Annotated in this window: 36 protein-coding genes, 1 tRNA gene and 1 pseudogene (1 of these 38 running past the window's edge); 18 read left to right on the top strand and 20 right to left on the bottom strand. The window is 67.8% G+C overall.

Annotation, left to right across the window (positions count from 1 at the left end):
* Positions 1 to 864 precede the first annotated feature (864 nt).
* On the top strand, positions 865 to 1,440 hold the full coding sequence (locus tag G335_RS0113455; RefSeq protein WP_231362682.1) for a lysozyme-like domain containing protein: 576 nt from the start codon (positions 865 to 867) through the stop codon (positions 1,438 to 1,440).
* A gap of 714 nt (positions 1,441 to 2,154) precedes the next feature.
* On the top strand, positions 2,155 to 2,655 hold the full coding sequence (gloA, locus tag G335_RS0113450; protein ID WP_018177060.1) for a lactoylglutathione lyase: 501 nt from the start codon (positions 2,155 to 2,157) through the stop codon (positions 2,653 to 2,655).
* Positions 2,656 to 2,779: 124 nt separating this feature from the next.
* Here the strand turns inward: gloA and G335_RS0113445 are convergent, their stop codons facing one another.
* The 5 genes from G335_RS0113445 to G335_RS0113425 form a co-directional block, all read right to left on the bottom strand.
* On the bottom strand, positions 2,780 to 3,406 hold the full coding sequence (locus G335_RS0113445; RefSeq protein WP_017941735.1) for a peroxiredoxin: 627 nt from the start codon (positions 3,404 to 3,406) through the stop codon (positions 2,780 to 2,782).
* A 181-nt stretch (positions 3,407 to 3,587) separates the two neighbouring features.
* Positions 3,588 to 4,244 carry a hypothetical protein gene (locus tag G335_RS0113440; protein ID WP_026304854.1) on the bottom strand — a complete coding sequence of 219 codons (657 nt, stop codon included), beginning with the start codon at positions 4,242 to 4,244 and terminating at the stop codon, positions 3,588 to 3,590.
* Positions 4,245 to 4,417: 173 nt separating this feature from the next.
* Entirely contained in the window at positions 4,418 to 5,899 is a 1,482-nt protein-coding gene (locus G335_RS0113435) for a sigma-54-dependent Fis family transcriptional regulator (protein WP_026304853.1), read from the bottom strand.
* A 103-nt stretch (positions 5,900 to 6,002) separates the two neighbouring features.
* A complete protein-coding gene (cydB, locus tag G335_RS0113430; RefSeq protein ID WP_018168646.1) occupies positions 6,003 to 7,007 on the bottom strand; it encodes a cytochrome d ubiquinol oxidase subunit II in 1,005 nt (334 codons plus the stop codon).
* A gap of 3 nt (positions 7,008 to 7,010) precedes the next feature.
* Positions 7,011 to 8,417, bottom strand: coding sequence for a cytochrome ubiquinol oxidase subunit I (locus G335_RS0113425; RefSeq protein WP_018177057.1), 1,407 nt, complete (start codon positions 8,415 to 8,417; stop codon positions 7,011 to 7,013).
* A 368-nt stretch (positions 8,418 to 8,785) separates the two neighbouring features.
* Here G335_RS0113425 and G335_RS0113420 point away from each other — a divergent pair, with 368 nt between their 5' ends.
* The 3 genes from G335_RS0113420 (at position 8,786) to cydC (ending at position 13,571) form a co-directional block, all read left to right on the top strand.
* Positions 8,786 to 10,171 carry an NAD(P)/FAD-dependent oxidoreductase gene (locus tag G335_RS0113420; RefSeq protein ID WP_018177056.1) on the top strand — a complete coding sequence of 462 codons (1,386 nt, stop codon included), beginning with the start codon at positions 8,786 to 8,788 and terminating at the stop codon, positions 10,169 to 10,171.
* Positions 10,172 to 10,273: 102 nt separating this feature from the next.
* Positions 10,274 to 11,893 (top strand): thiol reductant ABC exporter subunit CydD, encoded by a 1,620-nt coding sequence (cydD, locus tag G335_RS0113415; protein WP_026304852.1) that lies wholly within the window; start codon positions 10,274 to 10,276, stop codon positions 11,891 to 11,893.
* Positions 11,886 to 13,571 (top strand): thiol reductant ABC exporter subunit CydC, encoded by a 1,686-nt coding sequence (gene cydC, locus G335_RS0113410; RefSeq protein WP_026304851.1) that lies wholly within the window; start codon positions 11,886 to 11,888, stop codon positions 13,569 to 13,571. Before cydD ends, cydC begins: the two co-directional genes overlap by 8 nt.
* Before the next feature lie 354 nt (positions 13,572 to 13,925).
* On the opposite strand, the gene G335_RS0113405 is transcribed toward cydC, so the two are convergent.
* The 9 genes from G335_RS0113405 to G335_RS0113365 form a co-directional block, all read right to left on the bottom strand.
* Positions 13,926 to 14,016 (bottom strand) — tRNA-Ser (locus G335_RS0113405).
* A gap of 95 nt (positions 14,017 to 14,111) precedes the next feature.
* Positions 14,112 to 14,366: a carbon storage regulator CsrA gene (csrA, locus tag G335_RS0113400; protein WP_018144301.1), complete on the bottom strand. Its 255-nt coding sequence runs from the start codon at positions 14,364 to 14,366 to the stop codon at positions 14,112 to 14,114.
* A 68-nt stretch (positions 14,367 to 14,434) separates the two neighbouring features.
* Entirely contained in the window at positions 14,435 to 15,679 is a 1,245-nt protein-coding gene (locus G335_RS0113395; protein WP_018177053.1) for an aspartate kinase, read from the bottom strand.
* A gap of 285 nt (positions 15,680 to 15,964) precedes the next feature.
* Positions 15,965 to 18,574: an alanine--tRNA ligase gene (alaS, locus tag G335_RS0113390; RefSeq protein WP_018177052.1), complete on the bottom strand. Its 2,610-nt coding sequence runs from the start codon at positions 18,572 to 18,574 to the stop codon at positions 15,965 to 15,967.
* A gap of 213 nt (positions 18,575 to 18,787) precedes the next feature.
* Positions 18,788 to 19,267, bottom strand: coding sequence for a regulatory protein RecX (locus G335_RS0113385; RefSeq protein ID WP_026313031.1), 480 nt, complete (start codon positions 19,265 to 19,267; stop codon positions 18,788 to 18,790).
* A complete protein-coding gene (gene recA, locus G335_RS0113380) occupies positions 19,242 to 20,288 on the bottom strand; it encodes a recombinase RecA (protein ID WP_018144305.1) in 1,047 nt (348 codons plus the stop codon). The genes G335_RS0113385 and recA overlap by 26 nt, the downstream gene beginning before the upstream one ends.
* Positions 20,289 to 20,516: 228 nt before the next feature.
* Complete coding sequence (locus G335_RS0113375) at positions 20,517 to 23,837, bottom strand: mechanosensitive ion channel domain-containing protein (protein WP_026304850.1); 3,321 nt, start codon at positions 23,835 to 23,837, stop codon at positions 20,517 to 20,519.
* Positions 23,838 to 24,554: 717 nt separating this feature from the next.
* Positions 24,555 to 25,079: a CinA family protein gene (locus tag G335_RS0113370; protein WP_018177050.1), complete on the bottom strand. Its 525-nt coding sequence runs from the start codon at positions 25,077 to 25,079 to the stop codon at positions 24,555 to 24,557.
* Positions 25,080 to 25,086: 7 nt separating this feature from the next.
* Complete coding sequence (locus G335_RS0113365; RefSeq protein WP_018144308.1) at positions 25,087 to 25,389, bottom strand: PilZ domain-containing protein; 303 nt, start codon at positions 25,387 to 25,389, stop codon at positions 25,087 to 25,089.
* A gap of 579 nt (positions 25,390 to 25,968) precedes the next feature.
* Here G335_RS0113365 and mutS point away from each other — a divergent pair.
* Positions 25,969 to 28,566, top strand: coding sequence for a DNA mismatch repair protein MutS (gene mutS, locus G335_RS0113360; RefSeq protein ID WP_018177049.1), 2,598 nt, complete (start codon positions 25,969 to 25,971; stop codon positions 28,564 to 28,566).
* A gap of 15 nt (positions 28,567 to 28,581) precedes the next feature.
* Here mutS and G335_RS14530 read toward each other — a convergent pair.
* A pseudogene (locus G335_RS14530) lies at positions 28,582 to 29,210 on the bottom strand (TolC family protein).
* A gap of 166 nt (positions 29,211 to 29,376) precedes the next feature.
* On the opposite strand from G335_RS14530, the gene fdxA reads away from it, so the two are divergent.
* Positions 29,377 to 29,700 (top strand): ferredoxin FdxA, encoded by a 324-nt coding sequence (gene fdxA, locus G335_RS0113350; protein WP_018168634.1) that lies wholly within the window; start codon positions 29,377 to 29,379, stop codon positions 29,698 to 29,700.
* 241 nt (positions 29,701 to 29,941) lie between these two features.
* On the opposite strand, the gene G335_RS0113345 is transcribed toward fdxA, so the two are convergent.
* From G335_RS0113345 to G335_RS0113330, 4 genes are read right to left on the bottom strand one after another with little or no spacing between them, the layout of a single operon-like run.
* The gene (locus G335_RS0113345) at positions 29,942 to 30,907 is read right to left on the bottom strand and encodes an arsenic resistance protein (protein ID WP_018177048.1); all 966 of its coding nucleotides are present in this window, start codon (positions 30,905 to 30,907) and stop codon (positions 29,942 to 29,944) included.
* A 33-nt stretch (positions 30,908 to 30,940) separates the two neighbouring features.
* The gene (locus G335_RS0113340) at positions 30,941 to 31,330 is read right to left on the bottom strand and encodes a hypothetical protein (protein ID WP_018177047.1); all 390 of its coding nucleotides are present in this window, start codon (positions 31,328 to 31,330) and stop codon (positions 30,941 to 30,943) included.
* Between the two features lie 56 nt (positions 31,331 to 31,386).
* Positions 31,387 to 32,277, bottom strand: a complete 891-nt coding sequence (locus G335_RS0113335) for an EamA family transporter (RefSeq protein WP_018177046.1) — start codon at positions 32,275 to 32,277, stop codon at positions 31,387 to 31,389.
* Between the two features lie 39 nt (positions 32,278 to 32,316).
* Positions 32,317 to 32,823, bottom strand: coding sequence for a hypothetical protein (locus tag G335_RS0113330; protein ID WP_018177045.1), 507 nt, complete (start codon positions 32,821 to 32,823; stop codon positions 32,317 to 32,319).
* Between the two features lie 123 nt (positions 32,824 to 32,946).
* Here G335_RS0113330 and G335_RS0113325 point away from each other — a divergent pair, with 123 nt between their 5' ends.
* The 4 genes from G335_RS0113325 (at position 32,947) to G335_RS0113310 (ending at position 37,066) form a co-directional block, all read left to right on the top strand.
* Entirely contained in the window at positions 32,947 to 33,825 is an 879-nt protein-coding gene (locus G335_RS0113325) for a decaprenyl-phosphate phosphoribosyltransferase (protein ID WP_018177044.1), read from the top strand.
* The gene (locus G335_RS0113320) at positions 33,822 to 34,796 is read left to right on the top strand and encodes a lysylphosphatidylglycerol synthase transmembrane domain-containing protein (RefSeq protein WP_018177043.1); all 975 of its coding nucleotides are present in this window, start codon (positions 33,822 to 33,824) and stop codon (positions 34,794 to 34,796) included. Before G335_RS0113325 ends, G335_RS0113320 begins: the two co-directional genes overlap by 4 nt.
* A 213-nt stretch (positions 34,797 to 35,009) precedes the next feature.
* Positions 35,010 to 36,308 carry an FAD-binding oxidoreductase gene (locus G335_RS0113315; protein WP_018177042.1) on the top strand — a complete coding sequence of 433 codons (1,299 nt, stop codon included), beginning with the start codon at positions 35,010 to 35,012 and terminating at the stop codon, positions 36,306 to 36,308.
* Between the two features lie 5 nt (positions 36,309 to 36,313).
* Complete coding sequence (locus tag G335_RS0113310) at positions 36,314 to 37,066, top strand: SDR family oxidoreductase (protein WP_018177041.1); 753 nt, start codon at positions 36,314 to 36,316, stop codon at positions 37,064 to 37,066.
* Here G335_RS0113310 and G335_RS13625 read toward each other — a convergent pair.
* The gene (locus tag G335_RS13625; RefSeq protein WP_081623083.1) at positions 37,063 to 38,013 is read right to left on the bottom strand and encodes an IS481 family transposase; all 951 of its coding nucleotides are present in this window, start codon (positions 38,011 to 38,013) and stop codon (positions 37,063 to 37,065) included. The two genes, G335_RS0113310 and G335_RS13625, sit on opposite strands and share 4 nt — an antisense overlap.
* 374 nt (positions 38,014 to 38,387) lie before the next feature.
* Between G335_RS13625 and G335_RS0113300 the strand changes: the two genes are divergently transcribed.
* The 7 genes from G335_RS0113300 to G335_RS0113270 all read left to right on the top strand — a co-directional run.
* A complete protein-coding gene (locus G335_RS0113300; RefSeq protein WP_018177039.1) occupies positions 38,388 to 39,068 on the top strand; it encodes an HAD-IB family hydrolase in 681 nt (226 codons plus the stop codon).
* On the top strand, positions 39,065 to 40,570 hold the full coding sequence (locus G335_RS0113295; RefSeq protein ID WP_018177038.1) for a glycosyltransferase family 39 protein: 1,506 nt from the start codon (positions 39,065 to 39,067) through the stop codon (positions 40,568 to 40,570). The genes G335_RS0113300 and G335_RS0113295 overlap by 4 nt, the downstream gene beginning before the upstream one ends.
* A 120-nt stretch (positions 40,571 to 40,690) precedes the next feature.
* Positions 40,691 to 41,260 carry an invasion associated locus B family protein gene (locus tag G335_RS0113290; RefSeq protein ID WP_018177037.1) on the top strand — a complete coding sequence of 190 codons (570 nt, stop codon included), beginning with the start codon at positions 40,691 to 40,693 and terminating at the stop codon, positions 41,258 to 41,260.
* Between the two features lie 43 nt (positions 41,261 to 41,303).
* Entirely contained in the window at positions 41,304 to 41,867 is a 564-nt protein-coding gene (locus G335_RS0113285) for a Na+/H+ antiporter subunit E (protein WP_018177036.1), read from the top strand.
* Positions 41,864 to 42,190: a monovalent cation/H+ antiporter complex subunit F gene (locus tag G335_RS0113280; protein ID WP_018177035.1), complete on the top strand. Its 327-nt coding sequence runs from the start codon at positions 41,864 to 41,866 to the stop codon at positions 42,188 to 42,190. Before G335_RS0113285 ends, G335_RS0113280 begins: the two co-directional genes overlap by 4 nt.
* The gene (locus G335_RS0113275; RefSeq protein WP_018144325.1) at positions 42,180 to 42,476 is read left to right on the top strand and encodes a monovalent cation/H(+) antiporter subunit G; all 297 of its coding nucleotides are present in this window, start codon (positions 42,180 to 42,182) and stop codon (positions 42,474 to 42,476) included. The genes G335_RS0113280 and G335_RS0113275 overlap by 11 nt, the downstream gene beginning before the upstream one ends.
* Positions 42,473 to 42,982 carry the 5' portion of a hydrogenase subunit MbhD domain-containing protein gene (locus G335_RS0113270; RefSeq protein ID WP_018177034.1) on the top strand. 486 nt of this gene lie beyond the right edge of the window, so only the first 510 of its 996 coding nucleotides appear in the window; its start codon is at positions 42,473 to 42,475; its stop codon lies beyond the right edge, outside the window. Before G335_RS0113275 ends, G335_RS0113270 begins: the two co-directional genes overlap by 4 nt.

Raw genomic sequence — 42,982 nt, 5'->3', positions numbered from 1 at the left:
CGGCTTCACCTTGCCCGCTGCCAGGTCCCGGACCCACATGCAGTCGAGCTTGTTCTTGCTAACATCAATGCCAATATGAGCCATCTCGTCCTCTCGCCTTGTCCGTACAGCCTCACCCGTCCATCACGGAGGGGGGTCTTGGATACCGTTCAAACTTCGAGATGAGAAAGGACTCGGGGGCCAATCTACAGAACAGGTTCGTGACCTCAGGAGCCTGACGGGTTACCCCGAGCCCAATGCGGTTCATGGTAGCGATCCGTGAACCGCAAGACACAAGGAGCCTGCTTGCAGGCGAACGCCCCTGCCCGCGCCCGACAATGGCAGGGGCTTCGCCTGCAAGCAAGCTCCTACCGGGAGATCCGGCCTGGCGCCTCTCGGGCTGGGCCCCTCCCACAAAGCACAAAGACGGTCGGATTCGATGAACCCTGACACCGCGCACGACGCCGATTCGGGTGGCCCCGGACGGAGATCGCCGCGGCGCTGCACGCCTCGCGATGACGGGCATGTGGGGCGTCTCCCCGCTCCCGTCACAGCGAGGAGGCGCAGCCGAAGTGGCAGTCTTTTGGGGGCCACCCCGGCCCGGGGACCGCGTCGGGAGATCGCTTACAGCCGCTCGCGATGGCGAGTGACGCGACCCTGTCGTTGCGCAGCCCCGCAGGGGCCGCGGCAAGCTCCGGAAGCAGGCCCGGTGCACGGCGCGCCCATTACCCTCGTCGCGAGTGCTTTATACTCGCGGGCCATTGGGGAACCGGGCGGGAGATTCGGGTGGACAAGGCAGAATCAAGGAAGACGCGGCGGGCGGTCGTCGCCATTTTGCGGGCCGGGCTGCTGCTGGCGCTGGCAGCCATCACCGCTGGGTGCTCCATGCTGTCGCCCTCCCCGCCCGATGACCAGAGCAACATCTGCGAGATCTTCCGCGAGCAGCCGCGCTGGTACGATCATGCGCGGGATTCCGAGCGGGAATGGGGCACGCCGATCGCGACCCAGATGTCGTTCATCCAGCAGGAGTCCTCCTTCCGCAGCCACGTGCGCCCGGACCGCGAGCGTCTGCTCGGCTTCATCCCGTGGAGCCGCCCCTCCTCCGCCCGGGGCTATGCCCAGGCCCAGGACCCGGTCTGGGGCGAGTACCAGGACGATGCCGGAAGCCGCTTCGCGCGACGTTCGCACATGAAGCACGCGACCGACTTCATCGGCTGGTACAACGCCCGCACCCAGCGCATGACCGGCGTGTCGTTGTACAACTCGGAACACCTCTACCTCGCCTACCATGAGGGCCAGGGCGGCTATAACCGCGGCAGCTACCAGAGCAAGCCGCAGGTCCGGGCCGCGGCCCGCCAGGTAGCGCAGCGCGCCGACCGCTACGAGTCCCAGCTACAGAGCTGCGAATCCGAGTTCCGCTGCCGGCGCTTCTACCAGGTCTGGCCGTTCTGCCGGCAGTAGCCGAACCGACGAACGCCATGCCTGCCCCGGGAGATCCCGGATAACCGCTGCGCGGTTTCCGGGATGACGGTGCTTTTGGACGCGGGCACGCGCCCCAAGCCCAGCATCTCGTCATCGCGAGCGCCGCGAAGCGAGCACCCCACGCGCCCCCGGCGCCGGGGTAACCCCGACAGACTGCCACGTCGGCTACGCCTCCTCGCAGTGACGAGGATGTGTGTTCCCGGCCGCTCCACCATCCCGTCATTGCGCGCATCGCGAAGCAATCGGCCAACGCCGCCTCCGGCGTCGGGGCATCCTCAACAGACTGCCGGCGTCGGCTGCACCTCCTCGCGGTGACGCAGCCCCAACCGCCCCACCAGGGCCACGCCTCCCGTCATCGCGAGCGAAGCGAAGCGATCTCCCAACGCTGCCTCGCCGCCGGAGAGTACCCCCAACAGACAGCCACGTCGGCTACGCCTCCTCGCAGTGACGGACAATGAACTGGCCGGGCGCGTCACAAATCCCGTGATCGCGAGGCGCGCAGCGCCGTGGCGATCTCCCGACGCAGCCACCGGCGCCGGGGCACTCCCTGAAGCCAGCGACGCCACGTGCGCGACTCGCGATGGCGGAGCCCCTCGCTCCGAGCGCAACGCGTGACGGGCGCACTTGAGGGAACCTCGCCGCCTGTGTTCCAGTCTTCCGGGACACCCCCTTTGGCCGAGACAAGGACGCACCATGAGCGACAATCCCACCGCAGGCTTTCGCTTCAACCACACCATGCTGCGCGTGAAGGACCCGCAGAAGGCGCTGGACTTCTACCAGCGCGTGTTCGGCATGGAGCTGGTGAAGACCCTGGACTTCCCGGAGTTCGAGTTCACGCTCTACTTCCTCGCGCAGATCGGCGAGGACGAACCGCAGCCGCCGAAGGACGCCGGCGAGGCCACCCGCTGGATGTTCAGCCAGCGCGGCATCCTTGAGCTGACCTACAACTACGGCACCGAGAACGACGCGGACTTCCACTACCACGACGGCAACGAGGAACCGCAGGGCTTCGGCCACATCTGCTTCTCGGTCCCGGACCTGGACGCCGCCGTGCGCTGGTTCGACCAGAACAACGTCGAGTTCGTGAAGCGCCCCGACGAAGGCGGCCTGAAGGACATCGCCTTCGTGAAGGACCTCGACGGCTACTGGATCGAGATCCTCGAACCCGGCCGCCTGACCGGGCTGGGCCGCTGAAGACGAGCGGTTCGCCGTATCCAGGCGTAACCGACAGACACAAAAAAGGGGCCTTGCGGCCCCTGCTCCCACCTGGGGAGAACGGCCCCGCCCGTAGCCGGGCGAGGCTGCTGGTCGGTCCGGATCAGACCTTGGTGTAGCGCAGGTAGGAGCGGATCTCCTCGAAGCCCTGCGGGAACTTCTTCTGCGCGTCCTCGTTGCTGACCGTCGGCGGGATGATCACGCGAGCACCCGGAGTCCAGTCAGCCGGGGTTGCGATGCCATGCTTGTCACCGGTCTGCAGCGCATCGATCACGCGCAGGATCTCGTCGAAGTTGCGGCCCACCGACATCGGGTAGGTCATCATCAGACGGATCTTCTTGTTCGGGTCGATGATGTAGACCGAACGCACGGCGGCGGTCTCGCTCTCGCCCGGGTGGATCATCTCGTAGAGCTCCGAGATCTTCTTGTCGGCATCCGCGACGATCGGGAACTCCAGCGTGGTGTCCTGGGTGTCGTTGACGTCTTCAATCCACTTGTTGTGTTCCTCGACGGTATCCGTCGACAGACCCAGCGGCTTGGTGTTGCGGTCCGCGAACTGCTTGGCCAGTTGCGCGGTGCGGCCCATCTCGGTGGTGCACACCGGGGTGAAGTCGGCCGGGTGGCTGAAGAAGAAGCACCAGGAGTCGCCGATCCATTCGTGGAAATCGATCTTGCCCTTGGTGGTATCAATCTGGAAATTCGGTGCGGTATCGCCCAAACGCAGTGCCATGATGTAACTCCTTTCGGTTTAGATAGTGATTCGGAAGCTCATGGGGCCTTGCCTCCATGTACGTTCTACTTTATACGCCCTTCCGAATTTCGTGAATTACTAATTAATTAACGTCCCGATAGTTTGCCCCTAACGATGAGCCGGGCAGGGCTTGCGCCCCTCCGGCCCACCGCGCGCTGACTCACATGCGGCGGAACAGCTCCACGAGGTCCTCGCGCATGTCCTGGCGACCCATCTCCTCGGTCGTGAAGCTCTCGCCGTCGAAGTTCACACCCAGCATCACCGCCTGCCCCGCATCCAGGTCGGGCTGGAGCGCCACCATGTTGATCCCCTGAAGATAGTCGGCCACGGCCGTGTCTGCCTCCGCGACGGCCTGGACCTGCTTCTGCATCCAGGAGGAGATATGCAGCACCAGCGTGCCGTCCCATTCGGAGGCCGCGAGTTCCTGCAGATAGGCGTGGGCCAGGGCCACGTTTTCGTCACGCGCGAGATTTCCCCCGAGTGCGAGATAGGCCACGTCCTTGTCCGCGGTCACGCGCACCGCGGCCGCGGCGTCGTCAGCGGAGCGCAGGGTGGCGATGCGGAAGCCGGCCTGCGGATCGGCCGACAGCATCGACGCACCCAGCCCACCGGCCAGGGCGCCGCAGACGGCGGACGGGTTGTTGATCACGGCCATCGAACCGGCCCCCATCTCGTTCACGATGGCCTGGCCGATGCCGGCACTGGCCATCGAGCGGATGGTCTGGTGCTCGCCGAACGACAGCGGCTCGGCCGAGGCCAGCATCGGAGTGGCCAGCAGGACGGCGGACAGGGAGAGGGTCATTGCAGACTTTTTCATCAGAGACTCCAGTCTTTCGGGTGCATCGGTATATCGCTTTTTCCTGATTCTTCTGGCGGTATGCATGCAGCCCCGTCCTTGGTGACGGGCCGGTGCCGGACATCCGACCGCGGCCGCGGACGCCGCTTCAAGCCGGGCGGGGCGCGTTACCAAGCCCGCCCGGACGGGCAATTTCAGTCCCGTTCGTCGGCGTCGTCCTCGAGCTGGCTCAGGCGCCGGTACAGGCTGCGCTCGCTAATCCCCAGGGTCTTCGCCAGCGCCCGGCGGTCCCCGGGATACACCGCGGCCGCGTGCCGCAGGTATTCGCGCTCGATTTCGTCCAGCGGGCGCAGTGACTGCGGATGCAGCAAGCCGTCCAGGGCACCGGCCTCCGCCCCGCTCGGGGACTGCCCTCTTTCCCGCACGCGATCCGGAAGATGTTCCGGACGGATCGCCTCGCCGTCCGCCAGCAATGCCGCGCGCTCGAGGATGTTACGCAGCTCGCGCACGTTGCCGGGGAAGGAATACTGCTTGAGGATTCGCAGGGCCTCGTCTTCGAGGCGTGGGGGTACGGCCAGATCCAGGCGCTCGCCGAGGGCTTCTACCAGCAACGGGAGATCCTCGGCCCGCGCGCGCAGCGGGGGCACCTCGATCGGGAAGGTGTTGATACGGTAGTAGAGGTCCTCGCGAAACTCGCCGGCCCGGACCATGGATTCGAGATCGCGGTGGGTCGCACAGACCAGGCGGAAATCCGCCCGCCGCGACTCGACACCCCCGACACGGCGATAGGCGTGGGTCTCCAGCAACCGCAGCAACTTGACCTGCTGGCTCAGCGGGATATCCCCCACCTCGTCGAGAAACAGGGTGCCGCCGGCCGCCGTCTCCACCAGCCCGGCCTTGGCCGAGGTCGCCCCGGTAAACGCCCCCCGCTCATGGCCGAACAGCTCGCTTTCGAACAGGGTTTCGGTCAGGCCGGAGCATTCCACGGGCACGAACGGCAACTTCTGGCGCGGGCTCGCTTCGTGAATGGCGCGCGCGATCAGTTCCTTGCCCGTACCGGACTCGCCGAGCAGAAGGGCGGAGGCATTGCTCGGCGCCACCCGACTGATCATCCCCAGCATGGCATTGAAGGCCTTCGAGCGACCGACCAGCCCGCCACTCCCCGCCTGCGGCGCCGAGACGGGCATGTGGTGCAGCCGTTCGATCAGGTAGCGGATCTCGCCGCCCTCGCCCCGGATCGGCAACAACTCGACATCCACGTGCTCGCGCCCGGTCTCGGTGTGGTGCACATGCAGGACGCGTTCGCGGTGACCACTGCCCAGGGCCGCCCGCAGGGGGCAGGATTCGCCGGCCTCGTCGCAGGGGCGGCGGAAACTATGAGAAGCCTCGAAACAGGTGCGACCCGAGCCGTCTCGGTCAGTCCCGTAGACACTCTGGTAGGCCCCATTGGCGGCCAGGATGCGGTAGTCCGGCGACAGCAGGATCGCCGGCTCCCGGAACCCCTCCAGTACCTGCCGCAGGGTCTCGACATGCGTGTCCTGCGGTTCCGGCGCCTTCTTCGTGATGCTCGTCACTTCGCCTCGCACAAGGGGGTCCAGGAATGCGCTTCCGATGCTCGTAACGTCACCGTCGCGCTGCCCAATAGACACGTTGAGTCGAGTGATGTTCAACGGCATGGGTTCACCCCCATAGGTTGCGACAGCATTGAAACCCGTTCTCCGGACGGCGCCGGCGGGTCGGCCGCGACCCACCGGCGTGCTCGCGCGCGCCCGGACAGACCTAGTGATAGCCGGTCTCCGGGGTCACCTTCCCGCGGAAGACCCAGTAGGTCCACGCGGTGTAGCCCAGGATGATCGGGATCACGAACAGCGCGCCCACCAGGATGAACAGCTGCGCATCCGGCGACGAGGCGGCGTCCCAGAAGGTGTAGTCCGGCGGCACCACGTACGGCCACTTGCTCACCAGCAGGCCCAGGTAGGTCGTGATGAACAGGGCAATCGTGGCGACGAACGGGATCCCCTCGTCACGCCGGCGCACCGCGCGAATCAGAATCCAGGAAGAGAACAGCGCCAGGGCCGGGAGCACCCAGAGGTACTGCCAGGTTCCCATCCAGCGCTCCATCACCTTCGGATCGATGAACGGGGTGATGAGACTCACCGCGCCGAACACCAGCAGCACGGCAGCCAGCATCCAGGGCGCGACGCGGTAGGCAAAGGCCTGCGTCTCGCCCTCGGTCTTGACGATCAGCCAGGTGGCCCCGAGCAGGGCATAGCCCGCCAGCAGCCCGATCCCGGTGAGCACGGTGAAGGGCGTCAGCCAGTCCAGCGGTCCGCCGGCAAAACTGAACCCGTCCATCTCGAAGCCCTGGATGTAGGCACCCACGACCGCGCCCTGGGCGAAGGCCGCCACCGCCGAGCCGATCGCGAACGCGGCATTCCACAACCACTTGGAGCGATGCGCCTTGAAGCGGAATTCGAACGCGACACCGCGGAAGATCAGCCCCGCCAGCATCAGGAAGACCCCGATATAGAGCGCCGGCAGGAACACCGAGTAGACCAGCGGGAAGGCCGCCAGCAGCCCGGCACCCCCGAGGATCAGCCAGGTCTCGTTGCCGTCCCATACCGGGGCGACCGAGTTCATCATCACGTCGCGCGAGGTCTCCCCCGGAGCGAAGGGGAAGAGGATCCCCACCCCGAGGTCGAACCCGTCCATCAGCACGTAGGCGATCACGCCCACGGCGATGATGACGACCCAGATCAGCGTGATATCAATCGTGGTTTCCATGACTTAGCTCCTTTCACCGCTGGCCGCGGCGTCATCGATCCAGGTATCGGCGGCCGACAGGGGCCGCTTGGCGTGCGCCGCTGCATGCGTGGCATCGGCCGGTTCCGGGCCCTGGCGCACGATGCGGACCAGGTAGTAGACGCCCCCGGTGAACACCGCCGCGTAGACCGCGACGTAGCCGATCAGCGTGAACAGGGCCATGCCGCCGGTCAGCGCCGGAGTAATGCCCTCGGCGTGGTTCATCACGCCGTACACCAGCCAGGGCGCGCGCCCGGTCTCGGTCACGAACCAGCCCGCGACCACCGCAATGAACGGCGCCGGGATCATCCAGGACAGCCCCCTGAGGAACCGCGGGGAGGCGTACATCCGGCGGCGGAAGCGCAGCCAGGCACCAGCCAGGACGAACAGGATCATCACCATGCCGATCGCGACCATGATGCGGAACGACCAGAAGGTGATGCCCACCGGCGGGCGTTCCTCCGCGGGGACCTCCAGCAGACCCGGCACCTCGCCATCCATCTCGTGGGTCAGGATGAAGCTCGCCATCTTCGGGATGCCGATCTCGAAGTGATTGGTCTCGTTGGCCGAGTCCGGGATGGCGAACAGCAACAGCGGTGCGCCGCGTTCGGTCTCCCACACGCCTTCCATCGCCGCCACCTTGGTCGGCTGATGCTCGAAGGTATTGAGGCCGTGGATATCCCCGACCACCAGCTGCGCCGGGGCCGCGAACAGCAGCACCCACATCGTGGTGCCCAGAGCCTTGCGGTTCATGACCACGTCGCGCTGACGCAGCAGGTACCAGGCGGAGACCCCGGCGACCACAAAGCCCGCCGTCAGCAGCGAGGCCAGCCCCATGTGGAAGAAGCGCGGCCAGAAGCTGGGATTGAAGATCGCCGTGATCCAGGACGTGACGTGGAACACGCCGTCCTGCAATTCGAAGCCCACCGGCGTCTGCATCCAGCTGTTGGCCACCAGGATCCAGAACGACGAGATGAACGTGCCCAGTGCCACCATCAGCGCCGCGAACAGATGCACCCCCTGCGGGACCCGGTCGCGCCCGAACAGCAGCACGCCGAGGAAGGCCGCCTCCAGGAAGAACGCGGTCAGCACCTCGTAGGACAGTACGGGCCCGAGGAAATTGGCCGTGGCGTAGGAGAACGCGCTCCAGTTGGTGCCGAACTGGAACGACATGACCAGCCCGGAGACCACCCCCATGCCGAACACCACCGCGAAGATCTTGATCCAGAACTTCGAGATCTGGGTATAGATCGTTTCGCCGGTCTTCCAGGCGCGGAATTCCAGAAACGCAATAAACGAAGCCAGCCCGATCGTGAAGACCGGGAAGATCGCGTGGAACGAAACGACAAACGCGAACTGGATTCGCGATAGCAGTATGGGGTCGAGCTCCATGGCCTTTCCTCCGTAGTCAGGGGCACGCCGACATGACGTATCGGTGAACCTCCTAACAAGTACCGTGCCAGACTACCTGTCCGCACCACGACCGCTGGCTGCACGCTACAAACCGTGTTTTTCCGCCTGGCGGGCGCAAGCAACCATCGGCCCTTTTCTGCCATATTTGTCAGCCAAGTCTCGAATGACTGCCAGATTCGGCAGCCTGGCCCCGCCCATACCGGCACACGAGGCCCAGTGGAGCGGCCTGCCGGTGTTGGCATGTAACTTGTAAGCAATCCGTCACACGAAGCGCCCGGTCGACGGCGCGACCATCGCAACTGACCCGCCCGGTCTCCGGCGCGGCGGACGGATACGCGGAGAGAGCCATGCATCATCCCGAAGACCCGAAGCATCCCGAGATTGAAAAGGCCCTGGCCCGTCAAGCCGACGAGACGCTGCGGGGCCTGTCCCGGCGCGATTTCCTGAAGATCGCTGGCGCCGCCGGCCTGGTGTCGGCGACCGGCGTACAGGCCGCCCCGGCCCGCGCGGCGGTCTCCAGCCAGGCCCGCATCGTGGTGCTGGGCGGAGGTGCCGCGGGCATGACCATGGCCGCCCGCCTCCGCGACCTGCTGGACGGGGCCCGGATCACGATTGTCGAGCCAAGCGAGATCCATCATTACCAGCCCGGCTGGACCCTGGTGGCCGCGGGCGTCTACTCGGTGGGCGAGGTCCAGCGCCGCAACGAACGCTACATCCCGCGCGGGGTGGAATGGGTCCGCTCCGCGGTGGCAGCCATTGATCCCGAGTCGCAGCGGGTCGAGACCACCGGCGGCGACCGGCTGGACTACGACTTCCTGGTGGTCGCGACCGGGCTGCACCTGGATTACGAGGCGATCGAGGGGCTGCGGCGCGAGGATATCGGCCGTCCCGGGCTGACCAGCCTGTACGCCAGCGCCGAGGCCGCGCGCGATGCCTACGAGCAGATCCATGCGTTCGGCGAGAACGGCGGGGTGGCACGTTTCACCATCCCCAATACGCCGATCAAGTGTGCCGGTGCGCCGATCAAGGCGACCTTCATCGCCGATGACCTGCTGCGCTCGGCCGGTCAGCGCAACGGGGCCGATTTCCACTATCACACGGCATCGGACACCCTGTTCAGCGTGCAGCGCTTCGACCACATGGTGCGCGACCTGTACGCCGAACGCGGCGTGAGCGTAAACGACGGCGGCGCCTTGCTGGCGGTGGATGTCGACGCCCGCCAGGCCCAGTTCCAGACCCGCGATGGCGGCCGCGAGACCGTGGACTACGACTACCTCCACGTAACGCCGCCGATGCGCGCGCACGACTTCGTCCGCGAGGCCGGGCTGGCAGTCGAGGACGGCCCCCTGGCGGCCGGCGGCTGGCTGGCGGTGGATGACCGCACGCTGCAGCACACGGACTACCCAAACATCTTCGGTGCCGGTGACGTCGTCGCAACCGCGATCGGCAAGACCGCCTCCACCGTGCGCTCGCATGGCGCAGTGATGCCCGACAACCTGGTGGACGTGATCCAGGATCGCGAGCCGTCGCGCCAGTTCGACGGCTATACCTCCTGCCCGCTGATCACCGAGGTGGGCAAGGCGGCGCTGGTCGAGTTCGACTACAGCCTGGAGGAGGTCCCGACCTTCACCTTCCTGGACCAGGGCGCCCCAAGCTGGATGTGGTGGCGCCTGAAGGTCCACATGATCAAGCCGCTGTATTTCAACATGCTGCGCGGGCGCTATCTGCGATAGTCGATGACGCAAGTGCCCGGAACAGACGCGGAGGCGACAGACGCCCGGACCTCGCCGGGCCCATGGCTGCGCGCGCGCCAGCGGCCGCACCGCCGCTGGCTTGTGCTAAGTGCCACCAGCACGCTGGTGGCGACATTGGCCACCATTGCCCTGGCGGGGCTCGTGGCCTGGGCGGTCCACGGCACCCTGTTCGCCCCCGAGGCCCCGTACCTCCCGGGCATCCTGCTCGCGGGCCTCGGGTTGCTCGCCCTGCGCTATGCCGCCCAGGCCCTGCGGGATCTGGCCGGACACCGGCTCGCCTTTGCGGTGAAGCAGGAGCTGCGCGCCGATCTCCTGCGCCAGGCCCGGCAGGCTGGACCAGCGCGGCTGGCCGGGCAGACCACCGCGGGCGCCTGGGCGGAGCAGTTCCAGACGCGGGTGGATGACCTGACCGGCTACTACGCCCGTTACCTGCCGGCGCGCCAGGCCGTCATCCTGACGCCGCTGGCCATCCTGGTCGCGGCACTCTGGCTGGACTGGCTCGCCGCCCTCCTGTTGCTGCTCGCCGCTCCGCTGATCCCGGCGTTCATGGCGATCGTCGGCATGGGCGCGGAACAGATCCACCGGCGTCAGCAGGAGGAGGAGAACCGCCTGGCGGGGCACTTTCTCGACCGTATCCGCACCTTGGACTGGCTGCGCCGGGCCCGTGCCATCGCCGCGACCGAGACGGAGGTCGTCGAGCGCAGCCACCAGCAACGGCGCCTGACCATGCGCACCCTGCGGGTCGCGTTCCTGTCCTCGGCGATCATGGAATTCTTTAGCGCGGTCGCGATCGGCATGGTCGCGATCTACATCGGCTTCGCCCTGTTCGGCGCCATCGACTACGGCCCGGCCGGCGACATCACCCTGTTCACCGGGTTGTTCGTCCTGCTGCTGGCGCCGGAGTACTTCCTGCCGCTGCGCCAGTTCGCCCAGAGCTACCATGACCGCGCCGGCGCCCTGGCGGCGGCGGAGAGCCTCGCCCCCGCGCTTGCATCACCCACCGGCCCCGAGGCGTTGGCCGAGGCCACCGAATTCAATAGCGAGGACGTGACCGGCCCCTGGCTGCAACTCGAGGGCGTCACGGTGCACTACCCGGGTCAGCGCACGCCGATCCTGAAGGCTCTCGACCTCGAGATTCAAACCGGGGCGCATCTCGCGCTGACCGGGCCCAGTGGCAGCGGCAAGTCCACCCTGCTCGCGGTGTGTGCCGGTTTCCTGCCACCCGCCGAAGGCCGCGTCCGGCGCCATCCTCTGGCCCGGCACTTCGCCTGGATCGACCAGGACGCCCATCTGTTCCACGGCAGCCTGCGCGAGAACCTGCAGCTCGCCCGCCATGCAACGATCGCCGATGCGGAGATGGCCACGGCGCTGGAGCAGGCCGGGCTGCCCGTAGATGCACCGGAGCTCCCTGACGGCCTGGATACCGCCATCGGCGAGGCCCGGCACGGGCTCTCAGGCGGTCAGGCCCAGCGGGTCGCGGTGGCGCGCGCCCTGCTCTCGGGGCATCGGCTCTGGCTGCTCGACGAACCCACCAGTGCACTCGACCCGGACACCGAACAGGCCCTGCTCGACACGCTGTTTCGGCTGGCCGAGGCCCGTGGCCTGACGCTGGTGATCGCGAGTCATCATGCCGCCATCCACAAACGCTGCCCGCAACGCCTGGACCTGGCGCCCGCGACACCGGGGGCGCGCCATGCGTAACGGAACCCGCGCGGAACTGGCCTTTCTGCACCGCGTATTCCGCCAGCGCCGGGGCTGGTACTGGGGTGCCTGGGGACTGCTGGCGCTGACCTGGATCGCCGGCATCGCCCTGCTGGCATTGTCCGGCTGGTTCATTACCGCCACCGCCCTGGCCGGCGCGGGCCTGCTGGCCACACTCGACCTCTACGTGCCCTCCGGCGGCATCCGTACCGCCGCGATCAGTCGCACCCTGGCGCGTTACTTCGAACGCCTGGTCAGCCACGAGGCGGTGCTGCGCAGCCTGGCCGACCTGCGCGGACGCAGCTTTCGCGGCCTCGCCGCGCTGCCCATGGAACGCATTCGCGCCTACCGCAGCGGCGACCTGCAGACCCGCCTGACCGGCGACATCGACACCCTCGATGCGATGCCCCTGCGGGTGGTCGGCCCCATGATCGCGGCGGCACTCAGCCTGGTGGTCACGCTGGGTATCGCCGTCTGGCTGGCACCCTGGCCCGCCGCGGTCGTACTCGCCACCTCCGGTGTCGCGACGCTCGCGGTCTCCGCCGTGCTCGCCCTTGCCGGGCAGCGCCGCAGCCACGCGCTGGTGCAGGCCCGGGCCGGCGAGCGCGTTGGACTGTTTGACTTCATTGGCGGCCTGGCCGAGTTGCTGGCCTACGACCGTGCCCGCGAGCACGAGGCCCGCCTGCGCCGGGGAAACGACGCCTACGCGCTCCGGCAACGGACGCAGGAGGCGTTCGGGGTCGGCTCCGAGCAGATCGTGCAGGCCGTGGTCGGCGCCTCCGCCCTGCTGATGCTGGTGCTGGCACTGGGCTGGTATCGCGACGGGGTACTGAGCGCGCCGGTCGCGGTGCTGCTGCCGCTGATGACCCTGGGCCTGGGCGAGGTCCTGGGCAGCCTGCCCGGGGCATGGTGGCGTGCCGGAGAGAGCCTGGAGGCCGCCGGGCGGGTGCAGCATCTGGAGGCGGCCCCCACCCATACCCCCGCACCCGCCGAGTACGTGGACCCGACCCCGCCTGACGAGGCCCCGGCGCTACACGCACAGGGCCTGACCATTGGCTTTCGCCACGAGCGCCCGTTGCTCGGCCCCCTGGACCTCGAACCCGCGCGTGGCTATCCCCTGGTGATCAGCGGGGCGAGCGGGCACGGCAAGAGCACGCTGCTGGACACCCTCGCCGGCGAACTCCCGCCCCTGGCCGGTACCGTAGCGCTCGGCCACGACGATCTGGCAAGAATCCCGACCGATGCCCGCTACCGCCACATCAGCTACCTGCCCCAGGGCCTGCAACTGCCGGACACGACTCTCCGAAGCATCCTGTCCCCGGCGCACAGGTCGTTGAGTGATGCCGCACTGTGGGAGGCTCTGGAACAGGTCGATCTCGCCGAGGCCGTGCGCGGCACCGACGAAGGTCTGGACTACCGCATCGGCGAGGGCGGCGCGTCCCTCTCCGGCGGTCAGCGCCGCCGTCTCGCCCTGGCGGCGGTCGTCCTTCAGGACCGGCCGGTCGTCCTGCTCGACGAGCCGTTTTCCGGTCTGGATACCCCCACGCAACAACGAGTGGTGGAACGACTGCTGCCCTGGCTGCAGGACCGTCAGTGCATCCTCGTCACCCATGCCCCGGGACAACTGCCGGCCCGCTGGCCGCGCCTCGAGCTCGCGAAACCGCTCGGCCGGAGCTAAGGCCGGCGACGGGACCTCGCAGCGAAACGTGCCCGACACACCGGCACCCGACTTTCGGTGGCCGCACAAACAGGTTCGGATCACGAAGCAATGGGGGACGGGCTGGGGGACGAACGCCGGGGCCAGACGTGCGAAAGGGGCCACTCGGGCCCCTTCGCAGGATTTGACGGAGAGTGAGGATTACGCCCGGCTGCGCCGGTCGCCCTTCGGGCCGCCTACGCTACGCTGCGGCGTTCCGGTGTCGCTACGCGCCACCGGTCGAACCATCGTTCTTACTTGTATCTCGGGTTCGAATCCCGGAAATCTCGGGGGCCAGACATGCGAAAGGGGCCACTCGGGCCCCTTCGCAGGATTTGGCGGAGAGTGAGGGATTCGAACCCTCGATGGGCTTTTGACCCATACTCCCTTAGCAGGGGAGCGCCTTCGACCACTCGGCCAACTCTCCGGAAACGCGGCACAGGATAAGGCCTTGGGCCTTCAAATGAAAGGCCCGGAAGGCTGATCGCAGCCTCCGGGCCTTTCGCTTTCCTTACGGGAGGTTCAGTCGTCGCGTGCGCCTGCCGCGGCACCACCCGCCCCAGTACCACCGCCACTGGAGTTCTCGCCGCCGCCCTCACCACTGGCGACGTTCGCTTCACGCTGAATGCGCTGAAAGATTTCCTCGCGATGGACCGCGACGTCCTGGGGTGCGTTGATGCCGATGCGGACTTGATTGCCCTTGACCCCCAGGACGGTGACGGACACATCATCGCCGATCATGAGGGTCTCGCCCACACGCCGAGTCAAAATGAGCATGCTCTTCTCCGCAGTGCCTGTGTCGGACGGAGTCGGTCGTCCGGTAACCGTTTTACGGTCTGTCATCCTTAACCGTCCTCCTGTTGACCGACTGGGGTCTGTTCGAGTTCAAACGCATCGTGCAATGCACGCACTGCAAGTTCGAGGTACTTCTCATCTACGACCACGGAGATCTTGATCTCCGAGGTGGAGATCATCCGGATGTTGATGGTTTCGCGCGACAGGGCCTCGAACATCTTGCTGGCGATGCCCGCGTGCGAACGCATACCGACCCCGACCACCGAGATCTTCACGATGTGCGTATCCCCGGAAACCTCGCGGGCGCCCAACGCCTTCGCGGCCGCCTGCAGGATCTCCAGGGCCTTGTCGTAGTCATTGCGATGGACGGTGAACGTGAAGTCGGTGGAATTATCCGCCCCGACGTTCTGCACGATCATGTCCACCTCGATATTGGCGTCCGCGATCGGGCCGAGGATGCGATGCGCGACCCCCGGCTGATCGGGGACGCCCTGAACCGTCAGCTGGGCCTCGTTCTGATTGAACGCGATACCCGCAACCAGCGCCTGTTCCACTTGCGCATCCTCCTCCGTGGTAATCAGGGTTCCCGGGCCTTCCTCGAACGAGGACAGCACTCGTAAAGGGACGTTGTACTTGCCGGCAAATTCCACCGCGCGGATCTGCAGCACCTTGGAGCCCAGGCTGGCCATCTCCAGCATCTCCTCGAAGGTGATGCTCTGCAACCGGCGGGCATGCGGCACCAACCGCGGGTCGGTGGTGTAGACGCCGTCGACATCGGTGTAGATCCGGCACTCGTCGGCCTTCAGCGCCGCGGCCAGCGCCACCGCAGTGGTATCCGATCCGCCGCGGCCCAGGGTGGTGATCGCGCCGTCCTCGTCCACGCCCTGGAAGCCCGCCACGACCACCACGCGCCCGGCGTCGAGATCGCCGCGCACCCGGGCATCGTCGATGCTACGGATGCGCGCCTTGTTGTGCGCGCTGTCGGTGCGGATGGTCACCTGCGCCCCGGTATAGGAACGCGCATCGCAGCCCCGCGCCTCCAGCGCCATCGACAGCAGCGCGATGGTGACCTGCTCCCCGGTGGACAGCAGCACATCCAGCTCGCGACCGTCCGCGCGCGGATTCAGTGCGTGCGCCAGGCCCAGCAGGCGGTCGGTCTCGCCGCTCATCGCGGAGACCACGATCACCAGCTGATGGCCTTCCTCGCGCAGCTTCAGCGCGCGTTCCGCCACCGCCTGGATGCGTTCGGGCGAGCCCACCGAGGTGCCGCCAAATTTGAGTACCAGCAACGCCATTTCAAGATTCCGTTCCGTGCCCGGTCCTTGCGACCGTCCGGACAGGGCGCACCCCATCCATTAGCGTTTACTTAAGAAGCGGGCATTAAACACCAACTGGCCGCCGCATTAAAGCCCACCGCCCCGGCGAACCCCGTGCAGGGCCCCGTCATTGCGAGGCCCCGCCGGGGCCGTGGCAGCCTCCGTCCAAAACCATCGGATCCCGCCGAACCCTCCGGCACCGGGGCTGCCCGCGGAGATCGCCGCGGCGCTACGCGCCTCGCGATGACGGGGATGGACGATCGATCAGGCGCGTTCGCGCACCCAGGCCTCCACCGAGGCCAGGGCCGCGTCCAGCTTGTCCGGGCTCTGGCCGCCGGCCATCGCCATGTCCGGACGGCCGCCGCCCTTGCCGTCGACCTGCGTAGCAACATGGCCCACCAGATCCCCAGCCTTGAACTGGCCGGTCTCGGCCTTGGTCACACCTGCCACCAGGCTGACCTTGCCCTCGCCTGTCGCGGTGCCCAGCACCACCACAGCCTTGCCGAGCTTCTGCTTGAGCTGGTCGACCATGTCGCGCAGGGCCTTGGGCTCCACGCCCTCGACCTTGGCGGCCAGCACCTGGATGCCGTCGACATCCTTGGCCTGCGAGCCGAGGTCGTCGCCGGCCTGGCTGGCCAGCTTGCCCTTCAGCTGCGTGACCTGCTTCTCCAGCTCGCGGGTGCGCTCCTGCAGCTGGGCAACCTTGTCGGCCGCCTCGCCGCGCCCGGCGCGCAGGCGATCGGCGATCGCGTCCAGGTGGCCGATCTGCTCGTCCACCCAGCGCAGGGCGACCTCGCCGGCAACCGCCTCGATACGTCGGATGCCCGCGGCCACCCCGCCCTCGGAGGTAATGCGGAACAACCCGATGTCGCCGGTGCGATCCACGTGCGTGCCACCGCACAGCTCCACCGAGGTGCCGATCTTCAGCACGCGTACGCGATCACCGTACTTCTCGCCGAACAGCGCGACCGCGCCGGACTCCATCGCGGAGTCGATGTCCATGACGTTGGTATCGGTGGCCTCGTTGGCCAGGATTTCGGCGTTCACCTGGGCCTCGATGGAGCGCAGCTGTTCGTCGGTCAGCGGTTCCATATGGGTGAAGTCGAAGCGCAAACGATCCGGGTCCACCAGCGATCCCTTCTGTTGCACGTGGTCGCCCAGCTGATCGCGCAGCGCCTTGTGCAGGAGATGAGTGGCCGAGTGGTGGCGGCGGATGTTCTCGCGGCGGGGGCCTTCCACCGCGGCCTGCAGGGTCTGGCCGCGCTCCAGTGTGCCAGCACGGACCTGGCCTACGTGGATGTGCGCCGCACCCTGCTTGCGGGTGTCGGAGACCTGGAAGCGCACGCCGGAACCGCTAAGCGTTCCGACATCGCCCACCTGGCCGCCGGACTCGCCATAGAACGGCGTGCGGTCCAGTACCACCAGCCCCTCGGCACCGACTTCCAGGCGATCGACGGCCTCGCCATTCTGGTACAGCGCCAGCACGCGGCCCTCGTCGTCCACGGTCTCGTAGCCGGAGAATTCGGTCGCGACATCGACCTGCGGCAGGCCGCCGTCGTCCATCGAGAAGTGGCTGGCCGCACGGGCCCGTGCACGCTGGCCGGCCATGGCGGACTCGAAGCCCTCCATGTCCAACTCCAGCTCGCGCTCGCGCGCAATGTCGCCGGTCAGGTCCACCGGAAAGCCGTAGGTGTCGTAGAGCAGGAAGATGGTCTCGCCGGGGATCACCTTGCCCTCGAGATCGCGCAGGTCCTCTTCCAGGATCTTCATGCCCTTGTCCAGGGTCTCCAGGAACTTGCGCTCTTCCTTTTCCAGGACCTTCTCGACCTGGGCCTGCGCCTCGGCCAGCTCCGGGAAGGCCTCGCCCATCGCGCGCACCAGGTCGCCCACGGTCTGGTAGAGGAAGGCGTCCTGCGCGCCGACCTTGAAGCCGTGGCGCGCGGCGCGGCGGATGATGCGGCGCAGCACGTAGCCACGCCCCTCGTTCGACGGCAGCACGCCGTCGGTAATCAGGAAGGCGATGGAGCGAATGTGATCCGCGATCACGCGCAGCGAGGCGGAATCCTTCTTCGTCGCACCGGTTACCCGTGCGGCGGCCGCGATCAGGTCCTGGAACAGATCGATCTGGTAGTTGGAATGCACACCCTGCAGCACAGCCGCCAGGCGTTCCAGGCCCATGCCGGTATCCACGGACGGGCGCGGTAGCGGGTTCAGCGTGCCGTCCGCATCGCGGTCGTACTGCATGAACACCAGGTTCCAGATCTCGATGTAGCGATCGCCATCCTCGTCCGGCGAACCGGGCGGGCCACCCGCGACCTCCGGCCCGTGGTCGTAGAAGACCTCGGTGCAGGGGCCGCAGGGGCCGGTTTCGCCCATCTGCCAGAAGTTGTCGGAACCGCCGTCAGGGTCGTCGCCGATGCGGATGATGCGTTCGGCCGGGACCTTGATCTCGTCGGCCCAGACCTTGTAGGCATCGTCGTCGGTCTCGTAGACCGTGACCCACAGCTTTTCCGGCGGCAGGCCGATGGTGTCGGTCAGGAACTGCCAGCAGTAGTGGATCGCGTCGCGCTTGAAGTAGTCACCGAAACTGAAATTGCCCAGCATCTCGAAGAAGGTGTGGTGCCGCGCGGTGTAGCCGACATTCTCGAGATCGTTGTGCTTGCCGCCGGCGCGCACGCAGCGCTGGCTGGACACGGCCCGGGTGTACGGGCGCTTCTCGCGCCCGAGAAACACATCCTTGAACTGCACCATGCCCGCGTTGGTGAACAGCAACGTGGGGTCGTTGCCGGGCACTAGCGGGCTGGACGGCACGATCGTGTGTCCGTGCCCTTCAAAGAATTCGAGGAAACTCCGGCGAATGTCGGCGCTTTTCATGCGGTTCCGATAGCAATAGGGTCAAACCCGGAATGCTATCACGCAAGCGCCCCACCCGCGTATTGCCGGGCCCGTCTTCCGGCCATCTTCCTAGTCATTGCGAGGCCCCCAAAAGGGGCCGGAGCGATCGTTTGGGACATGCCCCGCCGCCGGATCCGGTGGCCATGGACACGGATTGCTTCGTCGCGGAGCTCCTCGCAATGACACTGGGTCTCAGGGCTCGTCTTTCCAGGCGGCGAGGGCCTGGTGGGCGACACCGCCGGGGAATCCGCGACCCGCGAGGTGGCGAAGATAGCGGGCCTCGTCCTCGCGGGTCTCGGGCGGGTGGCGGAAGTGGCGTTCGAGCTGGCCACGAGCCTGGTCGATCCAGTCGATCTCCAGGGCATCGATGGCGGCGTTCACGGTGTCGTTGCCGATGCCGTTGTGGGCCAATTCGGCGCGGATGCGCTGTTCGCCGTAACCCTGCTCGGTACGGTGGCGGGCCATGAAGTCCGCGTAACGGGTATCGCTCAGATAGTCGAGCTCGCGCGCACGCTCCAGCGCGGCGTCCACGGCATCCCGTTCGAAGCCGCGCTCACCGAGCTTGCGCGCCAGCTCCAGACCGGAGTGTTCACGCCGAACCAGCAATCGCAGGCCCACCTCAAGCGCAGCCTCGGGGTCGGCCGGGTCAGCCTTGCTCCTCGACCGGGGCATCGACCGGCACGTCCTCTACCGTGGCCTTGTTGCGCTTGGGCAGCAGGCGTTCGCGCAGCGTCTTTTCGACTTCCTCGGCGATGTGCGGGTTGTCCTTCAGGTACTGGCGGGCGTTTTCCTTGCCCTGGCCGATGCGCTCGCCGTTGTAGCTGTACCAGGCGCCGGCCTTGTCGATCAGGCCTTCCTTTACGCCCATCTCGATGATCTCGCCAACGCGGGAGATGCCCTCGCCGTAAAGGATCTCGAAATAGGCCTCGCGGAATGGGGGCGCCATCTTGTTCTTCACGACCTTCACACGGGTCTCGTTGCCGATGACCTCGTCGCCCTTCTTGATCGCGCCGATGCGGCGGATGTCCATGCGCACGGAGGAGTAGAACTTGAGCGCGTTGCCGCCGGTGGTGGTCTCGGGGCTGCCGAACATCACGCCGATCTTCATGCGGATCTGGTTGATGAAGATGACCAGCGTGTTGGAACGCTTGATGTTGGCGGTCAGCTTGCGCAGGGCCTGCGACATCAGCCGCGCCTGCAGGCCGACGTGGGAGTCGCCCATCTCGCCCTCGATCTCGGCCTTGGGCGTGAGCGCAGCCACGGAGTCGACGACCACGACGTCGATCGCGCCGGAACGCACCAGCATGTCGGAGATCTCCAGGGCCTGCTCGCCGGTATCCGGCTGCGAGACCAGCAGGTCGTCCACGTTCACACCCAGCTTCTCGGCGTAGGTCGGGTCCAGTGCGTGTTCGGCGTCGACAAACGCAGCCGTACCGCCGGCCTTTTGCGCCTCGGCGATCACCTGCAGTGTCAGGGTCGTCTTGCCCGAGGATTCCGGCCCGTAGATCTCGACCACACGCCCGCGCGGCACACCGCCGATGCCAAGCGCGATATCCAGTGCCAGGGAGCCCGTGGAGATCGCGGGGACGTCCACCGCCTCCTGATCGCCCATGCGCATGACCGCGCCCTTGCCGAATTGGCGTTCGATCTGCCCGAGTGCGGCGGTCAGGGCCTTCTTGCGATTGTCGTCCACGGTATGCCTCCCGATACTTGCTGCGATGGTTTCCGACCCGTTGCCCAAGACGGGGCGGATACGGGGCCGCAGTATCCCACAGGGCGGGGAGTGACCCAACCCGTGATCGTGCAGGGACAAAGGACTTGCCCAAGACACCCGCGGCGCGGGAGCCACGCCGCCTGGCCCGCGGGCGGGACGCTTGGGTTGGCCCGGGTCACGGCCCCGGGCCAACGAACCGGGCACCCGTCACCGATCCATGGGGTTGCCGGGTTCGTCGGGACCCGCCACCGGGGGCACGGCACGACGCCTCCGGGTTTCGTCGTCGTGCAGGTGAACGTCCATCTGCGGAAAAGCGATCTCGATCCCCTGTTCGCGGAAGCGCTTGATGATCGCGGTGTGGAGCCCGCTCAGCGTGACCAGCCGGTCCGCCATCTGGCAGACGAACACCCGCAGTTCGAAATTCAGCGCGTTATCGCCAAACCGGAGGAAATACACCACCGATTCGGGATCCTCCAGGACGTGCGGGTCTTCGTGGGCCACCTCCAGAAGGGTCTCCCGGACAAGATCGACATCGGACGCATAGCTGACCCCCACCGGGATCACCAGCCGCGTGGTGGTGTCGCTCAGAGTCCAGTTGATCAGATGGTCGGAGATGAACGTCTTGTTGGGAACGACGATCTCCCGGTTGTCCCAGTCGACGATCGTGGTAGCACGGCCCCGGATCTTCGATACCGTCCCGCTGTATTCGCCAACGGTGATGGTATCGCCCACCCGGACCGGGCGCTCCAGCAACACGATCAGCCCGGCAACGAAGTTGGCCACGACCTCCTGCAGACCAAAACCCAGACCGACGGTCAGCGCCGCCACCAGCCACTGGATCTCGCTCCAGCGCAGGCCCAGAAGCGAAAACACCACGATAACCGCCACCACGGCCAGCAGATAGCGCAGGAGCATGGTGAACGTGTAGCGCCCGGGCGCATCCATCTGCGTGCTGCGCGACAGCAGGATCTCCACCAGCCCCGGCAAGTTGCGCGCGGACAACAGAAACAGCAGCCCCAGAAACCCGGCCAGCAACAGATCCTGGAGGGACACGCTGGTGAGGATCTCGCTCTCGCCGATCTCGATCGTGCGCGACCACAGTGTGATCCCGTCCAGCCAGGCCAGGGCCGGCAGGATGTCCGACCACACCCACAACAGTCCCACTACCGTGCCGCCCAGCGCCGCCACCCGCAGCAGCGTGCGGCTTTGCAGATTGACGTCCTCCATGCTCAGCTGCGGCTCGGGGACGTCCAGCCCAGTTTCGCCGCCGCTGCCGCCCTCGGTGACCGCCTCCTGCTCGCGCCGCTCACGGTTCCGGAGCAGCGCGAGCCGCATCTCTCCCAGGACGAGCCACCGGGCCGCCAGGCTGTAACCAAGACCGACAACAATCAGCACCAGCACCGTCCCGATCAGATGCCGCAGGAGCTCGGCCACGGTGTACAGATAACCGGCCAGGGCAAGGGCCGCCAGGCCCACCACCATCACGATCACGAGCCCCCGCAGCAATAACCGGCGGCGCTCGTCCAGCGAGCCGCCTTTCGAACCGTCCGGGACCGGCGCCAGAAGCAGCCAGGCCACCATCGCAAAATTCACGATGACCGCCAGGAGTGCCAAACGGCCATAAAGATCGAATACCTCGTCGCTCGGGTGCCCGAAGGCCAGGGCCACGAACAGGAACAGCAGGGTCTGCACCGGAAGAAACCAGTGCAGGTGACGATACAGACGCGTCAGCAATGGCTCGGGCCAGCCGAAATGCACGGTCCCGACCCCATGGCGGCTGATGAAGAGCAGCAGGAGGTGGCCCGCCATCCACCACACCGAAACCGTGATCAGTGCCAGGGACAGGACCTCCACTGCAAAACCCGGCTCCGGGACCGCATGCAACTGGAATGAGAGAGTCAGCAGCAGAAACGGCACGGGTAAAACGCGCAGCAGACTCCACCCCAGGGCCCGGACGGTGACCGCAATACTGTCCGTGTAGCGGTGACGGGTCGTTTCGGCGAGACGCTCCAGATGCCGGTGGACATTGCGCCCGGCGAGATACAGCAACCCCGCCACCAGCAGAATGAACCCGATGAACCATGGCCGGTGCAGCGTCTGGCGCAGGAATGTCTCCCGCAACTCCGCCCAGGCGGCGGGGTCCACCAGCGCCAGGGTCGCGGCCGGCGCCCGCTCGAACCACGCGACCCCGACCGGGGAATGGCTTGGCCACCAGAGCAACGCTTCTTGCAGGATCCGGTCGAGCTCCGCCACCAGATCGACGACCGCACGCAGCCGCAGGTCGGCCTGGCGCAGTTGTTCGGTCCGCGCCTCCTCGGCATGCAGCTCCGCATTCAGGGTCTGGCGGCGAAGCTCGCGCAAGGCCGCACGGGCCGCGGGTTCCCATTCCGCCACCGGGTCCGCCGGCAGCACAGCCAGACGCTCGCGCAAGCTGATGGTCCGTAACTGCGACTGCGCCAGCTCCCGCTCCAGATCACGTAGCTGGAAACGGACCTGGTCAAGATCGCGCAGGCGTCGCTGCTCCTCCAGGAAGACCCCACCCAGCGCCTCGGTCAGACCACTGATCTCCAGACGTTCGTGGACATGGGACAGGGATTGCGCCAGTTCGCGCTCGACCCGGACCAGCCGGTCACGCTCATACTGCAGGGTGCGGGTCTGTGCCTGGGCCTCTGCGATGCGGTCGAACGCCGCATGCAGTTCCTCGATTTCCTCCGCATGGTGCAGCTGCGCTTCCGGCTGACGCTCCAGCAGGGTACGCAGCTCCGCCCGCAGTTCCTGCAGTTCCTCGCTGGACAGTTCGGTCAACCGGACCTCCAGCCGACTCTGCAGGACACTCTGCCAGCGCGCCTCCAACTCCAGACCGCGGATCAGCAGGCCCCGCGCCTGCATCCGCGGCGGCAGCGAAACGGCATCCAGCTGCGCCGCAAGCAGGCGAGCATCCGCCTGTCGCGCCCGGGCCTCCTGCACGGCTGCGTGAGCCTCCGTCCATTCGACCTCCTCGGGCAGCGGCTGTGGCCCGTCCTCCAGCTCCTGACGCTCCCGGCGCAGGCGTTCCAGGGTCTCCGCCTGAACCTCCGCCTGCTCTTCCAGTTGCGCGTGCAGGATGCGCTGGTCATCGAGTTCCGCTTCCAGTCGCTCGCGGTCGCGCCCCACCCGTTCCAGCTCATCCTCGATGCGGCGGATCGAGACCTCTTCGCCCAGCCCGGCCGGGAATGCCCCGACCCCGTCCAGACCCTGTTCCAACTCGCCCAGACGCTCCGGCACCTCCCGGGCGGTGGTCGCACGGTCCAGCGCTCCCCGCACTCGCTCCACGGCCGCCTGCTCGTACTCGCGGGCCTCCTCCCACAGTGCCCGTTCCGCTTCCGCCCGGTCCTCGTCAGCGCTGCGCGCCTCGAGCTCGTCCAGCGGACTGGCCTCCAGCCACTCCTCCGCTGGCTGGGTATCCACGGCTTCCAGAAGCTCGGGGAGACGGTCGCGGAAAACGGCCAGATCGGTCTCCAGGGCCGCCACTTCCGCCGGGCTGACCACCACCGGCGAGGATGACTCCGGATCCGCGTCCGCCCCGGCCAGTGGACCGGCCACCAACCACAACAACAGGGCGATCCCAAGAAACGCGAGCCGCCACGTCCGGCGGCACTTGTTGCATCCGTCGATCCTTCTCATGATCTACCTGTCCGCGAACCCGCCCGCCGTCGACTTGCGATCCCGCCCCGCCCGGCATACTCCGCGCGTTCCGGGGCATACGACCTCCGTATGCACAACATATACCGTATACCGCGTCGCCCCGGTTCGCCTGCCCGGTTCTGTGACTGCGTTAATCCCGGAGCGGTATCCCCGACCGCGATCCCGGCGGCCATGCAACCCCGACGCTGCGGAACGGACGCCGGCACACACCCGCGCAATCGGGCACCCCCGCCCCGAACGCGGCCCACCCAGGCGTGGCCCCGCACACGTTCCGGCGCGGGGTTCAGGACGAAATTCGGGGTCTGTGAGCCAGTTGGCTTGCGAGGATCAAAGGGGACGAATAGCGTTTCCTGCGAGCACCTCCTCCCCTGTGTGCTCGACGCCCCGTGCCTCCAGAGGCCGGGGCGTTTTCATTGGCGGGGCCCGTGTGCCCAGGAGACTCCAGGCGCGGCCCGCAGGCGTTACGACTCCCTTGTGCCGAGTGACTGCACGGCGGTCACCGCGCCTTGTTCGCACGCAAGATCGACTCGCGCGCGAACGGGTCCCTTGATCAGGGTTTCCCTAGTGCGCCAGCAGCTCGCCCAGGGCATGCAGCATGGACTGCAGGCGGACCTCGTGGCGTTCGCCATCGAAATGGCAGGTCTCGACACGGGCATCCTGGCCTCGCTGTTGCCAACCGAAGCAAACCGTGCCGACCGGCTTGGCGTCGGTCCCGCCCCCGGGCCCGGCGATTCCGGTGACCGAGAGCGCGTGATTCGCCCCGCTGCGGGCCAGCCCACCCTCGACCATTGCACGGGCCACCGCCTCGCTGACGGCGCCGTGTTGCTCGATCAACTCGGGCGGCACGCCAACCATCGCGGTCTTGGCGGCGTTCGAGTACGCCACCCAGCCGCATTCGAACCACTGCGAGCTACCCGGGATATCCGTCATCGCCTGCGCGATGCCGCCGCCGGTGCAGGATTCCACGGTGCACAGGCGTTCGCCCTTCGCCATCAGGCGCTCGCTCAGGTCATAAACCAGGGCCGACAGGCTCGGGGCGTCGGACTCGCGGAGGGTCAGGAGGGTGGTGCTCGATTCTGCCGTCATGGCGCGATCATCCCTCCGGATCGAAGGCGACCGCAACCCGCCAGCCGTTGCCGGATGCGCCCTCGACGGGGGCGCAGCGCACCACGCGGCCGTGGCGCTCAAGACCCTCCAGGCGACCGTCCGGGCTTGGCACCGAGACCGTAATGCCCACACCGGCATCGGTCTCGCGCTGCGCCACAAAGGCGCAACCCATGGCGGAGAGGTCCTCCAACTGCACGCTGATGGACTCGCCACTGGAGCGCCAGGTGACGCGCGCCGCCGTGCTGACCTGCATCCGCCGGTGATCGCGCCGATCCTCTTCCCCGATCATGCTCGCCTCCTCCCTGACATCGCGTCGCTTACGCTGTCCCGAGTGTGGCACAACTGCCGCACCTGACCCACCTGCCATGTCGAGCACTGCATCCGTATACTGCGCGTCTGCCCGGATCGAGCGCCGGCGAACCGATGAGCACCGCCGCCCATACGCCGATTCGATGTCGCATTAGCCGGGCAAATCGGCGGCAGACCGCACCACACAACGATGCCAGCCGCGCGAGTGTCTACCCCGCTACTCGAGGGCGTTACGAGGGCGTTATAAGCAGGGGTGTGGAACGTTAGTTGGCCTGCTTGCGGTCCTGATGTGCGCCGGATAGCGTGACTGAAGAGCACCACCCCCCTGTGTGCTCGGCGCCCCGTGCCTTCTCCCCCTGAGAGGCCGGGGCGTTTCTCGTTGGGGTACGGAGCCCGCACGGGAGCACCGGGGGGGGTGCCAACCGATGCCGCCGCGCGCGTGATACCGTGCGCGGCGAACCACCGAGCATTGGACAAATGTCTGATTGCAAATCCCGATTTTTTGGACAGCCGCTAACAAGTGACTGACAAGACGCCACTTTCCGCACACACCCCGATGATGCAGCAGTACCTCGGTATCAAGGCCGAGTACCCGGATACGCTGCTGCTCTACCGCATGGGTGATTTCTACGAGCTGTTCCATGATGACGCCGAGCGCGCCGCGGGACTGCTCGATATCACCCTGACCCGGCGTGGCGAATCGGCCGGACAGCCGATCCCCATGGCCGGGATCCCGGTGCACACGCTGGAGAGCTATCTCGCGCGCCTGCTGAAGCTGGGCGAGAGCGTGGCCATCTGCGAGCAGACCGGCGCTGTCGGAGAACAGAAGGGCCCGGTCAAGCGCGAGGTCGTGCGCATTGTCACCCCCGGTACGGTCACCGAAGAGGCCCTGCTGGAGGCCCGCAGCATCAACCGGATGGTCGCGGTGTGCCCCGCCGGCTCGGCCGCGATCAAGGGCCGCAAGGAGGGCTACGGGATTGCCAGCCTGGAGTTCGCCTCCGGCCAGTTCCGCCTGCTGGAGGTGCGCGACGCGACCGAACTGGCCGCCGAGCTGGCACGGCTGGACCCGGTGGAATGCCTGATCCCCGACCAGGCCGCGCCCATCCCCGGGATCGAGGGCTTCGCCCCGCAGCGCCACGCCGACTGGCATTTCGACGGTGTCTCCGCCCGCCGGGTCCTGACCACGCACTTTGGCACCCGGGACCTCTCCGGCTTTGGCTGCGACGGCCTGGATCTCGGCATCGCCGCGGCCGGCGCCCTGCTCGCCTACGTGCAGAACCGCCATCGCGGGGATCTCGCGCACATCACCGGCCTGGCGCACGAGCTGCGCAGCCAGATGCTGGTGCTGGACCCGGCCACCCGCCGCAACCTGGAGCTGACCCGCACCCTGGGCGGCGAACGCCACGGATCCCTGCTGGCCCTGCTGGACACCACCCGCTCGGCGATGGGTTCGCGCCGGCTGCTGCAGTGGCTGCACCAGCCACTGCGCGACCGCGCCATCATCCGCGAGCGCCAGACCGCGATCACCGGACTTCTGGAGTCGGGGGCCACCGCGCCCCTGCGCGAGGCCCTGGCCGGCAGCGCGGATGTCGAACGCATCCTGTCGCGTATCGTCCTCGGCAGCGCACGGCCGCGCGACCTGACCGCCCTGCTCGCGAGCCTCGAACGCCTGCCGCCCCTGCACCAGGTCCTGACCCCGCTGGCCGCCAGCGCGGCCTCCCTGCAGGCGCTGTACGACGCCCTGGCCCCGGAAGACGAGCTGAGCGCGACCCTGGCCGCCGCGCTGGTCGAGGAGCCACCGCTGCGCGTCACCGACGGCGGCATGATCCGCGCCGGCTTCGATGCCGAACTGGATCGCCTGCGCGCACTGGAGAATGATGCCGACTCGTTCCTGCGCGAGATCGAGGCGCGCGAGCGCGAGGCCACCGGCATCCCCACGCTCAAGGTCGCCTACAACCGCGTGCACGGCTACTACATCGAGGTCTCGCGCACGCGCTCGGCGGAGCTGCCCGGGCGCTTCATGCGCCGCCAGACGCTGAAGAACGCCGAGCGCTACACCACCGAGGAACTCAAGCGCTTCGAGGACGAAATCCTCTCCGCCCGCGAGCAGGCCATGGCCCGCGAGCGCGCCCTGTTCGACGGCCTGATCGCCGAGCTCCAGGGTCGCGCCCCGCGTCTGCGCGTGATTGCGGACGCGCTGGCCGAACTGGATGCCCTGGCCTGTCTGGCCGAGCGGGCCAGGCGCCTGGACTGGCACTGCCCGGAACTGGTGGAGAACCCCGGCATCCGCATCGAACAGGGTCGCCACCCGGTGGTGGAGGCCGGCCTGGATGCGCCCTTCGTCGCCAACGACACCGAGCTGGATCCCGAAGAGCGCCGCCTGCTGGTGATCACCGGCCCCAACATGGGCGGCAAGTCCACCTACATGCGCCAGACCGCGCTGATCGTGCTGCTGGCCTGCATGGGCAGCTTCGTTCCGGCCGCGCGTGCACAGATCGGGCCGGTGGACCGGATCTTCACCCGCATCGGGGCCTCCGACGACCTGACCTCCGGGCGCTCCACCTTCATGGTGGAAATGACCGAGGCCGCCAACATCCTGCACAACGCGGGCCCCGAGAGCCTGGTGCTAATGGACGAGATTGGCCGCGGCACCAGCACCTTCGACGGCCTCGCCCTGGCGCTCGCCTGCGCCGAGCGCCTGGCGCGCCACAATCGCGCCCTGACCCTGTTCGCCACGCACTACTTCGAGCTGACGGCGCTGGCCGAACGCGAGCCCGCGGTCGCCAACGTGCATACCGATGCCATGGAACACGAGCACAGCATCGTGTTCCTGCACCAGGTCCGCGAGGGGCCGGCCAATCAGAGTTACGGCCTGCAGGTAGCGCAACTGGCCGGGGTACCGGCCGATGTCCTGAAGCTCGCGCGCCAGCACCTGCGCGAGCTCGAGGACCGCGCCGCCGAGAGCGACTCGCCGCAACTGGGGCTGTTCACGCCCAAGCCCGACCCGGCCAACGTGGCCGTACCCGAACCCGAGCCGTACGAAGCGGAGGCACGCGCCCTGAAGGCCCTGTTCGACACGCTGGATCCGGACGACATGTCCCCTCGCGAGGCCCTGGATGCCCTCTATCGGATGAAAGACGCCCTGCGCGAAAAGTAGCCGCTGCGTCGAGGGTCAGTCGTCCGGATCCGCGGGCGTGACCGCCTCTTCCTCGGCATCGTCCGGATCACCATCTTCCAGCACATCCGACGGGATCGCCGCGCTGTCCCAGCCGCCACCCAGCGCACGGAATAGCGTCGCGGTGGCCGCCAGCCGATCGCGCGAGGCCTCGGTCAGGGTCAGGCTCGCATCCAGCAGGGCGCGACGCGCGTCCAGCACCTCCAGATAGCCCACGAAGCCGCCGAGATAGCGCCGCTCCGCCAGGTCAAGGACCTCGATCCGGGCACGCATCTCGCGCTGGCGTGCCTCCACCCGCTCGCCTCCTGCCCAAACAGGGCCGCCAGATTCAGGCTCGGCAACCATTCGGCCCGCGCCTGCACCACACGGGCCGCGGCGATCCCAGCGTCGAGGTCGTTCTCCAGGGCGTCGCGCACTAGGCGGTCGAGCCGCGGGTCCTCGAACCTCTCCCACCAGAACTCGGCATCGGCGGAGTCCTTGTCCATCTGCTCGCCAACCGCCCCCGGCCACGCCTCCGGGAGGGCGACCTCCGGGCGCTCGCAGTCCGGCCCCACCGCACAGCCCGCCAGCACGAGGGCCACACGGGGACGCCACCGACCCATCCCGTAAAGGCTGTTGCAGCCCATCGGATCCCGAAATGACGCCGGCCCGCGCCCGGGATTCACGACTCCGGTGGTGGAGGCGTTACAATGCCGCCATATCCTGTCGGCAGGGCCAGGGACACGTGCCGCCGCGACCATGACCGGGCCTCAAAAATCCCGGTCAACTGACTGAATTCAAAGGGAGACAAGCATGGCTTTCATCGTTCTCGATAACTGCATCAAGTGCAAGTACACCGATTGCGTCGAGGTCTGCCCGGTCGACTGCTTCCATGAAGGACCGAACTTCCTGGCCATCGACCCCGACGAATGCATCGACTGCACCCTGTGCGAGCCGGAATGCCCGGCCGAAGCCATCGTGCCGGAGGACGACGTCCCCGAAGACCAGCTGCAGTTCATCGAACTGAACGCCGAACTCGCCCGCACCTGGCCGGTCATCACCGCGCGCAAGGACCCGCCGGCCGACGCCGAGGATTGGGACGGCGTGGAAGGCAAACTCCAGTACCTGGAACGCTAACCCCGGCAAGACCGGTCCCAGCCAGCCGCCAGCCTGGAGCTGCGCCACCACCCGGGGAGCGGCTCCTCCACTGGCCCCGCGCAACGCCCACCCGCCCTGCTACGCACCCGCGCCAGGAAGTGCTCGATGCGCGGCCGCCTCCGCTGACGGCCGCATCGTCCCGCGGGCGGCCCTGCACACCATTGATGATCGACCCAGTACGGGAAGACCCGACGACGATCCGGGGCTCGGAAGTGCCGCCTCAGGCGGCAGGGCGATCGGGGAACAGGTGGCAGGGAATCCACCACAGGTACACCATCATTCCGATCAGCTCGACCAGGGACTGGAACACCACCACGACCACGGCGAGTTCCAGCCCCTGCGGCAGGGCGAGCGCGATGGGCAGGACCACGAAGGAGTTGCGCGAGCCGAGGCTGAAGGCGAGCACCCGCCCTTCGGCCACCGGCAGGCCGAAGGCCCGGGCCAGCGCCCGCGCCAGCAGGGCCGCGACCACCAGGAAGCCGGCGAAGATCAGCAACAGCGGGAACAGCACACCGGCACCGTCCAGCACCGTGTTGAATTGGGAGGCCGCGATGATGAACACCACCACGGCCAGCAACGGGACCGGCAGCCAGGCGAGGCCCGAGATCAGGTGTCCGCGGCCGGGGTCGTCGTCGGCCCAGCGTTCGGTCAAGTACGCCAGGATCAGCGGGACCAGGATCAGGCCGGAAAAGGCCTTCAGCACGTCCTCGCCGGCCAGCGCCAGGGTGAATTCGCCACCGAAGAACAGCCACAGATAAAGCGGCAGCAGCGCCAGCTGCAGCAGGAGCGAAATGGGGGAGAAGGCGATGGCCCGGCGGGTATCGCCGCCGCCGAGATGGGTAAAGGTGATGAACCAGTCGGTGCAGGGCACCAGCAGCACGAGGGCGATCCCCAGCAGGATCGCCGGATCGCCCGGCGCCACCTGGAGGATCGCCCAGACCAGCGGCGGGATCACCACGAAATTGCCGATCACCGCGGCCAGCAGCAAACGCGGCTCGCGGAACCCCTCACCCAGGTGGATCAGCGGCGTCTGCGTAAATGTGGCGTACAGCAGCACCCCGAGTACGGGCCAGAGCACCACATCCAGCCACTCGCTGGCCCCCGGCGCGGACACTCCCAGGAAAAGCCCCAGGGCGATGGTCACCAGGTAGATCAGGACCTGATACTGCTCCAGCCGCTCACGCATCCGCGAACGCGGCTCGGGCACGACACAAGGCGTTTACCAGAGCCAGGTTTCGGGTTGCTCGATAGCGCGGTTGTCGTTGTTGGCCAGCAGGCCCTTGATGCAGCGCACCAGCAGCCAGATCACCAGGGCGAGGAAGATCACGAAGCCAATGCCGATCGGCGTCGTGATGACCCCGAGCACGGCAAATAACAGCCCGATCCAGAACGTGCGGATCTGGTAGGTGAAGTGGGAGACGCTGACGGCATCGGCCTCGCCGCGCTTGATATAGGCGATGATCAGGCCGGCGATGGCGGTCAGCGCGGTCAGGAAGCTCACCAGATAAAGCACGTATACCACGGTGACCATCGTGCCATCCTTGCGCGGGCCGAGCGTGGGCTCGCTCACGTTGCTGCGCACAACTTCCGGTTTCGGATCTTCGGACACTTCGCACCTCCTGTGGCGTGAATGACGGGGACCAACTTATCAGACTCGCCCGATGCCTATCCGGGCCCGCCCAGCACGATGAGCAGGATACCGACAAGGGCAAAGAAGAACCCGGCCAGTTGCACCCGTGACATGCGCTCGGCCTGGAACAATCGCGCCATCAGCGCCGTCGGCGCCGGGGACAGCGCCCCGGCCACCGCGATGATCGACAACAGGCCCATGCGCACCGCGACCACGAAGGCTACGGTCGCCGCCGCCTGTAACAGACCTGCCAGCGACAGCAACACCAGGGTCGAGCGGCTCATCCCCAGCTGCGGACGGCGGATCAGCATCACCACCAGAAGGGCCAGGGCACCCACTGCCGAGGTCGCGACCACCGGCCACAGCGGCGAGCCGGCCTCGGCCTCGTTGAGGAACACGAATATCAGACCGAAGCAGGCCCCCGCGATCGCCGCGTCGAGCAGGCCACGAACCGGATGCTCCCCCCTCGCCAGCGCCATCAGGCCACGTACCGGTTCATCCAGGTTGCGCGGACTCGCCTTGCGCGCCCCGCCAGAAATCATCCCGATCGCGATCACGATCGCGGCGATCCCGAGCAACGCCAGCAGCCCCGGCTGTTCACCCAGCGCGAGTCCGACCAGCAGCGGCACCAGCGCCGAGATCACCCCGGTCACCGCAGCGACCAGCCCCATCGAACCCTGGGCCAGGCCGTGGTAATACGCCAGCAGGCCCAGCGCCAGGGCAAGCCCCGCGGCCCCACCCCAGATCAGGGCCTGCGCTCCAGGCAGACCCGCCAGCGGAAGGGCGATCACCAACAGGGCTGCGGTCGCAAGGATCTGCGAATAGCAGGCCACCACCAGCGCCGGAATGCGTCGCGAGGCCAGCCCGCCGAAGAAATCGCCGGCGCCAAACCCCAGGGCCGTCAGCAGGCCCAGAAAGAACGCCAACTCAGACCCTGCCGCGGTTCGAACCCATCATGCGCGGGCTTACTCGTGCGCGCCGTCGAGCATGTCCTTCAGGGCCTCTTCGCTACCGGCATGGCCGACGCCGGTCACCACACCCTCGGTGTCCAGCAGGATCACGGTCGCCTGCTCGCGCTGATGCGGCAGGAAGCCGGCATCGGCCTCGCTGGAGGTCACCACGATGGAATAGTCACGCGCCTGCATCCGCGGCAGCACCACGTTCTGCATCGGCTGCGGCGGCATCTCGTGGATGTCGGCGATGTAGACGATGCCCTCGCGTTCTTCGGCGGTCATGCCACTCAGAACCGCATTGGCGATACCGGCCGGCGCGGCCTCCACGGTCTTCAGGATCACGCGGGCATTGCCCGGCAGCTCCACCGGATTACCGTGCTGGTCGTTCAGGGTGCGCTCGGGAAAGGGCTGGCCTTCGGCGAACTCGGGCTCCGGGCCACCGCCGGACATGCAACCGGCAACAAGCCCGGCCGCGGCCAGCAGGACGGCGGGCAGAAAGGATCGGGCGATACGGGACATGACAGTTCTCCTGCGAATCGAAACATGGAATCGAGCGCGCAGCACGGGCGCGCTTCAGCGCCGCCGATGGTAACGCATCGAGTGCGTCAGTAGACTGCAACGACCTTCACGACCGACGCCTGCATGCTGTATTCGCTGATCAAACTGCTGCGCCCGCACCAGTACATCAAGAACGGGTTCGTGTTCCTCGGCGTGGTGTTCGCGCACGAGTGGGGCGAACCCGGCACGGTGCTGGCGGCCAGTCTCGCCTTCCTCGCCTTCTGCGCGATCGCCAGCGCCGTGTACGTGCTGAACGACATCGTCGATGTCGAGGCCGACCGCCAGCATCCGACCAAGCGCGACCGCCCCATCGCCAGCGGTGCGATCAGCGTCCCCACCGCCTGGGCAATCTTCGCAACGGCGGCGGTCCTCGCGCTGGTCCTCGCGGCGATGGTCAGCACCTGGGTCATCGCGCTGATCCTGACCTACCTGGTGCTGAACGTCGCCTATTCCTGGTCGCTGAAGCACATCGTGATCCTTGATGTATTCAGCATCGCGGCCGGCTTCATGCTGCGCATCCTCGCCGGCACCCTGGGCCTGGGCATCGAACCCTCGCAGTGGCTGCTGCTGTGCGGCCTGATGCTGACGCTGTTTCTCGGCTTCGCCAAGCGCCGCGCGGAGCTGGCCGACGACACCATCGAACGCCGCGGCAACACCGATCGGCCGCGGCGCGTGCTCGACGACTACAGCCTCAGCCTGCTCGATCAGTTCACCTCCATCAGCGCCGCCTGCACGGTACTCGCCTATGGCCTGTACACCGTCAGCGCGGAGACCATGGCCCTGCACGGCACCGACGGGCTGATCTACACCCTGCCGTTCGTGATCTACGGCATCTTCCGCTACCTGTTCCTGCTGCACGCCCGCGGCGGCGGCAACGACACCTCGCGCGACCTGGTCACCGATCCCCACCTGCTGGCCACCGTTGCGGTGTGGCTGGGGGTCACCATCGCCGTGCTCGCATGAGCACCATCCGGCTCTCCGGATGGCGCCTGCGCGCGGTGATGTTCTCGATCATCGTGGCCGTCGCCCTGTATCTCGGGGTCGCCCTGTGGGCCGGTGCGGACGAGGTCTGGCGCGCCCTCAAGCTGGTGGGCTTCGGCGGACTGCTGCTGGCCCTGGCGCTGTCACTGTTGAACTACAGCCTGCGCTTTACCCGCTGGCAGCTGTACCTGCGCACCCTGGGCCATGCCGTCCCGGCCCGCGCCAGCCTGCACATCTACGTGGCCGGCTTTGCCCTGACCACCACCCCCGGCAAGGCCGGGGAGGCGCTGCGCGGAGTGCTGCTGAAACGCCGCCACGTACCCTACCCCGACAGCTTCGCGGCGTTCGTCTCCGAACGCCTGTCCGACCTGATCGCGGTGGTGCTGCTGTCCATGCTGGGGCTGACCCTGGTCGCGCAGGGCACCTGGCTGATCCTGATCGGTGCCGCCTGCATCCTGGCCGCGCTGGTGGTGCTCGCCTGGCGCCGGCCGCTGGCGTGGCTGCAGATCGTGAGCGACCGCCCGGGGCAGCGCCTGTGGCGCACCCTGCACCATCTAGTTACCGTCCTGCTGCAGGCGCGACGCTGCCACCGGCCCGCCCTGCTGGCCGGCGCCACCGTGCTCAGCGTGCTCGCCTGGAGCGCGGAGGCCCTGGCCTTCTGGTGGATCCTCAACGCCATGGGCTTCGAGGCCACGTTCGCCTTTGCCGCGTTCGTGTTCGCCCTGGCCATGCTGGCGGGCGCGCTGAGCTTCCTGCCAGGGGGGCTCGGCGGTACCGAGGCCGTGATGATCGCCCTGCTGCTATGGGCCGACATGCCCCCGGCCGAGGCGGTCGCGGCGACCATGCTGATCCGCTTTACCACCCTGTGGTTCGCCGTGATCCTCGGCCTGATCGCGCTGGGCACCAACCCCGAGGCCCGCGGCCGCGAACTCCCGGACCCGCACCATGGCTAGGCTCGCCACGCCAATCCCGTCATTGCGAGGCCCCGCAGGGGCCGTGGCAATCTCCCGAAGCTGTTCCGGGCGTTGGGGGCAGGAGACGGCGATAACTCGCTGCGCTCGCCCGTCGGGCCGGCCTGCGGCCGTTCAACGCGCTACGCGCTTTTGTGCCGCGGCCCCTGCCGGGCCTCGCAATGACCGGGACATTGGGCGCGTGGAGCCCAGGGCATGACCGCCAGCTGGAACCGCATCCCTCGGGTGGAACACGCGGCCGAGGTCGCGCTCGGTCGCCGCGGGCGGGCATTGCCCGACGTGCCGCGCCCGCTGCTCGCCCACGGGCTGGGGCGCAGCTATGGGGACGTCTGCCTGAATCCCCAGGCCTCGCTGCTGCACACGCCGGGGCTGGATCGCTTCGTGGCCTTCGACGCCGCCACCGGAGAGCTCACGGCCGAGGCCGGGGTATCGCTGGATGCGCTGCTGCGCTTTGCCGTGCCGCGCGGCTGGTTTCCGCCGGTGGTGCCCGGCACGCGCTTCGTTACCCTGGGGGGTGCGGTCGCCAATGACGTGCACGGCAAGAACCACCACCAGGCCGGCAGCTTCGGCGACCATGTACGCGCCCTGACCCTGCGTCGTTCCGAAGGCCAGGTGCTGGAGGTCACCCCCGAGAACACACCCGACTGGTTCGCCGCGACCGTCGGCGGCCTGGGCCTGACCGGCCTGATCGAGACCGTGACCCTGCAACTGACCCCGATCCGCAGCGCCTGGATGCGCGCCTGGTCGCAGCGCTTCGACTCGCTGGACGCATTCTGGGAGCTGAACGCCCAGTCCGAGCGCGAGTGGCCCTACACCGTGGCCTGGATCGACTGCCTGAACCCGGGAGCCGGCGGCCGGGTCGGTCGCGGCATCTACAGCGGCGGGCGCCATGCCACCACCGCGCCGCGCAAGGACGCCTGGCACGAACGCCGCCGCCGCATCCCGCTGGACCCGCCGGTGTCGCTGGTCAACCGCCTGACCCTGCGCGCGTTCAACCACCTCTACTACCGCCAGCCGGTGCACGCGACCCCGCGCGCGGTCCATCACCTGCCCTGGCTGTTCCCGCTGGACGCCATCCGGCACTGGAACCGGATCTACGGTCACAACGGGTTCTACCAGTACCAGTGCGTGCTGCCGCCGGCGGCTTCAAAGGACGGCGTGCAGGCCCTGCTGGATGCCATCGCCGCCAGTGGCCAGGGCTCGTTCCTCGCGGTGCTCAAGACCTTCGGCGACCGCGCCGCCCCGGGCCTGCTGTCCTTCCCGCGCCCGGGAGCCACGCTCGCGCTGGACTTCCCGGAAAAGGGCCGCGACACCGAACGCCTGTTCGCGCGCCTGGACGCGATCGTGCAGGAGGCCGGCGGTGCCCTGTACCCTGCGAAGGACGCACGCATGCCGGCCGACGTCTTCCGCCAGGGGTTCCCCCGCTGGGAGGCCTTCGCCGAGTATGTGGACCCCGAATTCTCCTCCGGCTTCTGGCGCAGGGTGACTGCATGAACCCAATGAAGAACGTTGTCCTCTTTGGTGCCACCTCGGCCATTGCCTCTGCGGTGGCGCGGGAGTTGGTGGACACCGGTGCCCGGCTGTTCTGCGTGGCCCGCGACGGCGAGGCGCTGGAGGCCCTGCTGGCCGACCTGCGGGTGCGTGGTGACGACCCGGACGGCGCCCGCATCCTCGGCGCCACGGCGGATCTGGCCGACGTCGACGGCCACGCCGCCATCTGGCAACAGGCGCAGGAGGCCCTGGGCGAGGTGGACAGCGTGCTGCTGGCCTGGGGCACCCTGCCCGACCAGGCCGCCTGCAACGCCTCGGTGGACGAGACCCTCGAGGCGATCCACGTCAACGGCACCAGCGCCATCGCCCTGCTCGCCCGCATCGCGCCGGACTTCGAGGCCCGCGGCCGGGGCGTGATCGCCGCCATCGGCTCGGTCGCCGGCGACCGCGGGCGCCAGAGCAACTACGCCTATGGCACGGCGAAGGGCATGCTCGCGATCTACCTGCAGGGCCTGCGCAACCGGCTGTTCTTCAGCGGTGTGGACGTGGTCACGCTCAAGCCCGGCTTCGTGCGCACCCCGATGACCGAGGGCTTCAACCGCGCCGGCGCCCTGTGGGCCGAACCGGAAACGGTCGCCCGGGGCATCGTCCGCGCCATGCACCGTGGCCGCGACGTGGCCTACCTGCCCGGCAAGTGGTGGGTCATCATGACCATCATCCGCCTGATCCCCGAATACCTGTTCAAGCGCCTCAAGCTCTAGGTGTGGAGTCTCACGAGGTTGTCCTCGGGTAGGCCGAGGATGCTGATGGGTGGTTGTTGTTTCAGGCTACCGTGTGGACGGTGCCAGTTGTAGTCATGGATCCATCGGGGAAGATGGTTTTTGCGTTCCTTTGACGTGGCGTAGGTGAAGGCATAGGCCCACTCGCGCAAGGCGGTCTGGATGAAGCGCTCGGCCTTGCCGTTGGTTCGGGGCGTGTAGGGCCGGGTGCGACGGTGGCGGATCCCCAGTCGTCGGCAGGCCTGACTGAACGCCCGGGCGTGATAGCAGGGCCCGTTGTCGGTCAGCACCCGCCGGATGGTGATGCCCAGGGTCGCGTAGTAGCGCACGGCCGCTTCCAGGTGGGCGATCGCATCCCGGGCCCGCTCGGCGGGATGGATCTCGCTGAAGGCGATGCGCGAGCGATCGTCGATCGCGACATGCACGTACTCATAGCCCACACCGATGGAGTCCTTGGCCCGGACCCCGGTCCTCCGGTGCCCGGGATGGCGGAAGCGGGCCAGCTTCTTGATGTCGAGGTGCAACAGGTCGCCGGGATGCTCGTGCTCGTAACGCCGCGGCGGCTCGACCGGCTCCAACGCCGCCAGGCGGTTCAGCCCCTCGCGCCGCAGGATGCGGCTGACGCTGGCGCGCGAGACACCCACGAACCGGGCGATCCGATCCATGGTCCAGCGTTGCCGGCGCAGGGCCACAACTTGACGCTGACACCTACGCGGCGTTCGACGCGGCTGACGCCGAGGCCGGGAAGAACGATCCAGGAGGCCGGCAGGGCCCGCCTCCTGGAACCGTTGCACCCAGCGGCGCACGACTTTCGGGTCCACGTCACAGGCGCGGGCCGTGGCTCGAATGCTCCAGCCTCGATCCACGACACAACGGACCATCCGCTCTCGACCGCGCGGTCCAAACAAGGCATTTTGGTGAAGGTTCACGGGGCGTCCTCCTTGGAATGGCTAAGTCGGCAAACTCAGCATCCTTCGGAGTCGCCCCGTGGACAACCTATTGAGAGATCACATCTAGGGAAACACTGATCCATGTACACACTCGCGTTGGAACCCCAGGTTTGCCGAGACCAGGCGCGGTGCGCAGCCGGTAGTGGTTCTACCGGCAAGGGCCGCAACGCAGGATCGGGGAACCTGGGGTGCCAACCCCACAAGCGATTGAATGCAGGGGCTCGGCCGCTTTTGCGTGGGAACGGCGTTGCGGTTCCCTTGTGCAGAATGACTGCACGGCAGTCACCGCGCCTTGTTCGCACGCAAAAGCGACTCGAGCGCGAGCGTGTACATGGATCAGTGTTTCCCTAGCCATGTCCGCCCCCACCCGGCCCGGCCCCGCGCGGCAGATCGTGCTGTTCGACTTTGATGGCACCCTGACCCGGCGCGACAGCCTGTTCCCCTTCCTGCGCCACGCACTGGGGACAGTGGAATTCCTGCGCCGGCTGCCGGACTGCCTCCCCGCCCTGACCGGCCTGGCGCTGAAGCGCCTCTCCAACCAGGATGCGAAGGAGGCCGTGCTGACCCGCATGCTGGCCGGCGAGACCCTCGCCCACCTGCAGGCAAAGGGCCGCGAGTTCGCCGAGGGCCGCCTGGACCGTCTGCTGCGCCCGGCGGGCATGCGCGCGCTCCAGGCCCACCAGACCGCGGGCCATGACTGCGTGCTGGTGTCCGCCTCGCTGGATCTCTGGCTGCAGCCCTGGGCCGAGCGCCACGGCCTTGCCGGCGTAGTCAGCTCGCGCCTGGCAGTCGATGACAGCGAACGCGTGACCGGGCGCCTCGACGGTACCAACTGCCGGGGCGCGGCCAAGCCGGCCGCCATCGCCGCCTGGCTGGCGACCCTGCCCCCGGAGGAGCCGGTGGACCTGGTCGCGGCCTACGGCGACAGCGACGCCGACCAGCCAATGCTGGAGCTGGCCCGCAGCGGCTACCGGCTGCGTCGGGGCCGCTTCCGGCGCGTCCACGGACCCGCCCTGGAGGACACCCCCGAGTGAGACCGACACCCACCGCGTGGCCGTGGCTCGCGCGCCACTACGGCGCGATCCTGCTGGCCGTCCTGCTGGTCAAGATCGGCATGGCATGGGCGCTGCCGATCACCGGCGACGAGGCCTATTTCCTCATCTGGGGCCATAACCCGGATCTGGGCTATTACGACCACCCGCCGATGATCGGCTGGTGGCTCGGCGCCATCCTGCCGCTGTCGGACCACCCGCTGGCGATCCGCGCGCTGGGCATCTTCGCCTCCATGGCCCCGGCGCTTGCGGTCTTTCTCTGGTGGCGACATACCGATCCGGTCCGGGCGCGCCTGGTCTCGCTGCTGGCGCTGTTCATGCCGCTGTTCTTCATCGCGGTCATCACCGCGACGGACACCCCGCTGATCCTGTTCGCCCTGCTCGCCACCGGCCTCGCCTGGCTGGCGCTGCGCACCGGGCGCGCGGCCTATTTCCTGCTCGCCGGGCTGGCCCTGGGGCTGGCGTTCCTGTCCAAGTACTTCGCGGTGCTCCTGGGCATCGCGCTGGGGCTGCACATCCTGCTGTTCGCGCGGCAGCACTGGCGCGGCCTCTTGCTGATCCTCGTCGGCGTGGTACCGGCGGTCGCCCTCAACCTGTACTGGAACTGGGACAACTGCTGGTACAACGTGATGTTCAACGTCGTGAACCGGCATGGCGACGGCGGCTTCGATCCGGGCAACTGGCTCACCTATGCGATCCTGCTCGTCTATCTGTTCACGCCCTGGCTGCTGTGGTTCTACGCCCGCCAGTGGCGCGCCCTGGCCGCCGGCATCCGCGAGTACCAACTGGGCGTGTTCCTCTCCGCCGGGCTGATCCCGCTGATCCTGTTTGCCCTGCTCGCCCCGTTCAAGAGCATCGGGCTGCACTGGCTCGCCGCCTTCGCGCCCTTCCTGCTGCTGCCCGCGCTGTTCCTGGCCCGACGCTCGCTGACGCTCGGCGTCTGGCTCTCCGGGGCCCTCGCGGTGCTGCACGCCGTCGCGATCCTGACCCTCGCGCTGATGCCGGTGGAATGGCTGAAGGGCCAGGACCGCTACGCCGACGCCGTGTTCTACCTGGCCCCGGAATCGGTGGCCGGGGTGGTGGGCGAATACGACGCGGACTGGCACGTCTTCACCCGCAGCTACTCGCGCTCGGCGGTACTGGGCTACTACGCCGGCCGCGAGGTCGGGGTGTTCGGCGCCGGCTCGCACTATGGCCGCCAGGACGACCTGCTTACCGACTTCCGCGCCCTGGACGGGGCCAACCTGCTCTACGTCCCCACCCGCGGCGAGCTGGACCCGGCGCATGTGGAGCCCTTCTTCGACGAGGTGCGCGTACGCGAAGTGACCATCCGCGGCGTCGACTGGACCCTCGCCGAGGGCCGCGGCTTCGACTACGCCGCCTACCACGATCGCGTCCTGGAGCCCGTGCTCGCGCGCTACTACGACCTCCCGGACTGGCTGCCCGAGGGCCGCTGCGACTTCGTCGAGCGCTACACTCGCTGACCCACGGACGGGAGGGAAATGCGCCTACCGCGTCCCCGAAACCGAAGCCGGTTCGAGGCACCGACTTGTGCGGCGCGCTAGAGTAGGGGCGTCATTTCAATACCGGAGATACCTCGACTCATGCATACGGCCATCCAGTGTGTTCGCCGCGTCCGCCGCGGTTCCTCCATCGCCCTGCTTGCCTTGCTGCTCGCGGGCCTCGCCGCCCCGGGGGCGGCGCAGGACATGGAACAACCCGGCCAACCGCAGCAGCCCGTGCAGCAGGAGCCGGAAACCACCGTCTACCAGGACTGGGAGGTCGCCTGCATCGACACCCCGAACGGCGAGCGCTGCCAGATGCAGCAGACCCTGCAGATTCAGGACGAACAGGCGCAGGGACTGTTTCTGCAGGCCACCATCCGCCGTGAAGGTGACCAGCATGTGATCGAGGTGCTGGTGCCGCTGGGCGTGGATCTGCGCCCCGGTATCCGCATGCAGGTCGATGACGCGGGCGAGGAAATGGATGCCGGCTACGTGACCTGCGTACAGCAGGGCTGTGTCGCCGGACGCGAACTGAACGGCCAGCAGATGAGCGCGCTCCGAGGCGGGCAGGCCCTGACCGTGGCCTTCCGCGCCCTGCACCAGGAGCAACCGTTCGTCTTTGACGTGTCCTTGATGGGGTTCACCGACGCCAGCAACGAGCTGAGATAAGAGCGCCAGGATCACCGCGGCACCTCCGCCAGTCAGCGACTCGATGACGCCCGCGTCTCGCTCCTCGCAACCGAACCCCGGCTTCCCGGGACGCGCGCGGTCACGTGGCAGGCGGGCGATCGGGACTGCGGCCGCGGCCGCGCTGCTGTGGTGGGTACTCGCGGGCCACGAGGCCCTGCTGGAACCGCTGGCCCTGCTGGCGATCGTTCTGGCCGGTAGCGCCAGCCTGCTGCTGCCGACCGGCCGGCCGCTCCCGTTACGCCTGCGCGCCCTGCCCGGCCTGCTGGGCTTTTTTCTTCGCAACTCGTTTCTGGGCGGCCTGGATGTCGCGCGCCGCGCCCTGGATCCGCACCTGCCAATCCATCCGGCGTTCGTGACCTACCGAACCGAACTGGCCCATGGGCCGCCGCTGACCCTGTTCATGGCGGTCATTAGCCTGTTGCCCGGCACGCTCAGCATTCGGCTGGAGGGCCGGTTGTTGACCCTGCATGTGCTGGATCGCGACGCCGACACCCGGGCGGCGCTGATCGCTCTGGAACGACGCATCCGGGCCGCCTTCCGCGACCCGCGTGACCACCGCGACAAACGCAACGGGCAAACCTCGTGAGCGTCTTCTACCTGGCCGCGGCGCTGTTCCTGCTGGGCACCATCCTGCTGGGTCTCGTTCGGGTACTGCGCGGGCCGGGTTCCGGGGACCGGATGCTGGCCGCGCAACTATTCGGCACCACCGGGGTGACGATCCTGCTGCTGCTGTCGCTGGCACTGGAGGAATCCGCCCTGGTGGATGTGGCGCTGGTCTTTGCGCTGCTGGCGGTGGTCGCCGCCGTGGCCTTCGTCCGCCAGCACGGCCTGCCGGAACCGCCGGATACCCCGACCCACCGCCAGCATCCCGAGTCCACGGAATCAAGGGAGTCGAACGATGATCGCTAATACCCTGACCGTACTCCTGGTCCTGGCCGGGCTTGTGTTCTTTGCCGCCGGCACCGCCGGGCTGCTGCGCTTCCCCGACGTCTACTCGCGCCTGCATGCGCTGACCAAGGCCGACAACGTCGGGCTCGGGCTGGTGGTACTCGGACTGATGTTCCAGGCCAGCGGTCCGGCGGACATCCTCAAGCTGCTGCTGATCTGGCTTCTGGTCCTGGCCGCGGGGACCACCGCCGCGCACATGGTGGCGCAACGAACCTGGACCCACGGGGAGTTCGAGTCGGATCGATGAACGGGCTGCTGGTCCTCTTCGATCTGGTCCTGCTGGCCGGCATCGTCGGGGTAGCCTGGCGCTGCCTGGCGAGTACCGACCTGTTCCGGGCCGTGGTGCTGTTCATTACCTTCGGATTGCTGCTGGCGCTGGCCTGGGTGCGGCTGGAGGCCCCGGACATCGCGCTGGCCGAGGCCGCGATCGGCGCGGGCATCACCGGGGCCCTGCTTCTGGTCACGCTGGAACGCCTGCGCAGCATCATGGCCGAGCGGCGCAGTGGCCGCCCGCATACGCCCCCGCCCGACCCCACCGGGCCGCATGCCCTGCTGCGGGCGCTGCACGACCCACCGCCCGAACGCCGGACCTTCCTGCCCGCTTTGACCTTTGCCCTGGTGGTCGGCGGCCTGCTGGTCACCGCGCTGTGGCACCAGCCGCAGTCCACCGGGCTGGAACCGGTAGTGGATGCCCACATGGACATCTCCGGCGTCGATCACCCGATCACCGCGGTGCTGCTGAACTTCCGCGCC

Origin of the sequence: Thioalkalivibrio sp. AKL8 (assembly GCF_000380525.1) — a bacterium.
Taxonomy (GTDB): Bacteria; Pseudomonadota; Gammaproteobacteria; order Ectothiorhodospirales; family Ectothiorhodospiraceae; genus Thioalkalivibrio; species Thioalkalivibrio versutus.
Note: the sequence above shows the minus strand (reverse complement) of the source record. Positions and strands in the feature narration are given on the sequence as shown.

Bases quoted from the DNA above. Each gene is read 5' to 3' on its own strand.
- gloA (WP_018177060.1), top strand. From the start codon at position 2,155: ATGAGCGACAATCCCACCGCAGGCTTTCGCTTCAACCACACCATGCTG.
- G335_RS0113315 (WP_018177042.1), top strand. From the start codon at position 35,010: ATGACCGCCAGCTGGAACCGCATCCCTCGGGTGGAACACGCGGCCGAG.
- G335_RS0113275 (WP_018144325.1), top strand. From the start codon at position 42,180: ATGATCGCTAATACCCTGACCGTACTCCTGGTCCTGGCCGGGCTTGTG.
- G335_RS0113425 (WP_018177057.1), bottom strand. From the start codon at position 8,417: ATGGAGCTCGACCCCATACTGCTATCGCGAATCCAGTTCGCGTTTGTC.
- fdxA (WP_018168634.1), top strand. From the start codon at position 29,377: ATGGCTTTCATCGTTCTCGATAACTGCATCAAGTGCAAGTACACCGAT.
- alaS (WP_018177052.1), bottom strand. From the start codon at position 18,574: ATGAAAAGCGCCGACATTCGCCGGAGTTTCCTCGAATTCTTTGAAGGG.
- G335_RS0113325 (WP_018177044.1), top strand. From the start codon at position 32,947: ATGCTGTATTCGCTGATCAAACTGCTGCGCCCGCACCAGTACATCAAG.
- G335_RS0113455 (WP_231362682.1), top strand. From the start codon at position 865: ATGCTGTCGCCCTCCCCGCCCGATGACCAGAGCAACATCTGCGAGATC.
- G335_RS0113435 (WP_026304853.1), bottom strand. From the start codon at position 5,899: ATGCCGTTGAACATCACTCGACTCAACGTGTCTATTGGGCAGCGCGAC.
- G335_RS0113320 (WP_018177043.1), top strand. From the start codon at position 33,822: ATGAGCACCATCCGGCTCTCCGGATGGCGCCTGCGCGCGGTGATGTTC.
- G335_RS0113300 (WP_018177039.1), top strand. From the start codon at position 38,388: ATGTCCGCCCCCACCCGGCCCGGCCCCGCGCGGCAGATCGTGCTGTTC.
- G335_RS0113345 (WP_018177048.1), bottom strand. From the start codon at position 30,907: ATGCGTGAGCGGCTGGAGCAGTATCAGGTCCTGATCTACCTGGTGACC.
- G335_RS0113365 (WP_018144308.1), bottom strand. From the start codon at position 25,389: ATGATCGGGGAAGAGGATCGGCGCGATCACCGGCGGATGCAGGTCAGC.
- G335_RS0113310 (WP_018177041.1), top strand. From the start codon at position 36,314: ATGAAGAACGTTGTCCTCTTTGGTGCCACCTCGGCCATTGCCTCTGCG.
- G335_RS0113330 (WP_018177045.1), bottom strand. From the start codon at position 32,823: ATGTCCCGTATCGCCCGATCCTTTCTGCCCGCCGTCCTGCTGGCCGCG.
- G335_RS0113385 (WP_026313031.1), bottom strand. From the start codon at position 19,267: ATGCCCCGGTCGAGGAGCAAGGCTGACCCGGCCGACCCCGAGGCTGCG.
- csrA (WP_018144301.1), bottom strand. From the start codon at position 14,366: ATGCTCATTTTGACTCGGCGTGTGGGCGAGACCCTCATGATCGGCGAT.
- G335_RS0113290 (WP_018177037.1), top strand. From the start codon at position 40,691: ATGCATACGGCCATCCAGTGTGTTCGCCGCGTCCGCCGCGGTTCCTCC.
- cydC (WP_026304851.1), top strand. From the start codon at position 11,886: ATGCGTAACGGAACCCGCGCGGAACTGGCCTTTCTGCACCGCGTATTC.
- G335_RS0113420 (WP_018177056.1), top strand. From the start codon at position 8,786: ATGCATCATCCCGAAGACCCGAAGCATCCCGAGATTGAAAAGGCCCTG.
- G335_RS0113285 (WP_018177036.1), top strand. From the start codon at position 41,304: ATGACGCCCGCGTCTCGCTCCTCGCAACCGAACCCCGGCTTCCCGGGA.
- G335_RS0113370 (WP_018177050.1), bottom strand. From the start codon at position 25,079: ATGACGGCAGAATCGAGCACCACCCTCCTGACCCTCCGCGAGTCCGAC.
- G335_RS0113445 (WP_017941735.1), bottom strand. From the start codon at position 3,406: ATGGCACTGCGTTTGGGCGATACCGCACCGAATTTCCAGATTGATACC.
- cydB (WP_018168646.1), bottom strand. From the start codon at position 7,007: ATGGAAACCACGATTGATATCACGCTGATCTGGGTCGTCATCATCGCC.
- G335_RS0113395 (WP_018177053.1), bottom strand. From the start codon at position 15,679: ATGGCGTTGCTGGTACTCAAATTTGGCGGCACCTCGGTGGGCTCGCCC.
- mutS (WP_018177049.1), top strand. From the start codon at position 25,969: ATGCAGCAGTACCTCGGTATCAAGGCCGAGTACCCGGATACGCTGCTG.
- G335_RS0113440 (WP_026304854.1), bottom strand. From the start codon at position 4,244: ATGAAAAAGTCTGCAATGACCCTCTCCCTGTCCGCCGTCCTGCTGGCC.